Raw genomic sequence first — 57,671 nt, forward strand, 5'->3', positions numbered from 1 at the left:
CCAACCTGGACAACATCCTCATGCTGTGCGAATACCACAACATGAAAAAGAGAGACGGCGACATCTACTACAAAGGCAACGACGGCAGGATCTACAAGCGGAGGGAATTCGGACCCGACGTCCCCTGCAACTAGATGAGAGAGACAACCCCGCCCCTAAGGGGCGGGCACTTCAGCATGCCGTTTTACAGCGAAGACAGCAGCTCTTCGAAGCGGCGGCCGGTCGACTCCCAGGAGAAGCCGGCCGCGAAGTCGCGGGCGGCGGCGCCGAGTGCGGCGCGGCGGGAGGGGGCATCGGAAAGCTGGCGGGTGGCGGCGATGAGCTCGGGCAGGGTCTCGACGAGCACGCCGGTCTCGCCGTCGCGGACGGAATCGCGCAGGCCGAAGCGGTAGCCGATGGTGGGGACGCCATGCTGGGCGGCCTCCATGACGGCGAGGCCCCAGCCTTCCATGCGGGAGGGCATGAGGTGGATATCGGCGCGGTCGAGGAGTGCATGCTTGTAGTCTTCGGTGACCTGGCCGCGGAAGCGTACGCGGTCGGTGAGGTCGTGCTTCTCGACGTACTCGCGCAGCTGAGCCTCCCACCAGCCGCTGCCGATGATGTCGAGGACCGAGCCCGGCACGGCCGCGACCGTGTCGATGGCGTGCTCGATCTGCTTGTGCGGGACGAGGCGGGAGAGCGTGACAAGGTGCAGGCCGGCCTCGCGCTCGAGGCGCGGGACGTGGGCCGGGATGGGGTCGACGCCGTTTTCGATGATCTCGATGCCCGTGACGCCGAGCTTCTCCAGGTCCGCCGCGGAGCCGCGCGAGACGGTGATATAGGGCGCGCCGCGGTAGACGCGGGGGGCGACCTTGGACTCGAGGAACCAACCCAGCCGAGAGAGGAACGGGCCGGCGACGGGCCACTGGGCCTTGTGGCAGTGGTGCGTGAGCAACACGACGGGCGTGCGCGTGGCTAGGCGCGCGAAGAACGGGATGCCGTTTTGGGTATCGATGATGGCGTCGAGCGTGCCAAATCGCCTGGTGGCGAGCGCAACGAGCGCGTATGGGTAAACGGTGAACTTGCCGCCCGCGCGGGAATATGTGACGCCGTCGCGCTTCTCGCGGCGCGCGCCATTCATGTGCTTCGAGGTGCGGTAGATGACCTCGTGGCCGTGCGCGGCGAGGTACTCGCCCACGCGCTCCAAATAGCGTTCCGAGCCCCCGCCCTGCGGGTGGGTGGAGTCGCGCCAGCACAGTAAAAGAATTCTCATGTCGAGCTACTAGCCTAATGGGTTATGAAGAAAACCCGTGCCTTGGCCACCTTGCGCCGCTCGTGGCGGCTGCTGCGCTCCTTTCGGTTCGAGCAGACTGAGCCGTCAATTTTCTATGGCGAGTTGGCATCGGACACGGCGTCGTTGGTCGCGGCACTCTGCGCGGACCATGGCGTGCCGCTGCGCCGCGTGCTCGACGTGGGCGGCGGGCCGGGTTACTTCGCCTCGGCGTTCGCGGCGCGCGGGGCGTCGTACTTCGGCGTAGAGCCGTCACACTCGGAGATGTCCGCGGCCGGCATCCGCGTGGCGAATGCGGTGCGCGGGGACGGCGCTGACCTGCCCTTCGCAGATGGCGCCTTCGACGTGACGTACTCGTCCAACGTTGTCGAGCACACGCCGCGGCCGTGGGACATGGCGCGCGAGATGCTGCGGGTGACCAAGCCCGGAGGCCTGGTGATTATGAGCTACACGGTCTGGCTCGGGCCCTTCGGCGGGCACGAGACCGGGCTGTGGCAGCACTACGTGGGCGGCGCGTTCGCGCGCGACCGCTACACGCGGGTGCACGGCCACGCGCCGAAGAACGTGTTTGGCGAGTCGCTCTTCGCCGTGTCGGCGCGGGAGGGCTTGTCCTGGGCTCGCTCCTCCGGCCGGTCCTGGTGTGCCTTTCCGCGCTACCACCCATGGTGGGCCTGGTGGGTCGTGCGCGTGCCGGTGCTGCGCGAGTTCTTGACGTCGAATCTGGTGCTCGTGCTGCGGGCGTGACCGCTTGGCGTCGGCGACGAAGGCCCTTAGATTCACAAGAAAAGGAAAGCGCCGCCCGAGTGGGCGGCGCTGCAGTCGTTCTTAGACGCCTGCGTCAGCGAGACGCTTCTTCAGAGCCTCGAACTGCTCGTGGACCTCAGACGGGACGCGGTCGCCGAGGAACTTGAGGTAAGCCTCGTTGTCCTCGATGTCGGCGGCCCAGTCAGCAGGGTTAACGGCAAGGGCTTCCTTGACGTCAGCCATGTGGACGTTCGCGCCAGCGAGTTCGATGTCCTCCGGGCGGGCGGTGTGGCCTATGACGGTCTCGTTGGCCTCGACCTTGCCGTCGATACGGTCGACGATCCACTTGAGGACGCGGGAGTTCTCGCCGAAGCCCGGCCACAGGAAGCGGCCGTCGTCGCCGCGGCGGAACCAGTTGACCAGGAAGATGGACGGCATGCGGTCGCCGCCTTCCTTGCCCATGTCGATCCAGTGCTGCAGGTAGTCACCGACGTTGTAGCCGATGAACGGCAGCATAGCCATCGGGTCGTGGCGCAGGGAGCCGACCGTGGCCTCGGCCGCGGCAGCGGTCTGGCCGGAGGAAAGCAGGGAGCCGATCATGGTGCCGTGGTTCCAGTCGAAAGCCTGGGTGACGAGCGGAACGGTCTTCGCGCGGCGGCCGCCGAAGAGGATCGCGTCGATCTTGACGCCCTTCCAGTCGTCGTACTCCGGAGCCGCGGTCGGGCACTGAGCAATCGGGACGCAGTAACGAGAGTTCGGGTGAGCGGCCTTGCCGGTCGCCTCGTTCGGACGCCACTCGTTGCCGAGCCAGTCGATGAGGTGCTCCGGCGTGTCGCCGTCCATGCCCTCCCACCAGACGTCGCCGTCATCGGTGAGCGCAACGTTGGTAAACAGCGTGTTGCCGGCCTCCATGGTCTTCATGGCGATCGGGTTGGAGTCGTAGGAGGTGCCCGGCGCGACGCCGAAGAAGCCGTTTTCCGGGTTGACGGCGTACAGGCCGTCTTCACGCAGGTGCAGCCACGCGATGTCGTCGCCCACGACCTGTGCGGACCAGCCCGGGATGGTCGGGGTGATCATGGCGAGGTTGGTCTTACCGCAGGCAGACGGGAAGGCAGCGGCGACGTGGTAGGACTTGCCAGCCGGGTTGGTGAGCTTGAGGATAAGCATGTGCTCGGCCATCCATCCCTCTTCCTTCGCCATGACGGAAGCGATACGCAGGGCGTAGCACTTCTTGGCGAGAATGGCGTTTCCGCCGTAGCCGGAACCGTAGGACCAGATTTCCTTGGTCTCCGGGAACTGGGTGATGTACTTGGTCTCGTTGCACGGCCAGACGGAGTCTTCCTGGCCCGGCTCGAGCGGGGCGCCCACGGAGTGGAGCGCGTGGACGAAGTTGCCGTTGGCACCGATCTTGTCCAAGGCTTCTTTGCCCATGCGGGTCATGATGCGCATGGAGAGCACGACGTAGGCGGAGTCAGTGAGCTGAACGCCGAGCTTCGGCTCCGGATCGTTGATGGGGCCCATGCAGAACGGCACGACGTACATCGTGCGGCCCTTCATGGAGCCACGGAAGGCCTCGGTCATCTCGGCCTTCATCTGGGCCGGGTCCATCCAGTTATTGGTCGGGCCGGCGTCCTCTTCCTTCTCCGTGCAAATGAAGGTGCGGGACTCGACGCGGGCGACGTCAGACGGGTTGGAGCGCGCGAGGAAGGAGTTCGGACGCTTCTCCTCATTGAGCTTAATCAGCGTGCCCTTCTCCACGAGCTCGGCCGCGAGGCGGTCAGCCTCTTCTTGGGAGCCGTCCACGAAGACCACGCTCTCCGGCTGGAAAAGCTCGACAGACTCGCTAATCCACGAGATGAGCTGTTCATTTTGGGTCGGAATTTCTCCAACGAGGCCACGAATCTGAGCGGTCATTCACTTCTCCTAGGGTCATCAGGTGTTGGCAAGTACAGAGTAGCCGCTACAAGCACTTTTGTGGGCTAAACAAAAACCAACAGGTTATATCCACACTTCCCACCTTAACCTACGCCGCGGGTACCCCTGGAGCCGTGGGAAATACGCCACACTCCTGCACCCTCAAACGGGGGAACAGTACCCCCGATGTCAACAAAGTACGCACGCAGTCTCGGCGCGGCGACGCCCTGGTTATAACCGCGCGGGCGGAGGAGAGAAGCGGCAATGCCTGTCAATATTGGTCCTTGACCTAAAAACAGGAACAATAGGGTGCGATGACTACACCACAGAACCCTGAACAGGCCCTCACCGAGCGTGAGCGCGGCCAGTTCGGTCCCATGCAGACTGACTTCAACGCCACCTTCGGCAACGAGCTCGACTACCCGCGCCTCGGCAACGTCACGTTCCGCCGCGGCACGCTCACCGCTAACCAGCAGGCGCTCTTCGACGAGCACTGGCCGCACCTCGGGCGCGATCTCGCCAACGAGCGCCTCGATATCGACGAGTGGTTCGGCCGCACCGGCGCCAAGACCGTCCTGGAGATCGGCTCGGGCACCGGTACCTCGACGGCCGCAATGGCCCCGCTCGAGGCGGACACCAATGTGATTGCCGTCGAGCTGTATAAGCCAGGCTTGGCCAAGCTGCTGGGAGCGGTGGTGCGAGGGGGCATCGGAAACATCCGCATGGTCCGTGGGGACGGCATGGAGGTGCTCATGCGCATGGTGGAGCCGGAGTCGCTCGACGGCATTCGTGTGTTTTTCCCGGACCCGTGGCCCAAGGCGCGCCACCACAAGCGGCGCATTATCCAGTCCGGCCCGCTCAATCTGTTTGCCTCCCGCCTGAAGAAGGGCGGCGTGCTCCACGTCGCGACCGACCACGCGGGCTACGCCGAGTGGATTGATGAACTCGTGAACGTCGAACCGCAGCTCGACTACAAGGGCTGGCCGTGGCCGGAGTGCCCACAGCTTACGGACCGCCAGGTCATTACGAAGTTTGAGGGCAAAGGACTCGACGCAGACCACGTGATCAAGGAATACCTCTGGGAGAAGAAGTAAATGAAGTACCTGCTCGTGTGGGACGCGCCAAACATGGACATGGGCCTGGGTTCCATCCTGGGCCACCGCCCGGATGCCGCGCACCGGCCGCGTTTCGACGTCATCGGCCGCTGGCTCGTGGAGCAGGCCCAGGCCGTGGGCGCCGACCCTGAGGCAGGAGTCTTCACCAACGTCACGCCCGGCAATGCCGATGCCATCCGCAGCTGGGTCGAAGCCATCCGCAACGTCGGCTTTGGCGTCTTCGCCAAGCCCAAGCTCACCGAGGACTCGGATGTCGATCCGGACATGCTCGACCACATCCAGGCCAACCGTGGGCAGCTCGCCGGCGTTGTTGTCGCGAGCGCGGACGGCCAGAACTTCGAGCCGCTCCTGCGCGAGCTCGCCCGCGCGGGCGTCGCTGTCACGGTGCTCGGCTTCCGCGAGCACGCCAACTGGGCACTGCATGCGGCAGGCGAGGTGGCGCATTTCGAGTTCGTGGATCTCGAGGACATCGAGGGCGTGTTCCGCGAGCCGCTGCCGCGCGTCAACCTGGACAATCTGCCGGAGGGCGGCGCGTGGCTCCAACCCTTCCGCCCGCTTGCCGCGCTGCTCAAATAAGGAGGTCGCATGTTTTATTCCTGGGGCCTATTTTCCTATAAGCACCGCAAGATCGTGCCGCTGCTCATCGTGGCGGCCATTCTCGTGCTCTTTGGTGTCTTCGGCACCCAACTGAGCGACCGGATGAGCCAGGAGGGCTGGGACGATCCGAACTCGTCATCCACGGCCGCCGCGAAGATCGAACAGGAGACGTTCGGCCGCGATAACAACGGCGACGTCATCCTGCTCATCGACGATCCCGATAAGAACTTCGACGCCGCCAAGTCCTATATCGACGGGCTCAAGGAGCAGTACCCGGACCAGATCGACCACGTCACGAGCTACTTCGACTCGCGCAACCCGAAGCTGAAGAACGCGGAGAGCAACGTCGCGTTTGCCGCCATCGGACTCAAGGGCGACGGGGAGCAAACACTCAAGGACTACCGCGCCATCGAGGACTCCCTCTACGACACGGACCTGCCCGTCCAGGTCGCCGGCGCCACCGCCGTCGCGGACGCGCTCGATGACGGCATGGCCAACGACATCGCGCGCGCCGAGAAGGCCGCCCTGCCGCTAGTCGGCCTGCTGCTGCTCGTGGTCTTTGGGTCCGTCGTCGCGGCATTCATGCCGCTCGTCGTGGGCGGCCTGTCCATCCTGGGCTCACTGGGCATCCTCTCGGTGCTCGCGGGCTTCCTCCAGGTCAATACGTTTGCCCAGGCCGTCGTCACGCTGCTGGGCCTGGGCCTGGCCATCGACTACGGCCTGTTCATGGTCTCCCGCTTCCGCGAGGAGCTCGACGCCGGCCGCGAGACCAAGGACGCCGTCGCCCGCACCACCGCGACCGCCGGCCAGACCGTGGTCTTCTCCGCCCTCATGGTCGCTTTCGCGCTCTCCGGGCTCTTCATCTTCCCGCAGGCCTTCCTCAAGTCCGTCGCCTACGGCGCGATTTCCGCCGTGGGCCTCGCCGCGCTCCTCTCGGTCACGGTACTCCCCGCGCTCTTCGGGCTCCTCGGTACAAACATCGACAAGTGGACCGTGCGCCGCACAAGCCGAAAAGCAAGAAAGCTCGAAGACTCCTGGTGGTACAAGCTGCCCAAGCTCGCGATGAAGCGCGCCACCTGGGTCACCGTCGGCATCGCCGGCCTCTTGCTCGCACTCACGCTGCCCACGCTCGCCATGACCTTCGGCGGCATCAACGAAACCTACCTGCCGCCCACGCAGCAGACCCGCGTCGCGCAGGACCGCTTCAACGAGGAGTTCCCGGGCTTCCGCACAGAGCCGGTCAAGCTCGTCGTCACTGGCGCGGAGAGCAACCAGCAGCTCGTGGACGTCTACATGCAGGTCCGCGGCCTCCAGGGCCTCACGGAGCCCATGACGCCGTCCACGTCCACCGTGGACGGCACGACGGTACTCTCCGCGGGCATCCAGGACCGCGCAGACTACACGCGCATCGTCCACGAACTCGAAAACATCCAGGCTCCGGAGGGCGTCGAGCTCTACGTCGGCGGCACGCCCGCCATGGAAGTCGAGTCCCTCGATGCCCTCATCCACAAGCTCCCCTGGATGGCCCTCTACATCGTGGCGACGACGTTCATCCTCATGGCGCTCGTCTTCGGCTCGCTCGTCTTGCCGGCCAAGGCCGTCATCATGACCATGCTCACCGCCGGCGCTACGCTGGGCATTCTCACCGGCATGTTCGTCCTCGGCGCAGGCTCGGGCCTGCTCAACTTCACGCCGGGTCCGCTCATGTCGCCGGTTCTCGTCCTCATCATCGCGATCGTCTACGGTCTGTCTACGGACTACGAGGTCTTCCTCGTCTCCCGCATGGTTGAGGCCCGCCGTGCAGGCGACTCCACCGACGAGGCCATCGCCAAGGGCACCGCGCACACCGGCGGCATCATCACGGCCGCCGCGCTCATCATGATCGTCGTCGCCGCCGCGTTCGGCTTCTCTGACATCGTGATGATGAAGTACATCGCTTTCGGCATGATCTTCGCGCTCTTCCTCGACGCGACCATCGTGCGCATGCTCCTCGTCCCCGCCGTCATGCACCTCCTGCGCGAGGACAACTGGTGGGCCCCGCGCTTTATCCAGCGCGCCTACACCCGCATGGGCCACGCCCAGCTTGCCGATGCCCCCGCCGCGCCCGCCGCCGAGGCGGCAGGCATGGAGGAACCGGAAGGCCACTACCGCGGCCGCCGCACCGCGGACACCGATTCGGAGCTTGTGCCCTTTAGCGAGCTGGTGAAACGTTTGGATAAAGAATGAACCGCAAGTGGATCACGTGGATAGTCTCGCTCGTCGCGCTTGCGGCGCTGGGCTGGTTCTTTAGGGACCAGCTCGACTTCATCGGCGACGGCCTGCGCAGCCTGCGGCACGCGGAGCCGCTGCCCGTGGTGCTCGTGGTGGTCTTCGCGCTGGGCGCAGTGGCCGCGATGAGTGAGGTCATGCGCCGGCTCATCGGCGCGGGCGGCGTGCACGTGCCGCTGCGGGAGGCCTTCGCGATTTCCATGGCCTCCAACGCCTGGTCCACGACGCTGCCGGGCGGGCCCGCCTTCTCTGCCATCCTGACGTTTCAGGTGCAGCGCGGCTGGGGGGCATCGGTAGCCTTGTGCAGCTACTTCTTCTTCCTGTCCTCCGCTATCTCTACGATGTGGCTCGCGCTCATCGGCATCGCGGGGGTGTTCTTCCTCAACGCGGATATGGCGTTGGGCTCGCTCATCCTCACCGTAACGCTCATGGCCGCGGCGACGGGCGGCATCTTCTGGCTCACGGAACACCCGGAGACCCTCAAGAAGTGGCTCGGCCATCCCAAGCTCGCGCGCGTGCGCGCGGAGGTCGACCACTTGGGCGAGGTGCACCTGTCGCGCTGGGCCTTCGGGATTGTCTCGGGCGCCTCGCTCGTCCATCGCCTGCTCGACCTGCTCGCGCTGTGGGCGGCCGTGTGGGCCGTCACCGGTGAAATGCCGTGGCTGCGCGCCGGTGAGAACGCCACCACGATGGCCGGCGTCGCGCTCGCCTTCCTCACCGCCAAACTTGCCGGCTCCGCGCAGATCACGCCCGGCGGCCTGGGCACGGTCGAGGCCGCCATCATCGGCCCACTCGTGGCCACGGGCATGACGGCCGTGGGCGCAACCTCCGCCGCGCTCATCTACCGCCTGATTTCCTTTGCCCTGGTTACTATCATTGGCTGGGTTATCTACTTCTGGCATTACGCTCGCCAGGGCCTTACCTATCAGGCCCTCAATGGAAAGGATTCCAGTGCGCACAGCACCGCTTCTTGATATCGCTGCCCTCGTCCTCTTTGCGCTCTTTGCCCGCGCGGCGCACCCGCCGTTCACGTTCCTGGGCGCCATCGACGCGTTCTGGCCGTGGGCCGTGGGCGCGCTCGTGGGCTGGGGCATTGTCACGGTGGTCAAGCCCCGCAACCACTACGGCGAGGGCATCATCGTCTGGCCCAGCGCCATTATCATCGGCATGATCCTGTGGACCGTGGTCAACGGCCACCTGCCCCACTACAGCTTCCTCATCGTGGCGTCCGTGATGAGCTTTATTCTGATGTTTGCTTGGCGTGTCGTCGCGATGCGCCGAAACGCCAGATTAGCCAAGCAGCAGGCGCCACGACGATAGCAATCAGCACGAGCACCAGCGCCGGCGCAAAGACTGCCGAGGTCGCTAGGCCCGCCGAGAACACATCCTCCGCCGTAGAGACCACCGGGGCACCCACGCCCACGGTGGTGGTGTTCACGACGGGCCGCGTTGTCGTTTTGAGCAGGTGCATGGCCAACGCAATGCCAAAGCCGACGACGAGCAGAATCCACGTCTTCGGCTCCGACCACACGCTGGAGTCACCCACCGTCTGATCCCCGAACGCCGAGGCAAACATAAGCCCGCCCGAGGTCGGGCGCACGAGCGTCTGAATGATGTCATTGACCGAATCAACCGCCGGCACCTTGTCCGCGACAATCTCGATGGCGAGCAGCACGCCAATGATGATGAGCAGAATCGGGTCCGAAAGCCACGTCCACCCCTCTGGCAAATTCACCCAATCGGTGTAGCGCGCGAGCACGCCGTAGAGGAGCAGAGGAATATAGGCGTTCAGGCCCGCCGAGGTGGCCAGGCCGAGGGCTGCGGAAAGTTCCATGCCTTCCAGTTAAGCACGACGCTGCATCAGGGGCTGAAGAAAAATACCATCGGCCCCCAGTTTCCTGGGGGCCGATGGTCTCTCTCAAATCTCCCGACTCCGAGTGGTTTCTCAGGCCGCTCGCCCCTCGGGAGGAGGGGTTCTCTCTATCTCTCATGCGCCTCTCTCAAACGCATGACTTTATTATGGCGTAGTTTTCTGCAATGAACATGGTTTAAACCTGTCAAAACCTTCACAGTTTGATAGCAGAGAGGTAACGGGCGACGGATGTGCCCACTACATGACAAACCCGGCCCGCGAGATAACACCGTGGACCGGGAAGGCAGAGAGGCAAGACGCGTCGCAGCTTCTAGCGCGGGGTCACCGCAGCAATCAGCTGGTTGACCGCCATGATGATGTAGTTGATGATGTCTCCCGACAGGTCGAGAACGCTACTGAGCATGATGCCAGCCTCCTATTCTTTTGAAAATGTCTCGTTGAGTTTATCGCGCAGAATCGGAAAAGTGCTACATCGGCGAAATCGTGTGCTTCTTCGGCAGGTCGTGGACGTCCTTGTCCGCGAGCTGGCGCAGCGCACGGCGCAGGGCCAGACGGGACTCGGAGGGATTGACCATGGCGTCGAGGTAGCCACGCTCCGCAGCAACGTAGGGCGCGGTCATGGTCTCGTCGTAGAAGTCCATAAACATCTTCTTCGTCGCGGCGCGCTGCTCCGGGGTCTCGGCGGCAGCGAGCTGCTTGCCGGCGATCATGACAACGGCCGCGGCGGAACCCATGACGGCAATCTGCGCGGTCGGCCACGCCAAGTTGATGTCGCCAGTGAGGTTCTTCGAGCCCATGACGGCATAGGCTCCGCCGTAGGCCTTGCGCACGATGAGCGAGACCTTCGGGACGGTCGCCTCGACGACGGCGAAGGCGAACTTCGCGCCGCGGTGGATAAGACCTGCCTTCTCCTGCTCCACGCCCGGCAGGTAGCCCGGGGTGTCGACGACGAATACGAGGGGGATGTTGTACGCATCGCAGATGCGGATGAAGCGCGCGCCCTTATCGGCGGCATCGGCATCGATGCAGCCCGCGTTGAACATCGGGTTATTCGCCACAAACCCCACGGTCTTGCCGTCGATACGGCCGAAGGCCGTGATCATATTCGGCGCGAAGTTGGGCTGCAGCTCGATGATGTCTTCATCGTCACCAAGCAGCGGAAGCAGCTCGGTCATGTCATAGCCGGCGTTGGTGTCGTCGGGCATGAACGAGTCCAGGGCGGCATCGTCAAGCTCCGCGTCGGACGGCGCCGGGAACTCCGGGGCCGGGTCGAAGCAGGTGAGCGGCAGGTGGTCGAGCAAGTCGCGGACGAAATCGAAGGCCTCCTCCTCGGAGCCTACGACGGCCTGGACATTGCCGTTGAGCTCCTGCTGGCGCGCGGAGCCCAGGTCCGCGGAGGTGATGTCCTCACCGGTGACCTCGCGGATGACATTGGGACCGGTGACGTACATTTCGGCCTCACCGTCCACGGCAATGACGAAGTCCGTCGTCACGGGTGCGTACACGGCGCCGCCGGCGGACTTGCCCATCATGATGGAGATCTGCGGGCTGCGGCCGCTCAAAGGCATCTGGCGGCGGGCGATCTCGGAGTACATGGCCAGCGAGGTCACCGCGTCCTGAATGCGGGCACCGCCAGAGTCCTGAATACCGATAACGGGGCAGCCAATCTTGATGGCCATATCCATGACCTCAGTGACCTTCTGGCCGAAGGTCACGCCCACGGAACCGCCGTAGACCGTCTTATCGTGCGCGTAGATGCACACCGGACGGCCGGAGATGCGCCCGTAGCCCGTCACCACACCATCCGAGTAGATGGCGTCCGGGTCGCCCGGGGTCTTGCCCAGGGCGCCGATTTCCACGAAAGAGCCCTCGTCGAGCAGCGCGTTAATGCGCTGGCGCGGCGTGGACCGGCCGGCCGCATCGCGGCGCTGACGCGAACGCTCGGAGCCGGGATCCTGCGCCTTCTCAAGCCGTGCGCGCAGATCGGCTAGCTTCTCAGCCGTGGTTGTCACGAATGAACTCCTCGGTGTCTTGGGTTATCGCGCGGTCGCCGTGAAGGCAGCCGCCGACATGTCAGTCCTTAATGATAACTCCCCCTGTGGGAGGAGAAAACGTCGCACGCGGCTCAGCCGAAGCCGAGCCGCGCTGAGTGCGGAGAATTTAAGAGAACTTCTCTTCAATCCACTGCTGCATGTGCTTGCCCACGATGCCGATGGCCGGCTCGTCCGGCACAGCGAGGTGGTCGCCCGGAAGCTGGACGATCTCCAGGTTCTTCACAATCTGGCCCCAGCCGCCATCCGGAGCGACCTCCGCGTAGGCAGGTTCGAGCTCGATGGCGCCGTCGTGCATGCGCTCAGAGCGGAAGAGCAAGACCGGGACGTCGACCTCAGCCCAACGCTGGAAGTCGATCTTCGCCAGGATCTGGTTGTCCACGAAGGACGCACGCTGGTGCTCGAGGACGCCGGCGGCGAGGCCGTGCTCAGAGGCATCGGTCGTGGAGAGGAACTCCGCGAGCATCGCCATGACGGCGTCCTCGCCGACGGTCTCGATAAGGTCGTACGGCACCGGGAAATCCAGGTCGTAGGTCTTCTTCGCAAACGCCGCATAGCGACCCCAGCGGGCCTTGGTCTCCTCGAGGGTATCCGGAGCCGGGTGAGCCGGCTGCGTCGTATCGAGCAGCGCAATAAAGCCCACCTCAGGGACGTCCTCGCCGGCGGCGCGACGCTTGCCCAGCTGCGAGGCCACCTCATAAGCCAGTGCACCACCGAAGGACCAGCCGCCGAGCACGATCCTGCGGCCGCGCGCATACGTGATGATGTCATCGAGGTATGACTCGGCGCGCTCCTCGATGGAGCCCTCGACGCGCTCGATGCCGTAGACGGCGACGTCGTCCGGCAGGCGGCGAGTGAGCGGCTGGTACACGACGGTCGTGCCGCCAGCCGGGTGGAACATGAACACGGCCGGTCCATCGGCCTCGCGCAGGACGCGGACGTTGCCTTCGACCTCGGTCTCCAGGCCCTCGCGGACGCGGTCAGCGAGCGGCTCGAGGGTCTGGACTTCCTTGACCTGCGCTGCGGTGACCTCAATCCCGGCGCGCTCGGTAAGGCGCTCGGCGATCTGCTGCGCCACCTCGTCCGAGATGGCCGGCAGCGTGGAGGTCACGCCTGCGGCGGCCTTGCCGGTGAACGTGGCCCAGGTGCCAAAGACCATGCGCTCGGAGGCGTCGCGCGGGGCGACGCCGACTCCTTCCGCATCGACGGCGCCCGCCAGGGTACCCTCGCCGGAGGTCTGCGAGGCCGGGCTTTCCGATGCCGCCTCGTCCCCAGCACCGGCCGCAGCGCCGGCCGTGGTCGGCGTCTCGCCGGTCTGGACAGCTTCTTCGACCATGGCGATGACGTCGGCGAGCGACGCGTCACGCAGGGCCTGGACCGGGATCGGCGGAATCTGGAAGTCGTTTTCCACGCGGTTCTTAATGCGCATGCCCATGAGCGAATCGAGACCCAGGTCGATGAGCGGCAGCTCGCGCGGCAGGTCCGAGACGTCGTAGCCCATGGACTCAGAAACGATGAGTGCGAGGTGCTCCTCGACAGATTCCTGGGACGGGTCCCAGCGCACGGCCTCGATGTCATCGAGCTCGTCTGCGGCTGGCGCCGCGGACGTCGAAGCGGACGGTGCCTGGACGCCGTGGAGCGTGGGGGCATCGGAAAGCTGCAGCGTGGAGGCAAAGCCCTCGGCAAGCAGCGAGCCGTCCGCGGCGAGGTACGCGGCAACGGAGAGACCACCCAGGGAGCGGTCGACCGTCACCGTGATGTCACCCGCTGGCGGAAGGTCGGCGTGTTCCTCAACGGCGGCGAGCTGGGCGCCGGGCTCAACGGCCTCGGCGGCGGACTCGAGCAGCGCGAGGACGCTCGGCGCCTGGTCCGCGTTCGTGCCGAAGGCAATCTGGCCGGTGGGCAGCGTGACGCGGGCGCCGGGCAGTCCGGACGCGCCCGACGCCGGGCGAGCATTGGTCCACAGGTGCTGACGCTTGAACTGCGTATGTGGCACCGCCGTCGCTGCCGCGCCGGCGGCAGCAGCGGAAAGGTCGCCGAAGACTGCGCGGTAGTCGATGGGCGCACCCGCGACGTAGAGCTTGGCCAGGAGGTCGAGCAGCGAGGCGGACTCGTCGATCTTGCGCTTGAAGACGTAGAGCAGCTGAGCATCGGCCTTGCCCACGGTAAACGCGGTGTTCATCATGCCCATGAGCGCGACAGGGTTCGGGGAGATTTCCACGAGCTGGGTGTGGCCGTGGGCGAGCGCCTGCTCCGTGGCGTCCTGGAAGTAGACGGCCTGGCGCGTCATGTGGAGCCAGTACTCATCCGTGTGGACCGTGGCGCCCGGCTCATAGCGCACCGCCTTATCCACGGAGCTGTAGAGCGCCGTGTGGAGGGGGCGAGCCTCGATGCCAGCGATCTCTGCGGCGAGCTCGCCGAGGAGTGGCTCGACGGCGGAGGTATGGCCGGCGCCCTTGACCTTGAGGGCACGGGCGAACTTGCCTTCGCCTTCGAGACGCTCGACGAGGTCGAGGACCTGCTGACGCGGGCCACCGACGGTGTTCATGCCGGGGCCGGCGTAGACGGCGGGCTCGATGTCGTTGCCGAGGGCGAAGATTTCCTCGGCGGAGAGCTCGACGACAGCCATGGCGCCTTGAGTTTCCTCGGTGAGCGAGGCCTCGCCCTCGCCCATGAGGCGGGCGCGGTGGCAAGCGATGAGCATGGCGTCCTCGGCGGAGATACCGCCGGCGGCGTAGGCCGCGGCGATTTCACCCATGGACATGCCCATGACGGCGGACGGGCGGGCGCCGAAGTGCGCGAGAAGATCCGTGAGCGCGATCTGGATGGCGGTGACGGCGACCTGGCCCGTTTCCGTGTTGTAGGTCTGCGAGTCGTCGCGGACGATGTCGAGGATGGACCAGCCGGACTCAAAGTCTACGATCTTGTCGAGCTCGGCGAGGCGCTCAGCGAAGAACGGCGAGATCTCCAGGAAGTCCTTGACCATCTTGCGGTGCTGGGAGCCGAAGCCGGAGTAGACGAAGACGGGACCGGCCGACGCTGGCGCGTCGGCCGAAGAAATGCCCACGGAGACCTTGCCTTCGGCAACCTGGCGCAGGCGGCGCACCGCCTCGTCCTCGTTCGTGGCGGTCACGACGGCGCGGGAGCGCGCGTGGTTGCGGCCGGCGAGGACGCGGGCGACGTCGAAGAGATCCGGGTGGGTTTCCTCGATGAAGTCTGCGAGCTGGCCCGCGAGTGCCTTGCGGCGCGACGGCAGGAGGCCGGAGACGGCCAGAGAGAAGGACGGCACGACGGCCGGGTGGTCCTCGTCGACGGCGGGCTTCTCCTCAAGGCGCACCTGGGCCGGGCGGCGGGTGGTCTCGCCGTCGAGATCCGGGCGGTAATCCGTGAGGACGAGGTGGGCATTGGTGCCACCGAAGCCGAAGCCGGAGACTCCGGCGACCTTACGACCGGAGTACTCGGGCCACTCGCGGGTATCGGCGACAACCTCGAGGTGCTCGGCGTCGAAGTCGACGTAGTGGTTGGGCTCGGTGAAGTTGACCTGGCCCGGCAGCTCGTTGGCGCGCATAGCCGCGAGCACCTTGATAAGACCCACGACGCCGGCGGCGGCCTCGGAGTGGCCGATATTCGACTTCGCGGAGCCGAGCAACATGGGGCTCGCGGCGTCGCGGCCGTGGCCGACGACGCGGCCGAGCGCGGAGGCCTCGATGGGGTCACCGAGGATGGTGCCGGTACCGTGGGCCTCGACGTAGTCGACGGTGCGCGGGTCGATGCCAGCGTCGGCGTAGGCGCGGCGCAGCACGTCGACCTGGGCCTCGGGGTTCGGAGCGGTGATGCCGTTGGAGTGGCCGTCCGAGTTCACGGCGGAGCCGCGGATAACACCCAGAATGTTATCGCCGGCCGCCTGGGCGTCGGAGAGACGCTTGAGGACGACGAGGCCGGCGGCATCGGAGCGCACGATGCCATCCGCGTCGTCCGAGAACGCATGGATGTTGCCCGTGGGCGAGATGACGCCGAGCTCGCTGAAGCCCAGCGACGCGTAGGGAGCCGCAAGGATATTGACGCCGCCGGCGAGGGCGGCATCGGCAGCGCCGGTGCGCAGATCGCGCACGGCCTGGTGGATGGCGACGAGCGAGGTCGAGCACGCGGTGTCCACGTTGATGGACGGGCCGCGCAGGTCCAGCGCGTAGGACACGCGGTTCGGGATGACGGCCGAAGACGTGCCGGTCAGGGCATACGGGTGCATCTCGGCCGGATCGGCGGCGAGCAGCATGCCGTAGTCGTTGTTGGTGGAGCCGATGTAGACACCGGTGGCGGTGCCGCGCAGCTCGTTGGCGGGAACGCCGGCATCCTCGAGGGCCTCCCAGGCCAGCTCGAGGATGATGCGCTGCTGCGGGTCCATGTTGGTGGCCTCGAGAGGACTCAGGCCGAAGAACTCCGGGTCGAAGCCCGCAATGTCCTCGATGTAGCCACCGGTGGTGTTCTCGGTTTCCAGCTTCGCGGAGATCACCGGGTCTGCCGCGTATTCGCTCCAGCGGCCCATGGGAAGCGGGCCCGTGCCAGTGCGGTACTCGGTGAGCATCTGCCAGAACTCCGCAACGTCGTTGGCGCCCGGGAAACGGCCGGCCATGCCGATGATTGCGATGTCTTGCTCATCAGCCTTGCGGGCGGGTGCGGCGTCACCGCCTGCGGGCGCTTGCGACCGCAGCGACTGCGGCTCCGCGGGGCCATTGATAAGGCGGTCCGCGAGCTGCGCGATGGTGGGGTATTCGTAGGCCACGGTCGCGTCGAGGTGCGTGCCCAGCAGGTTTTCCAGCTCGCCGGAGAGCACGACCGCGTCGCGGGAGGACAGCCCGAAGTTTTCTAGGGGCTTGGTGTCCGTCACTTCCTCAGGCTCGACGCCGGTGGTCTCAACCACCCAATTGCGCAGCCAGACGCGTAGTTCTTCAACGGTCATAAAAGTCATCAGTCTTTCTATGGCGGGTGTTACTTGCCGGCGCAGCGCCTTCCGGCGCGCCCTCATAACAAGAAATATCGCCCCATTGTCTCACTTTGTTAGGCCTCTGCCGAATTACGACATGCATTTATGTCCCCTGTGCTGGGAAAATACGCCCTGAGATCGCCACCGGTATGCCCCATTTCTGCCCTTTGCCCGCCGCGTGCATGCGGCCGCGGCGCGATACGTGAGGAAAGCCCGCGGTCGGCCCGAGCGCGCGAAGCCGCGCTCGATCACGGTGACCCATGCGAAAAATGCTCACACCGAGCCGCAGCCGTAAATGGCCGGGGCTCGGTGTGATGGGCAGTAGCGTTACGTGCTTAGGCCTCGACGAAATGCTTCTTCGCCACGCGGCGGGCAATCTTGCCGGACGAGGTGCGGTTGATCTCGCCAGCGTTGAAGAAGACGACCTGGTCCGGGGTGACGCCGTGGTTCTTCGTCACGGCACCGCGGATGGCCTCGGTGGCCTCGGCATCGGCGACATCATCAGCCGTGACACCGTCGGGGCGCTCGACGAGGATGACGAGGGACTCGGTGTTGTCGCCCTCCACGGAGAAGGCAGCGACGGAGTCCGGACGGACACGTTCGGAGGCGTCCTGGACGGTGGCCTCGATGTCCTGCGGGTAGTGGTTGCGGCCCGCGATGACGATGAGGTCCTTGAGGCGGCCGGTGATGTAGAGCTCGCCATCGATGATGGTGGCGAGGTCGCCGGTGGCCATCCACTTGTCATCATCCGGGGCGCCGTCCACGCGGGAGCCCTCCGGCAGGCGACCGGCGAGGGTGTTGCGGAAAGTGGCGTCGGACTCGCCGCGGCGACCCAGGTAACCGGACGCCATGTTGCGGCCATGGAGCCAAATCTCAGCGATGACGCCGTCTTCGACCTCAGTGCGGGTCTCCGGATCGACAAGGGTGAGATACTGCGCGGGCACACCCTGACCGTTGGAGGCAAACGCCACGGTGGTCTCGGACTTATCAACGATAACGCCCTTGCCCTGAGCCAGGGCATCGCGGTCGAAGTGCGCGATGATCGGGCGGTTGGGGGTTTGCGGGGTCGCGACGATAAGCGAGGCCTCGGCCAGGCCGTAGGAGGGACGCAGGACTTCGCGGCGCATCTTGTACTCGGGTTTACCGAAGGTCTCCCAGAAGGAGTTCACGGCGGACTCGGTGACCGGCTCGGAGCCGATGATGATGCCGTCGACGTTGGAGAAGTCGAGCTCCTCGCCCTCCTCCGGGGCGCCGTAGCGTGCGGAGAGCTCGAGCGCGAAGTTGGGGACAACTGCGTAGGTACCCGCAAGGTTGTCGTCGACCGGCTGGCGCTTGATCTGGTTGATCCAGCGCTTCGGGTGCTGAACGAAGTCGCGCGGGGTCATGATCTCGAAGTTGAAGCCGAGGATCGTAACGAAGACGGCAAGGATGATGCCCATGTCGTGGTGCATGGGCAGCCAGGAGACGACGCGCGGCGGCATCTTAATCTGCACGCTGGAGAAGATCTGCAGGACGTTCGTGACGATGGAACGGTTGGTGAGCTGCACGCCCGCTGGGGTGCGAGTGGAACCGGAGGTGTACTGCAGGAAGGCCGGCATGTCGATGGGGGCCACGGTGGAGTTGGCGGCAATGGCCTTGCCCTGCGGGGTCTCCGCGGGGTTGACGAAGCTCTCCGCCAGGTTGTCCGGCAGCGTATCGACGACAATGACGCGCGGGCGCTCCTTGGCGGGGACGTCTGCGAAGTGCTTGCGCACCGCGGCGGCGGAGACGTTGTTGGTGAGCACGATCTTCGGGTTGGAGTCACCGAAGACGGCGTTGAGGTGTGCGGCGTGGCCCGGCTCGTTGGGGTCGTAGAGCGGCAGCGGGATCATGCCCGCGTACATCGCGCCGAGGAAGCCGAAGATGTACTCCGGGGAGTTGCCGGCAAGAACGGCGACGCGGTCGCCAATACCGCCCACCTGCTGCAGGCGGGCCGCGACGGCCTTAACGCGAGTGTTGAATTCGCGGCGGGAGACATCGCGCGAGGTACCCTCTCGGGATTCGCTGTAATCCCACTGACGCAGGATGGGGCGGTCTAGGTCCGCGCCGGCGGCCTGTTCTTGAGCGTAGAGCAATTCAGCCAGGCCGGGCAGGGTCAGCTGCGGCGGCAGGACGATCTGGCCGTTCTCGTCGAAGAACTTGGCAAACATCTTGGCAAGATCCATGGGGTTCCTTTTACTCTCGATGTAGTTTTGTTTTGACTGCAAAATATAGCACAGAGAGGTGCGGTGTCAGTAACACCACGCGAGGATAGTTGAGCGCTGCGGTGCGGTGCGGTTATGCACCGTCAATGATGCCGCGTGCCCAGTCCACGACCCAGGCATTCGCCGTTGAACCGGGGATGACGTTGGGGTTCGAGGCGTACATGGCGTGCGTGCCATTCGCGGCGATGAGGGCGGCGGCGCGGTCAATGCCGTTGCCTATGTCGCGCGGGGCGTCGCACACCGAGTCATCGGGCGCGCAGATTTCAAAAGTGCGGTCCGCGAGCGAACCGAAGCCGTTGGCGCGCTCGCCGCGCATGGTGGCGCCGGGGACGACCGCCTGGATAAGCGAATTGACCGGCAGGAGGGCGACCTCCGCGCCGATGCCATCCACGGGGTTGCCCGGGTTAATACCCACGCCGGGCATGCGGCGGCCATCCGCGATGACGGCGACGCCGGCGACGTTTTCGGCTGGGATGGGGCCGTTGCCGCCTCCGATGCGGTCCGCGATGTCGCCCACGATGACGGCGCCCTGGGAGAAGCCGGAAAGGATGAACTGCGTATTAGGGCACTCGCGGTGCATGTAGTTGAGCTCGCCCTCGAGCGTCGAGGTGCCTTCCTGGCGGGATTCGTCATAGCTCATCTCGTGCTGCGCGTTGATGTTTTTAAACTGCGCGGTATACGGCAGGGTCCACACCTTGACGTGGTCCGGGGTATAAGCCTGCTGCAGCGGGTTCGTAATAGACAGCATGAACGACCGCGGGTTGGCCGTGGGCGCGAGCGGATTATCGTCCTTCGCGGATTCCCACGTGCCAGGGGCAGAGATGAACTCATAGGCCGGGCACCAGTCCGGTTGCTCGGGCGTGGTCACGTCCTCGCCCTCGGGGTTATCCGGGGCGGCAGGTTCGAGCGCGTTATCCGTGCTCATTCCCGTCTGACGCGAGTTGAAGTACTGGACCGCTCCCCCACCGATGACGAGTAGAACGATGACGACAGCGATGACTGTGACAACCTTTTTCATAGTCTTTTTAGAACTACTCCTTCAACGTTGGGGAAAGGTGCCAGCCCCATGCGGACCGCATGGGAGCTGGCTGTACCCCGTTTGTGTACTGCAGTGGTGTCACTGCAGCTGGATGAGCCAGGTAGATGAGCCCGGTGGATTAGCCACAGTAGGCCGCCATGGCGGTATTCGTAATGAGCGCCACGACCTGCTCGTGCGGCAACTGCGTACGGCCTTGCTCGATGAGCTGGCCGGCGACGGCGCCGATGGTGACGGAATCCTGGCCCTCGCAGGAGTTCTGGCCCACGCCGAGGAGCTGGTCTTCGACGCCCTCGGTGTTGATGCCAGACTGCGTGAGTGCCGCGAGGTAGTCCGCGTCGCGGTCCACGAGCGGTGCGGGCGCGGGAGCCTCGGAGATGGCGCGGGCGCCCTCGTCCTGGGCCGTGGCGACGGCCGCGGCCTCAGACTCCGGCTCGGAGGATGCGCTCGCTGCAGACTCAGACGCTGACGCCGAACCTGATGCCGACTCGGATGTCGAGGCGGAAGACTCGGCGGACTCGGAGGAGGGGGCATCGGAAAGCGCGGTGGTCTCCAGCGGGGCGATGGAGGTGGGGGTTTCCTGTTCCACCGTCGCAGAGCCGCATGCGGCCAGCAGGCCGGCGGCGGCGAGGACGGCAACGGCTAGCGGGGCACGCATTAGTTCTTCTTCTCCTGGATGGCGCCGAAGACCTGGCTGATCTCGCCGTGCTGGAACTTCTGGATCTCACCGCCGGCCGGGATCTGCGCGTAGTCTTCGGTGGGCCAGCCATACACGCCCTGCTCGAAGCCATTGGCGCCCCAGGTGTTGAAGATGTCGCCGTACATGATGGCGTGTGCACCAGTGGACGGGGACCAGTAGATGGAGCCGTGCTCGAACTCCTGGAAGGCACCTCCATTGATGGCCTTCTCGTTACCCTTCGGGAAGCCGAGAGCGGACTCGGGGCCGTTAAGCTCCTTGTACTTCGCGCCGATGGCGCCGTGGACGATGGAGTTGGACTTGTCCGGGTTACGGGTGAGGACGCCGTTCTGGAAGTCCTGGGCGTAGCCCTCGCCGACCTGGCGCACAGCTGCGGTCGGGTACTTGAGGTCGCCCTTCTCGTAGCCGCCCGCGCCCCACGCGGTGAACATGTCGCCCGGGATAGCCCAAGCGCCGGTCTCCGGGGTCCAGTAGATGGAGCCGTGCTCGAAGTGAACGAAGCGGCCCTTGCCGTCCGGAGTCTTCTGCTCGCCGGTGGTGGGGAAGCCCAGCCAGGAGGACGGGCCGCCGATTTCCGCGTAGCGGGCGTTGATGCGGCCGAACAGCGGCTGTGCGCCGGTGCCCGGGGACCAGTAGGCCGTGCCCTTGGTGAAGTCCTCGGCCTTGCCCTTGCCGTCCGCCACGTCGTACTCGTTGTTGACGCAGGTGCCGATGATGCCGCCCTTGGTGGCGGCAGCGATATCGCCCACCGGGGTACAGTCCGCGCCGCGGTCTTCCTTGGACAGACCCAGGGCGTCCGCGACGTACGGGAAGGCCTGCTCCATCTCGAACTGCCAGTATTCCCAGCTGTGGACGCCGGACGGGCGGAACTTGGTGGTGACCGGAACGCCGGCCTTCTTCGCGTAGTCCACGAAGGTCTGGGTGGTCATGCGCGAGAGCACCTCGAGGCCGATGCCCGCCATATTCGCCGGCCCCTTGGCCACGGACCCCGGAGTGCCGAAGTCGTCCTTGCCGGAGCCGGCAGAGACGTAGACGGTCATGTCCTTGAGAGGTTCGATGCCCAGCTTCGGGTCGTGGTCCACCCAATCCTGGGAGTAGTGCGGGCCCCACATGTTGGTAGAGGTGTATCCGCCCGCATCCATCTGCGCGGCCTGGATGGCCTCCGGCATGCCCTGCGTGGTGGTGTCCAGGTAGCCGGAGAAGGAACCGACGAACTTGAAGAGGTCCGGGCGACGCTCGGCCAGGTTCATGGCGGCGGTGCCGCCCATGGAGATGCCGATGACGCCGCGCTGCTCGTTGGAACGGAACTTGTTCTTGAGGATCGGCGTGAGTTCCTGGGTGAGGAAGGTCTCCCACATGTAGTGCTTGCCGTTGTCCGGCTTCTGCCAGTCCGAGTAGAAGGAGGACTCGCCGCCGATGGGCATGACGACGTTGACGTTCTTGTCCGCGTAGAAGGGCTCGATGTTGGTCTCGATGGTCCAGCCGGACTCATCGTCGCGCGCACGCAGGCCGTCGAGCGCCCAGACCTCCGGGAAGGTCTTATCCGGCTGGGAGTACCAATCGCGCGCGAGCAGGATTTGCACACCGACTTCCTGCTCCGGCATGGCGGCAGACTTCACCCACACCTTGACGTGGCGCGGGGAAAGGTACTCGATGCGGTTGACGGACACGCCCTCCGGCAGGCCCTCAATCTGCGGATGATCCTCCGTGGAGATCGGGGTGCGCTGCGGCGGGTTGGACGGCGCGAAGGCATCAGAGAGGCTCGAACCACCGTTGCTGGACAGGCCGTTCGGCAGCGAGGACTGCGCGTTGGCGCCCGGCAGCAGGGCCACGCCCACGGCGATGGCGGTGGGCAGAGCGGCGGCAGCGATGCCGCGACGGAGTGCGCGCGGCGTCTGGGCAGTACGAGAGGGGAAGCGAGATGGTGTGCGCATGAAAGTCCTTTAAAAATCTCTGAAGTGGCGGCGAGGTCACGAGTATTCCCCACCACGCCCGGTACGAGACGTGGAGAGGAGGCACCGCGGCGAGCCACATTCCGAAGGTTCCCCTCCTCCGGACTGGCAGCCAGGGTGCTGGCAAAGCTGTCTATGTCTATTGTGCGCTCTACCTTAAGTAAAACTTGAGACTTTGTGGGCGAGGACACGCGGAAAAACCCACAAACCCGCGCACCTCGGTGCGAGGTGCGCGGGCTGTCAGCGAGGTTTTACCAGGCGTTCATGACGTCGAGGACGCGCTTGTGCGTCTTCACGAGCTGATCGCCGAAGTTGATCCAGTTGTGCTCGCCGGTGGCGGGGTAATCCGCGGTGGGGTTGAGACCCATGGCTCGAGCTTTGGCCTCCCAGAGGCGGGTGGTCGCGAGGGCAAAGCCCTCGAGCGCGATGCCCGACGCCTGGATATTGGCCGGGATGGACTGATCCTTGGGGCCCGGAACACCCGAGGCGGCCGAGATGTAGACGTCCGTGTTGCGCAGACCATTGATCTGGTTAAACGGGTCATTCTCGAAGCGCTGCGGGTTGAGCGAGGAACCGTACATGGCGTTGACGTTGTAGCCGCCTGCATCGAGCAGAGCCATGCGTATGAAGGTGTGAGCGCCCGGCAGAGAGGTGGTGAGGTATCCGGAGAAGCTCAGCGCCTGGCGGAATTGACCCGGGTGCTTGCCCGCGAGCGTGATGGCGGCGGTGCCGCCCATGGACAGACCCGCAATCGAGTTGTTGTTGCGTGCCACGCCGAAGTTGCGCTCGAGGTAGCCCGGCAGCTCCGAGGTAAGGAAGGTCTCCCACTGGTAGTTGACCGGGTTGATGACGTCATACGTGGCCGGACCCTGCCAGTCCTGGTAGAAGGATGCGGTGCCGCCCACCGGCATGACGAGCGTGATGTTATTCGGCTCGTAGAGACGTGCCGCGTTGACATCGTTGACCCACGCGTTCGTCTTATCCGTCGCGCGGAGGCCGTCCAGTAAGTAGAGCGCCGCGTTGCCGCCGCGCTTCGCCGGCTGAATCTGCACCGGGATGGTGCGGTTCATGGACGGGGACCACACGTCGCAGCGCTGGACCCACCAGCCCACGGCATCCCACGTACAAGTACCGGTTGCGTCCGCACGCAGGAAGTCGCGCGGGGCAGCCGAGGCGCGCGGGGCGGCGACGGCGGCGAGGCCGCAGGCGACCACGAAGGCCACGAGGACCGCGAGGACGCGCTGAGACACCGTCTGTACCTTGGTCAAGGACAAGGTGAACATGTCTCTCCTTTGAGATTGATAGAATTCTGATTTCGTCACAAATCTATAACGAAGGTTCTGCAGTAGCTTAGCGGACGAGCGCGAAAATGTCGCTCTCGCCGCGGTGTTGGACGTTAACTTCCCAGGTAATCGTCTGGGTTCGAGGACAACTGCAGCGTGCGCCCATCAGTGAGCGCCCACTTAATATTCGCCATGAAACGGTCAAACGTTAGCGGATCGCGGTAGGTCGCAAAGAGCTTCTGGAAATCTTCGGTCTGCAAAGCTCTGCGCGCCTTGCGCACCTCGTCCTTGTCAATCCAGCTCGGCAGCGCGTCGATATCCACCCCGGAATCCGCCGCCTGCCACTCGCGTGAGAGCAGCTTGTCATGCCCAATGCGCCCATCCGGCAGGCGCGGCTGACGCGCCGCGAGTGGCGTGGCCAGGCCAATATTGTCGAGCACGCGCACGTCCAACGGGCTGCGCGCCGAGGACATACCCATGTTCACCAGATAAAGCGTGGGCGGATCCGTGCGCCCAGTCTCGCGCTCCACCGGCAGCCAGCTGTAGGTCTCCGGGTCCTCGTTCTCGAGGTAGCGCATGGCCAGCGCATCCCCGTCTGCGAGGCCCTTGATGCCCTTGTCGAAGCCGCCCAGCAGCTTATTGTGCGCGTAGTCCTCGATCCCCTTCGGAGCATCGCCACGCTCCAGCCGGTTGGCATAGGTCCAGAACTCGCGCTCGTCGACGATGGAAATCTCCCCACCTTCGAAGTACGCCCAATCCACCGGGTGTCCGCGCAGGACCACCGTGAACGCCCAGATCCCCAGCACCGCCGCGCTTGCCGATGCCCCCACCGCTTTCAGCGGCACGACGAAGACCGGCAACAGCGCCGCGAAGAGAGGCAGCAAGAGCATGCGGCCATGCATAAAGTCGCCACCCACGCGCAGCACATAGAGCGTATGCAAGAGCGCGCAGCCGACCATGATGGCTACGGCCGCCACGCGCCGCCCGCGCAGCACACCCCCGCGGTACGCGAAGTACCCGGCGACGAGCGCCACGAGGACCGGCAGCCACAGCCAGTACGGCCCCACAAAATCCGTGAGGTAGGCCCAGCCCTGGCCCCACTCCGAGTCAGCCGCGGACTTCGCCACCGCGGTATGCGGGGTAAGCAGGCCGTAGTAGCCCATGCGGAAGAGCTCGTACGCCGCCGGCACCGGCAGCGCCGCGCCGAGGATACCCAGCCACGCGCGCCAGTGGCGGTGCGTGGCGAGCAGGACGATGCCCGTGATACCGCCGTAGAGCGCCAGCTCCGGGCGCACGAGCCAGGACAGCCCGGCCCAGAAAGCGAGCACGTAGACGAGCGCATTCTGTTCCCCGCGCGCCCATTCAATAAGCAGCCACCACAAGAAAGCGAGGTAGAAGATGGCCAGGCCCCACTCGAGGCCCGAGGTGAAGAAGTCGCGCGCCGGCGGCAGCGCCAGATACACCAGCGCACCCGCCGGAACGACGGCGCGGCCGGCGAAAACGCGCGAGGTCGCCCACACGGCCGCCGCCATCGCCGCAACGGACAGCAGCAGCGCCAGCCACATCACGATGTGTTCGAGGTCGCCACGCGTGATGCGTTGGACCGCATAGATAAGGTATTGCCACAGCGTGGAGGTATTCGCCTCGACGCGCTCTCCCGCGTTAAAGACGGGCCCGTTACCTGCGATGAGGTTGCGCACCGTGCGCAGCACGATGAGGCCATCGTCCGCGATCCAGCGGCGGGTCCACGCACCCCAGAATGAAAAAATACCGATAACAACGACGGAGCCCCACACCGTCCATCGGACGATCCGGTTCTCTCGCGAGGTATCGGTATTCGGCACGAGTAGAAAATCTACCAGCAGTTTAGAAGAAAGCTGGAATCACATACGCAGCAATCGCGATGCATGCGAGCCACAGCAACGCCAGAATCTGCAGCGCACGGTCCTGGAGCGCAATCTCATCCGGCGCGCCGCCGTTGCCGCGGTCAACGTCTGCGGCGTAGCGCAGGATGGCGATGGTGAACGGCACCATGGACACCTGGTACCACACCGCGGCCGCGCCATCGACGGAGTTGGAGAGCGTAAAGCCCCACAGCGTGTAACTCATGACCACGGCCGTGGCCGCGAGCGTCCACACGAAGCGCAGGTACGTCGGGGTGTAGCCCTCGAGGGACTTGCGGATCTTCGCGCCCGTGCGCTCCGCGAGCAGGATCTCCGAGTAGCGCTTGCCCGAGGCCATAAACAGCGAGCCAAACGCCGCGACGAGCAGGAACCACTGGGAGAGCACAATACCCGCGGCCACGCCGCCGGCCATGGTGCGCAGCATGAAGCCCGAAGACACGAGCGCGATGTCGATCACCGGCATGTGCTTCCAGCCGAAGCAGTAGCCCAACTGCAGCGCGATGTAGACCGCCATGACGATGGCGAGCTCCACCCCCGCCGTCGCGAGGAAGGACAGGCCCACCGAGGCAATGATGAGCACGACGGCCATCGCATACGCGAGTCCCACCGGCAGCACGCCCGCCGCGATGGGACGGAAGCGCTTGGTGGGGTGAGCGCGGTCCGCATCCACGTCGCGCGCGTCGTTGATGAGGTAGATGGCCGAGGCCGCGCAGCAGAAAACCACGAATGCCAGCGCCACATCGATGAGCACTCGCGAGTGGAAGAGCGCGTCTGCGCCGGCTGCGGCGGGCGCGGCCAGCACGAGGACGTTCTTCACCCACTGCTTGGGGCGCAGGGCCTTGACCATGCCATCGGCTAGGTTCTTCGGCGGTTGGCGCTTGCGGCCGGTATCGACGCCAGCGGTGTGCGGCTCAGAGTGGAATACACTCTGGGTGCCATCGTCCTTGGGGCTCATGCAGTCTTCTCCTCGCGGGCGGAATCAAGTTCAAAGAGGGCGCACGTCGTGGCCGCGCCCAGGGCGGCGCCCAGCGCCGTGTCCGACGGGTAGTGTACGCCCAGCACCATGCGCGAGCACATCATGACGGGAATACCCAGCAGGAATGCCGGGTTTCCCGTGACGCGCGTCGCACCGACGAGAAACGCCGTCGTCGACGTCGAGTGCGAGGACGGGAAGGACAGCTGAGAAGGCGTGCCCACGCCCACCCGCACGTACGGGTAGTCCGGGCGCTTGCGTCGCACAATGCGCTTGATGATCACCGAGGCCGCATGCGCCGAAAAGGCACTCACGCCCACGCGCGCCCAATCACGCACGCGATCGCTATCCCCGCGTCGGTACGCAAGCCCCGCGAGCACCGCCGAGGTACCCATCCAGCCGAGCGCATGCTCGCCAAAGTGACTCAAGCCCCGCGCGGTGGGCAGCACGCCCGGCTTATCAAACGCGACCTTCTGGATCTTTTCCAGGATGTGGGATTCCGCAACGGAAAGCTTCCCCGGAGAATTACTGCGCATCGAAGACCTCCCGCCACGAGTCGCGCGAGGTGAGCTCCGGCAGCGCCGCACGGTACTGCGCCTTCAAGCCGTCGAAGTTCTCCTCAATCTCACCCAACAGCTCACGAGTCTGCTTGACCAGGTCACGCGCCAGATCACGGTCGCGCTTGCGGAACGCCACGCCGGTGCCGCCCGCCGTGGAGACCGTCGCCGAATCCACGCGTGCCAGCGTGAACCAGCGCGCCTCCTCCGGCGTGAGGTTGAGCTGCGGTGCGGTGTGATGCGCCGGGTCTTCCTTCTTGAGCAGATGCAGCGCCGCCTTGGCGGCCCACGGCAGCTTCTTCACCTTGGCCAAACGTCCGCCCACGTTCTTGCGCGGCACACCCGGCGCGCCCGTCGGCGCCGGCAGGTCCGAGGCGGACGGGAGGATGACGGCGTCCGAGTAGTTCTGGCGAATCTTCGCAATGCGCGGCAGCGAGGTCTCCAGGATGTCGAAGAGCTGATCCGGCCCGGCCAGGAAGTCCTTCATGGCCTCGAGCTGGATGGCCATGGTCGAGTACTCCATGCACATGGTGTGCTTGAGCGTCGACTTGAAGATGGACTTCGTAATGCCCTTCGCGTCACCCTCGTGGTAGAGCGCCGCCACGATGAGGCGGTTGCGCAGGTGGAAGTACGCCTGCCAGTCGATGGCGTCGTCCTTATCCGCCCACGCCATGTGCCAAATCGCGGCACCCGGCCACGTCACCGTGGGGAAGCCATTCGCCGCGGCACGCAGCGAGTACTCCGTATCATCCCACTTGATAAAGAGCGGAAGGGGCTGGCCGATGGTCTCCGCGACGACGCGCGGGAACAGGCACATCCACCAGCCGTTGTACTCGACGTCCACGCGGCGGTGCAGCGCGCGTGAGTCGTACTTCTTCGGGTCCAGATGCGACTGCGCGTCACCAATCGCACGCAGCGGGTACTTCGCGAAGTCGTGGTCGTACACGGCGTGCTCCGCCGCACCCCACATGAAGTCCGCGCGGTTGACGCGCTCACCCGTGGTGCGCAGCTGGCTGCGCTCCTGCAGGTTGAGCATCTCGCCGCCCACCACGAACGGACGCGCCGCAAAGCGCGCGACCTGCAGTGCGCGGTACACGGAGTCCGGCTCGATCGCGATGTCATCGTCCATGTACAGGATGTACGGCGCGTCCGTGTTCTCAATGGCCTCAAACATGATGCGGGAGTAGCCACCCGAGCCGCCCAGGTTGCCCTGGCGGAACTCGCGGAAACGCTCGCCAAAGTGCGCCACGACCTCGGCGTAGCCCGGCTCGTCCGCCGGGTGCTGGTTGCCTTGGTCCGGCATGAGCACGTACTCGATGACGTCATCCACGAACGGGTCCGAACGCAGCGCATCGAGCGCCGCCACGGCATCGGTCGGGCGGTTAAACGTCGGGATGCCCACCGCGACCTTGCGCGGCTGGACCGGGTACTCCGTGCCGTCGGGCAGCGTCTGCGGCTGCGGCGCATGCGGCGCGCACCAGGCAGCATCGGACAACGTCGTCTCGGTGTCCGCCGTGACATCGAACCACAACAGGCCGCCGTCCTCGAAGTTGCGCAGCGGCAACTCGAACTCGTGGTGACCAGTCTCCACGTCATGGTGCGCGATGGAGATACGCTGGCCGTCTTCCTTCGAGCGGTAGAAGGACAGCGTGGCCGAGCCCTCTACCTCGACGGAGAGGACCACGGATTCCAGCTGCGACCAGCGGCGCCAGTACGCGGCCGGGAATGCATTGAAGTAGGTCTCGAAGGAGACCTCGGCGCCGGCAGGCACCGTCACGGTCGTGCGGTTCGACCAGCGCGGGCGATTGTTATTCTGCTTCGCCTCGAGCAGGTAGAGCATTCGCACGTCATTCGGCTCGCCGCGCTTGGGTAGCAAGATGCGCGCGAGCGGTTCTTTGGCCTGGGTGCCGGTGGCTTCAGTGGCCGAGGAAGTAGACACAGTTCTCCTTGATGTAGGGACGTCTTCTGCCGAACTAGCCTAATTGTTTTCAGCGCGGTTGCCGCGTTGCCACGACCAAGCAGGCCATGCCTATACAAAAAGGGCAGCGCCGAGACGGCTGTGTCTCGGCGCTGTCATCGATGATCTTCTAGCCACACTAGGCCGTGGCTTTCTTTACGCAGCCCACAATTGTGTCAGTGGAGTCCTCAAGCAACCGGCAGTAGAACTCGTCTACGAACGAGTGCACTGGCTTGCTCAGCTGGAGAATCGCGCCGCACACGGAGACAACCTTCTCGGCTCCAACCCGCATGCGCGACTGCACGATGCAACAGAAATAGTTCGTTACCTAGATCCCGGCCTCCGTAGCTGGGTAAAGGACCTTTCCCAAGTGGAATCCATCGCCCGCCGTCGACCATGGCCGGCTCACGGCTCTTCAGCCTGAGCAAAACACCTGAGCACGAAACAAAAGCCCTGGCTAACTTATGCATTGCCTTCACGGCATAGCGCCTGAACCGGTCTCTCACACTTGTGTCTCTAGCGGACATGGTGACGCGTTTCAAGGCGCGCCTTGGCTGCTCTCGCACAAATCTCGCTTCCACGCCCACACGCACATACACTGAAATCATGCGTATTCTCCCCGCCCTCGCCGCCGCGTCCTTGCTCTTCCTTGGCCCTGCCGCGCCCGCCTTCGCGGTGGAGCCCTCCGCCGTCACCGTCGATGACCAGGCGGACATCCTAACGCCCGAGGAAGAATCCCAGCTCAAGGAGGACGCGAGCAACGTCACCCTGCCCGAAAGCGTCACCGCTATCGACTTCGTCACGTTTGAAAGCAACGACGATAATCTCAATGACACCGTGCGCTTCTATACCGGCGACCACGGGCTCCATGACGCCTCGGGGGAGAAATACGCCGACGGTCATCTCATCGTCGCCGTGGGCATGGACCCGCGTCGCATGGGTGTCTACGCCGGCGAGAACGTCGCAGGCGACCTCAACCTCCGCGATGAGAAGCGTCTCACGGCAATTACCGAGGAAATGCGCGGGCTCCTCGCGGACGAGAAATATGACCAAGGCATGCTCCGCGGCGTGCAGGCCGCTGCCGATACCAATCTCACCGCCAAGGACTCCAACGGCGGCCACGTGGGCGGCATTATCGGCGGCACCTTAGGCGTCCTCGGCCTCGGTGCTGCTGGCGCCGCACTAGCGGCCACCCGCAAGAAGAAGGCCAAGAAAGCCCGTGAGGACTGGGACTACATCCTGGCCCACCATGGCGATATCGCGCAGCGCCTCGACCAGATCAACGTGCGCGCCCATTCGCTCAGCTCTCCCCTGGCCAATGACACGCTGCGCCAGCAGTGGGAGGAGATTCGCTCCCGCTTCGTCGACGCCCACTCACGCATGACCGGCTTTGACGGACTCACCTCACAATCCCCGGACAGCAAGTTCCGCGACTTAGCATCTCGCATTGCGGACGCTCGTGCCGCGGTCGAAGCCACGGTGAACGCCGAGTCCAATATCGAGGAGCTCGCCCGCATGGAGCACGGCAACACCGAAGTCCGCCGTCGTGAGCTCACGGATCTCCATGAGGACGTCCTCGCCGCCACCACCAAGGCGGAGGGTGATCTCAAGGGCAAGCTCGAGGCGCTCGACGCCCGCGTCCTGGAGCTGCGGAAATGCATCGACGCGCCCGACTTCATGGACACCTACGCCGGCATCCTCGGCGATTACAAGGTCCTCATCGACGCACTCCAGGACCAGCTCTACGCTGCCTCCAATATCGAGCGCGAGGACCACAGCGCCGCCACGCTTGCCGATGCCGCCTGGCGTCCCGGCGTCGGCTCCTACTATGTCCCTTATGTCGTCATCAACGACTGGCACCAGTCGGACGTCGCCGCCCATGCTCAGGCAAGTTCCGACTCTGGTGGCATCTCCACGGGCTACTCCTCCGGCGGATTCTCCGGCTCGGGCGGATCCAGCTCGTTCTAAGAAGGACTCACATGACTAATTTGTTTATCGTGCGCCACGGCGAAACCGCCTGGTCGCGGACCGGCCAGCACACCTCAACCACGGATCTGCCGCTCACCGACAAGGGCCGCGAGCAGGCGAAGGCGCTCGCGGGCGTCCTCGACCCCGACCAATTCGACACGGTGTACTGCTCTCCCCGCCTGCGTGCACAGGAAACCGCGCAGCTCGCCGGATTCTCGGACTATCAGGTCACCGAAGACCTCGCCGAGTGGAACTATGGCCAGTACGAAGGAAAGACCCGTCAGGACATCATCGCCACCATTCCCGACTGGCAGATCTGGACCCACGGCGCACCCGGCGGCGAAACCCCAGAGCAGGTCGCCGCACGGCTCACGCGTTTCTACAACCGCATGATCGATACCGGCGACGAGCGCATTCTCGTCTTCGCCCACGGCCACGCCCTGCGCGTGCTCGCGATGACGTGGCTGGGCATGCCCCTGAGCTTCGGTTCGCAACTCCCCCTCGATACCGCGACGGTCTCACTCCTCGGCCACTACCGCGGCCGCCGGGCCCTGAAGAAGTGGAACAGCCGCGTGGGCAGGCTTTAGGCCGAAACCTGCGGCACCAGCGTGCCGTCTTCTCGTTCTTTGACGAACGTCACCACACACTTAAACGCATCAACCAGCAGCTGGAAAGCTCCGGGAACGCCCTGACGGTTGACGTACTGAGGCGGCAGCTGGAGCACAGATTCGACCAACTGCTCGGCAACCTTGTCGTCGACGCTCTCCACGGTCACAGCCCCCTCGAGCGCCTGCCCATTGGGGCCGATGAGCTTGGAGCGCTTGTGGTACTTCTGCTGCGCAACCCGTATAGAAATCAGTCGGCGCGAGTTCTTTCATCATGGCCCGCAGTGATTCTGCGTCGCCGTTGAACGCCTAGGGCTGTTATGTCCATGAGGTTTTTGGACTTGGAGTCCAGCTACTTTTTGGACTCGGAGTCTAGGGACTTTGTGGACGCGGAGTCTCCCCGCTTTTTGGACGGGGAGTCCACGGAGTTTTTGTACTGGCTAGCTTCGGTTGATCTTGTCGATCCTCGCTGGCGGGCATTTCCATTCAGCGGGGACCTTAAATCCATATTCTTCCTGCAGAGCCTTCACTGCAGCAGCTGGGTTATCGCGTACAACGGCGGCTGTTTGGATCGAATGCCATGTGAGCCGCACCGTTTTGAGGTGTTCCTGCCACAATGCTTTGTCCACATCGAGGTTGAACTCGACGCGCAAGCTCTCAAGTACGTCTTCCAGAATCAGTCGGAAGCGGTGCCCCCCCCATTCGTGAAATGAAAAGAAGAAATCGCGGGCACCTTCTTAAGGAATTCGCGAACTTTCTTTTCCTTTTCCGTGTGGAGTTTCTTGCTAAACCCCATCAAAAGGGTGAACTCATCGCGATGGGCGTGGACATGAAAATGTGCGCTCGGGTTCTTGCGGCCCCGATCGCGATCGTATTCAACCCGGAAAAGTGGAGCCCTCTGCGTATTCGCGTACGGATAGATCGCAAAACTTGATTGATCGATAGCGGGAAACGAAAGGCTGTCATCCCAGGTACATTTGAATTCTGGTTTTATCCCGAGGACGACGTATCCCGAAGACGTGAGAGGGACGATACCCGGCCTACCGTTTTCTCCCTCGTCAAGACGCACAGATATATTCCGGTCAAGGTCAGTAAAGACAAAACTGGGGCGCGTCGACGAAAAGAACGAGAGAGACTGCTCAATTTCCTTGTGAAAAGCCCGCACAAGCGGTTCGAGCTTATCTACCGCTTCCACCGGCAGCCTTAATCAACCAACGAAGCTCAGAGATGCGCTCCCACAAACCCATCTCAGCCGGCGACAGATCATAGTTATAGGCACGCTCTTCAAACTCTTCCGGATCTCCCACGATCGAGGATTCGAGTTCCTTGAGCTCGGCCTCAGCCTCGCTTTTCGTCAAGCGACGGATGATAGGTGCTGACATTGCTTCTCTCCTTCCTTTGGAAAGGATCTCTAACGACTATTGTGCCCTAGATTGTGCACGGAGGTACCAACATGACAGCGAATTTCAGGCGGACAGCGTCGCCAAAAATCGAACATGAGAGCGAAAATCCCGCTGCCAGCAAAGCCAGCAACGGGACATCACGCTACACCCTCTAAACGTTAACGGGAGCGCCCTCGGAAATCGGCTCGATGCCGAGCTTGCCCAGCATGTAGAGCACGCGGGCCTCGAGGTCGTCCGCGAGCTCGCGAGTTTCCTCGACGGTGGTGGCGGGCTCGATGTCCCAGATCTTGATGTCCTTGCCGGCCTCGTCACGCTCAAGGTCACGGCCAAGGTAGACGATGTAATCCGGCATGGCGACGGTGCGTACCTCATCGAGGTAACGGGCCGGGTCCTCACCCAAGCCACGCTCGCCGAGGACGTGCGCCATGTGGGAATCCGAGAGGTTCTCCGGGTGCGTGGCAGCAGCATCGACGTACAGCGCATCGCCCGCGTGCTTCTTGGTGAGCGCGACAGCAGCGGCAGCCAGTGACCGATCCGCGCCAGACGCGAAGCGAACGTGCACGCGGTGCTGGCCAAAGTATTCGGAGAGCTCGCGCTCAACCATGACCGGAACGAACTCGTCGAGCGTCGCACTCTTGAGGTGGCGAGCGATAGCCTCATCCAGCTTCGAGTCGATCTCTTCCGCGGAGAAGCTATGGCCGTAGGACTCGTGAAGGTCCTTGCGCAGGGTATCGAGGGAATTCTGGATATTCAGCATGATTATTCACCCACTCACTTTCGTGTCTATTGCGAGAACACAACTCTGCATTCTCTATTCGTTAACCTAAAGTTAACTTTAGCAAGAGTAATGGGAGCAGTCAAATAGTGGGAACCAACCCAGCAATTCGCGTGATGAAAGTTTGAACTATCGCTGCAGGTAGGTCGCTATCTCCTCAAGGGCCTCGGGCGAACCAACTTCATAATCAAGCAGCGGAAGCTCAGTGATGGGCACGTCAGGCAGCGCCGCGCACAGCGTCGCAAGCGCTTCTTCCTCCACCGCGCGCCGGCCAGGCAGCGCCGCCGGAGATCGGCGGTTAATGAACAACCCTCCCACCGGTATGCGATGCCCGGCGAGCTCCGTGTAAAGCTCAATGGTCTCCATGACTGGCAGGCGCTCGGCCGTGAGCACGATATTGAAGGTCGAGGACCGCAGCGCGTCACGGAGATGCTCGAAGCGCGTGCGGCGGCGATAAAGGATGGAACGCAACTCCGCGTCACGGCGCTGCGACTTGGTCTCGCCACCGAGCGAACCGACGACGTCCGCGAACTTATCCGCTTTATCGCGGCGCTTGAGCAGACCTTCCGTCCACGCGCTCATGAGCTCGGGCAACGCCATAAGACGCGCGGTATGCCCGGACGGAGCGGTATCAAAGATGATGTGATCGTAGGCGCCCTCGTGGTCCTCGATAAGGACGGCCATCCGCTCAAGGAGCGCAGCTTCATGCGTGCCCGGGGAGGCTGCGGCAAGCTCCAGATGCTTATCGACTTCCTTATGGAGGCGCTCCGGCATGTGGGCGCGCATGGTCTCCCCCGCCTGCGCGAGGTGAGCGCGGGTCGCCTTCTCCGGATCCAGCTCCACGAGATCGAGGTTCTCGCGCACCGTCACAGGTTCCGGACCGATCTCCTGATGCCACAGGTGGCCCAGATTATGGGCAGGATCAGTGGAAACAACGAGGACGCGTTCCTGCTCCGAGCGCCCCAGCGCGTAGGCATTCGACAACGTGGTTTTCCCCACGCCGCCCTTGCCGCCAAAGAACGTTAGCAACAGCTCATCCCCTCAATCGGCGAGCGATCCATGCCCATGCGTGTATGCCATTCGTGCAGGTCTTCGTAGATAACCGGGAGCAGCTCAATCGTGTAGAAGCTCGCCGGATTCGGGATGCCCAGCGCCTCGGAGAGGACGAGGAGACGAAAGAAGTCGTCCTCGTCCCGGCGCGCTCGGGCGAACTCGCGCCGGTACGGCGCAGCGTAGAACTCTTTGAGCAGACTGGTGAGGCTCATACAGACTTAGGCCACAGGGGCATCGGCAGCCTGACGCACCGGATGCGGCGCGTCCGTATCCTCGTCACTCCACTCGACGGGCGGGGCCTTGCGTGCCGCAGAGACGGCGCCGATAACCTCGACGATGACCCACACCGCAGCAACAACGATGACGACGTCCATAGCGAAGAGCAGCCAGTTCTGGGCAGCCCACAGTGTGCCTAGCTGCTTGACTGCAGCCCACAGAGACATCGCGGTAACGAAGACGAGCGGGATGGCAACCGGCCACGTGGGGCGACGCAGGTGCGTGAGAATGACCGTGATGACGGCGAGCGAAAGACCCGCCATGAGCTGGTTCGTCGTACCGAAGAGCGGCCAGATCGTCATGCCGCCGGAACCGTCCGCGCCCTGCGAGAAGGTAAGGGCGAAAGCGATGCCCACCGCGATGGACGTTGCGCCGAGGGCGCCCATCTTGAAGCCCATGATCTCACCGATCTCCTGGACGACGAAGCGCTGGAGGCGCACGCCGGAGTCCATTGTCGTCGCGGCAAAGAGGACGGCCATGGTCGCAAGAATGGTTGCGGACAACGAGGTGGAAATACCCAGGCCCTCGTTGATGAGGTTGCCGCCGCCCTCAACGAAGGCGGACACACCGCCGGCGTTCCACTCGGAGTAGATCTGCTCCCAGTCGGCGAGCGTCTTGAAACCGGAGGTCGTGGCGATAATGGTGCCCAGTGCAAGAAGGCCCTCGCCGACGGCACCGAAATAGCCAACAAAGCGAGCGTCGGTCTCCTTATCGAGCTGCTTCGACGACGTGCCAGAGGCAACCATGCCGTGGAAGCCGGAAATCGCGCCGCAGGCGATGGTAACGAAGAGAAGCGGGAAGATACCGGGCGTGTCCGCCGGCAGGTTGTCGCGCAACGCCGGTGCAACGACGTCAGGCGCGGTGAAGAGGAAGGAAGCGTAGAGGATGCCCAGGCCGATGAACAGCTGCAGGCCGTTGATGTAGTCGCGCGGCTGAAGCAGCATCCACACCGGCAGCAGCGAGGCGATAAACGCGTAGACGAACAGAACGATGATCCACACGCCGTTCGCCGGGATGCCGAGAACGGTCTCCGGCAGCACGATGGGGAAACGATCACCGATGATCATGAGCGTGTAGAGCGCAACGACGCCCACAACAGAAACGAGCGGCAGCGACCACTTGAGACGGTAGATGGCCTGGCCCACGAGGAGCGCGACGATGATGGCGCCCCACGTCGGGATAACGGAGGTCGGAGTCGAAACCAGCAGATTGGAGATGACCACGCCGAAGGCGGTGTTCACCATGAGCAGGAGGAGGAAGATGACGACCAGGAAGAGGTTGCGGCCACGCGCACCGATGTAGCGCCCGGAGAGCGTACCGATGGACTGGCCGCGGTGGCGCTGGGAAGCCCACAGCGCGCCGAGGTCATGCATACCCGCCATGAAGACGGTGCCGATGGTCACCCACAGGAAGGCCGGTAGCCAGCCCCAAATGACGGCGACGGCCGGGCCAATGATGGGCGCCGCACCCGCGACCGACGTGAAGTGGTGGCCCCACAGCACGTACTTATTCGTCGGCACGTAATCAACGCCGTCCTCCATGGTGTGGGCAGGCGTCTTATAGCTATCGGAAAGTCTATAGATTCTTGAGCCCAAAAATTTTGAGTACAAGAAGTACCCAGCGGCCATCATCGAAACACCGGTGGCCACAAGGATGAGAGAGTTCATACAAATCCTCCGTGTGTGTGGCAGTTCATATTAATTGTGAGAATTATGGCACATCACGCTATGGGGTGCCATCGCATATAAGCGATGGGGGTATTTTCCCCATCACGCGAACCGATACCGTTGTTTCGGGCTGCGCACAGGCTCGGTGCGTACACGTTCGTCGGCTTCCACCATCTCGTTGAGCACACGACGAATACCGCCCACCGACATGCCCGCCGCCGCGAGCTCACGACTCGATGCCGCCACATGTTCCTGCACATAGTCGATCACAGCATCCCGAGACTTCCCTCCGCTCGCAGCAGCCCTCTCCGCCCTCGCCGCGTCGCGCTGCGGGAAGACAAGTTCACACGCCGTCAGGAAGTCACGCGGTTCTGGCGGCGGCAGTACATGTCGCTGGAGTTGATCGAGGATTTCGATATAGCCGGTTCCACGATGAAGTGCCCCGCCGTGTGTGTTAATCCCCGCAGTTCAGAACGACTAACCGCGCGCGAAAACGGCGCAACACATAACACAACACTGCACATAACACTCAACACGTGTACGTGTTGTGCTGAGTGTTATGTGCAGTGTTAAAGGTTGAAGCTTCGCGACCTCAGCGGAGGAGACTTAGTGGCCGCGCGCCTGCTCAAGGGCTTTGCCCTCATTCCAGAACGGTGCCAGTTTGTTGTCGAACATGGACAGCGCCGAGGCGATGGCCATGTGCATGTCGAGGTACTGGTACGTGCCCAGGCGGCCGCCGAAGAGGACGTGATTGTCCTTGGCCTCGGCCGCCGCGCGCTTGCGGTAGGCCTCGAGCATGGTGCGGTCCTCCGGGGTGTTGATCGGGTAATACGGCTCGTCGCCGGACTCGGCGAAGCGGGAGTACTCCTTCATGATGACCGTCTTATCGGTCGGGTACTTATCCGCGCGCTCCGGGTGGAAGTGCCGGAACTCGTGGATGCGGGTGTAATCCACGTCCGCATCGTTGTAGTTCATGACCGGGGTGCCCTGGAAGTCGCCGGTAGGCAGAACCTCAAGGTCAAAATCCAGCGTGCGCCAACCGAGCTCACCCTCGGCGTAGTCGAAGTAGCGGTCAAGGGGGCCGGTGTAGACGACGGGTGCGTCCGGATTGGCGGCACGGATGTCGTCGCGAACGTCGAACCAGTCAGTATCGAGGCGGACCTCGATGTTCTCGTGGTCGGCCATCGCGTGCAGCCACGCGGCATAGCCATCGACGGGCAAACCCTCGTAGGTGTCATTGAAGTAACGGTTGTTGAAGGTGTAGCGCACGGGCAGGCGCGTGATATTGCCGGCCGGCAGCTCCTTCGGATCGGTCTGCCACTGCTTCGCGGTGTAGTCACGGATGAAGGCCTCGTAGAGCGGACGGCCGATGAGCGAGATGGCCTTCTCTTCGAGGTTGGTGGCTTCCTCCGGGGAGAACTCGCCGGCCTGCTCGGCGATGAGCGTGCGGGCCTCGTCCGGAGAGTAATAGCGGCCGAAGAACTGGTTGATAAGGCCCAGACCCATGGGGAACTGGTAGGCCGTGCCGTCGTGCATGGCGAAGACGCGGTGCTGGTAGTCCGTGAACGACGTGAACTTATTGACGTAGTCCCACACGCGCTTATTCGAGGTGTGGAAGAGGTGAGCGCCGTACTTGTGGACCTCAATGCCGGTCTCGGGTTCGGGCTCGGAGTAGGCGTTGCCGCCTAGGTGGTTGCGGCGCTCGACGATGAGCACCTTCTTGCCCAGCTGCGAGGCAGCCCGCTCGGCGACGGTAAGGCCGAAGAAGCCAGATCCAACAACGATGAGGTCATAAGAAGTCATGGCTCCCAGCTTAATGGGAAAAGACTCAAAGAAAGGCAGCGGCGTGTCGCAACAGAGTTCACACTTTTATCAGCTTTAACATTGGCCCCAAACGTATACTCTCGTCGCGGCAGCATGCCGCGACCAATCCGAGGAGTCCTCACCGTGCAGTTACGACGTATCAATAGACGCCAGCGTTCCGTGTGGACGCCGGTGGCCGCCGTCATCGCGTCCGTCTCCGTGTTCGCCGCCGCAGCCTTCGGCGGCCACGACATCCTCAAGACGCAGGAGATCGGCTCCGGTCCGATTGACCCGGCGGTCAACTCGGCGTCCTTCGCCGATGGCGCCACGACCGTTGTTGACGATCCGGCTATCGCTTCCCAGGGCGAGGGTGATGGCCCGCGTGCGGTGAAGGAATTCCACCGCGACGAGGCCTTCTCCCAGTTTGCACTCACGTGGTCCGGCGAACGCGATATCGCCGCGTTCGTCCGCGCGAAGCAGCCGGATGGCTCGTGGTCCGAGTGGTACGACACCACGCCAATCGGCAACGAGGGCAGCAACGGCAAGACCGGCACGGAGCTCATCTATGTGGGCCAGACCAATGACGTCCAGGTCTCCGTGAGCAACGTCGACCTCTACCAGGACAATAACGACAACATCCTCGACCAGGCAGCGAATACCATCAACCCGTTGCTCACCAACGTGGGCGATATCGCGCCGGTCGCGGACACCATGCCCAGCGACCTCGACGTCGTTTTCATCGACGGCAAGGCGCAGTCCGGCATCGCGCCGGTCGCAGATTACCGCGACGCAGGCATGCCGTCCGTCGTCTCCCGCGCGGGCTGGGGCGCCAACGAGGGCATCCGCTGCCAGCAGCCGACCGATGACGGCTACGTCAAGGCACTCACGTTGCACCACACCGCGGGCAAAAATACCTACACGCAGGCGGACGCCGTCGCGCAGGTGCGCGGCATCTACGCCTACCACGCCCAGACCCTGGGCTGGTGCGACATCGGATACAACGTGCTCGTGGACAAGTTCGGCACCATCTACGAGGGCCGCTACGGCGGACTCGACCGCGCCATCCAGGGCGCGCACGTGGGCGGCTTCAACTCCCACAACTGGGGCATTTCCATGATCGGCAACTACGAGACCGCGCAGCCAAGCCAGGAGATGCTCGACTCCGTCGCCTCCATCGCTGGTTGGAAGGCCGCGAAATCCGGCTTCTCTCCGTCGTCGACTGTTTCGCTGACCTCCGGTGGCTTCAACGGTTCGCGCTACGCCGCGGGCCAGACCTACACCGGCCCGGCCTTCCTGGGCCACTCTGACCTGCACTTCACGCAGTGCCCGGGTGCGAATACCATTGCCCGCTGGGGCGAGATCCGTGCGAACGCGACGACGAAGTACAACGCCATCAAGAACGGCGGCGGCGCTGCGGATGACCTCAACATCAACGACGGTATCAATAGCGGCTGGGATCACGCCTCGACTCCGAAGACCCCGAACTCGAATGCCACCTCGTCTATCGGCGGCACCGAGGTTCCCATGTCCACCATCGAGGCGCTCATCGGCATCGCAGCAGCGCTTATCGGCATCGTCGGAGCCTCGAACGTCGACGGCATGAAGGTCGATCAGAAGGCCGAGCTCGCCGGCGGCATCACCGTGGGCGAGGTCCCGAATATCGTGTCGAAGGTCATCGCCGTGACCGGCAACGAGGGTCTGGCCGAGACATGGACCGCGGTCCTCAACGCCTTCGGCCCGGTCCTCGGCCTGCCCGTGGGTGGCCCGGACTTCAAGGACGTCGACTCCCAGCTCGTCTCCCAGCTGTTCACCAACGGCGTCGTCCTGTCCAGCAAGGACACCGGCACCCACGCGCTCGTGGGCGATATCGCTAAGAAGTGGGCCGAGAACCCACAGGCATTGGGCCTGCCCACCTCAGACGAATACAAGTCCGCAGACGGCGCGACCATCCGCGTTGACTTCCAGGGTGGCTATATCACGTTTGACCCGGCCAGCGGCCAAGCTCAGGTCTTCACCAACTAAGACGCACACGAAAAATGCGCCCCGCGGGGCGCATTTTTTATGCGGGTATTTAAGCCCAGTCCAGGCTGCGCTCCACCGCGCGCTGCCAGTCGGCAAAGATGTCGTCCCGGTTGACCTGCGGCTCCCACGTCTTATCCGGGGCGACGAGTCCCTCGAGTTGCTCGAGGCTTTCCCACACGCCAGCGCCGAGCCCTGCGGCGAACGCAGCACCGAGCGCCGTGGTCTCAATCTCGCTCGGGCGCGTCACCTTCGCGCCCATAATGTCAGCCTGCAGCTGCATGAGGAGGTCATTGGCGACCATGCCGCCGTCCACGCGCAGCTCTGTGAGCGCAACGCCCGAGTCCGCGACCATCGCCTCCACAACCTCGCGGGTCTGGAAACACGTGGCCTCGAGCGCGGCGCGCACGATGTGCGAGCGGTCCGCGAATCTGGTCAGGCCCACAATCACCCCGCGCGCATCCGGTCGCCAGCGCGGAGCAAAGAGCCCGGAGAAAGCCGGCACGATGTAGACCCCGCCGTTGTCCTCCGCTGCAATGCTTTCCGATGCCGCCGCCGTCGGAATCATCCCCAGCTGGTCCCGCAACCACTGGATAAGCGCGCCGCCTACGGCGACGGAGCCCTCGAGGGCGTAGGTAGGGGCGGCATCGGCACGCTGGTACGCGACGGTGGTGAGCAGGCCGTGGTCCGAAAAGTGCGGCTCGGCACCGGTATTGTGTAACAGGAAGAGCCCGGTGCCGTAGGTGTTCTTCACCTGCCCCGGGGTAAATCCGGCCTGGCCGAAGAGCGCGGACTGCTGGTCGCCGAGCACACCCATGATGGGCACGCGGGTAAGCGTCCCGCGGTGTCGCACCACGCCGAAGGCGCCGACGGAGGGGCGGATATGGGGAAGCATCTGGACCGGAACCCCCACCTCACGGCAGAGGTCCTCGTCCCACTCGAGGGTCTTTAAGTCCATGAGCAGCGTCCGCGACGCATTAGTCACGTCCGTCGCGTGGATCTCGCCGTCCGTGAGATTCCACAGCAGCCACGCGTCGATGGTGCCGGCGAGCAGTTCGCCATTCTCGGCGCGTTGCCGGGCCCCCTCCACGTGGTCGAGGATCCAGGCAATCTTGGGCCCTGCCGGATAAGAATTCGCGAGCAGGCCGGTCTTCTTATGCCATTTATCGGCGGGCTCATGGCGACCCTCGGTACGGGTGTCCTGCCAGACGATCGCGTTATAGATAGGCTCGCCGGACTCCTTATCCCACACCACTGCCGTCTCGCGCTGGTTGGTAATGCCGAGCGCGACGACATCCGCCGCGGTGATATCGAGCTCCACCATCGCCGTGGAGACAGCGCGGCGCGTGTTGTCCCAGATCTCGCGCGGATCGTGCTCGACCCACCCCTGACGCGGAAGGATTTGCTCGTGTTCGTACTGCGCAGAGGCGACGATGCACCCCTCCGCGTTGACGAAGACACAACGCGTGGAGGTGGTCCCTTGGTCGATGGCGGCAATAAGCGGCATTAGAACCAGCGCTCCAGCACCGTGGCCACCCCGGCCTGATGGTTCGGGGTCGTCACTTCGTCGGCCGCCTCCTTCACAGTGTCCGCGGCGTTGCCCATGGCCACGCCACGTCCAGCCCAGCGCAGCATCTCAATGTCATTGGGCATATCGCCAAACGCGATGGTCTCGTCTTGTGCGACGCCGTAGTGATCCGCGAGCCAGGTAAGCCCCGTGGCCTTGGTGATGCCAGGCGCGGCGATCTCGAGGATGCCCTCGTCCATGGAAAAGGTCACGTGTGCCTCGTCAGGATCGACGTGCGGGGCAATGAGCTCATAGAGCTCCCGCGAGCTGTACTCCAGGTTGCGCAGAATGAGCTTGACGCAGGGGACCGAAATAACCCCCTCCGTCGTATCCTTCTTGAACTCCCCAAAGAGATCATCGTCGCCGTAGGCGGGGTCCACGACGAAGAGTTCCGCCACGTTGTCACGGGTCGACGTGCCAGCGCGCTCGGCGCCCACGGCGATGCCCCCGTAGCGCGCCATGACGGACTGCGCGGTCTCGACGATGGTGGTGAGCGTCTCCGGCTGCAGCTCATGCGCGAGGACCACCTGATCCGCCGCGGAGTCGTAAATGACAGCCCCGTTGCTCGTCACGCAGAGCGGACGCACAGGAATCTGTTCGAGCACCGGCGCGATCCACCGGAACGGACGGCCCGTCGCCAACGCGAAGTGGGTTCCGGATTCAACCGCGCGCGCCACGACGTCGCGGGTGCGCTGCGTGACACGGTGGTTGGGATCGAGGAACGTTCCATCGATATCGCTGGCGATGAGCCGTGGGATCACTTTTTAGGTTTCCTTCTTCAGACGGCGCCAGGCGCGTCGCACCCGGCGGGCGAGCCGCTTATCTTCCTTGATTTCCTTCTGCGCGGCAGCGCGGTGCGCCTTCTGCGCGCGGGCGCGGGCCTTGGCTTCGCGCTCGGCATGATCCATGCGGTTGGCTTCATCGAGGGTCGGCGCGGTGCCGCCCATCGCGGCCGGGCGCCAGTCGAGGCCGTCCTCGAACGGGCCGTACTCCTTGTCGTAGCGGGCACGAACCTCCGAGAGCAGTGCCTGCATCGCGGCCTTGAGCGTCGCGATGTCGGTGTCCGGATCCCCGGTCCTCGTAATGGGCTCGCCCACCTGGATGATGACCGGCGTCTTCGTGCGGCCGAGGTGCTTCTCGCCGCCCTTCGTCCAGATGCGCTGGGAACCCCACGTCACCATGGGAATGAGCGGCACGTCTGCGGTCGCGGCGATGCGCGCCGCACCATTCTTGAAGTCCTTGAGCTCGAAGCTGCGGGAGATCGTGGCCTCCGGGAAGATCGTCACAAGACGACCGGAGCGCAGGTGGAGCACGGCGGCATCGATAGACGAGGCACCCGCCGAGCGGTCCACCGGTACGTGCTTCATCGTGCGCATGAGCCAGCCCACGACGGGGACGTCGAAGATCTCCTTCTTCGCCATGAAGCGGGTGAGGCGACGTCCGCGGATATACGGCGGGATTTGGCCAAAAATGAAGTCGTAGTAGCCCGTGTGGTTCATCGCGAAGAGCGCGCCGCCGAACTGCGGGACATTCTCCGCGCCGTAGACGGAAATCTGGATGCCCTGCGCCCGCATGACCCGGTTGAGGACAGCAATAATGCCCTGGTAGACCGGCTCGCCCGCCTCAGCGTGGCGGGGGATCTTCTCAAGCGAGACTGGGACGTGGACGAGACCTTCGCGAATATCCATGGCAGCCCTACTTCATCGGCGTGAGGACGTCCTTGCCCACGAACGGGCGCAGCGCCTCGGGCACGACAACGGAGCCGTCAGCCTGCTGGTGGTTCTCCAGAATGGCAACAAGCCAGCGGGTGGTCGCGAGCGTACCGTTGAGGGTCGCGGCGAACTGGGTCTTGCCGTTCTCGTCGCGGTAGCGGGTGTGCAGGCGGCGAGCCTGGAAGGTCGTGCAGTTCGAGGTGGAGGTGAGCTCGCGGTACGTGCCCTGGGTCGGGACCCACGCCTCATTGTCGAACTTGCGGGCAGCAGACGATCCAAGATCGCCACCGGCGATGTCGATGGTGCGGTACGGCAGCTCCATGGCGTCGAGCATGGACTTTTCCATGTTCAGCAACTGCTGGTGCATGTCCTCGGCCTCTTCCGGCTTGCAGTAGACAAACATCTCGAGCTTGTCGAACTGGTGGACGCGGAGGATGCCGCGGGTGTCCTTGCCGCTGGCGCCGGCCTCGCGGCGGAAGCAGGAAGACCAGCCGGTGTACTTGAGCGGGCCGTCCTTGAGATCGATGATCTCGTCCTTGTGGTAGCCCGCGAGCGCGACCTCGGAGGTGCCGACGAGGTACAGGTCATCCGCCGGGAGGTAGTAAATCTCGTCCGAGTGCTGGCCGAGGAAGCCGGTGCCGGCCATGATCTCCGGACGCACGAGCACCGGCGGGATCATGAGCTGGAAGCCAGCCTCGCGTGCCTTCTGCGCGGCGAGCATGAGCATGCCCAGCTGCAGGAAGGCGCCGTCGCCGGTGAGGTAGTAGAAGCGCGCGCCGCCCACCTTGGCGCCGCGCTTGATGTCGAGGAGACCCAGCGACTCTCCCAGCTCCACGTGATCCTTCGGCTCGAAGTCGAAGGTGGGAATCTCGCCGACCTCCTCAAGGACGATGAAGTCATCCTCGCCGCCGGCGGGTGCGCCCTCGACGACGTTGGAGAGCTTGTACTGCAGCTCGGTGACCTGCTCCTCGGCCGCGACCTGCTCGGCCTCGGCTTCCTTGACCTTGGCCTTGAGCTCATTCGAGCCCTCGAGAAGGGCTGGGCGCTCCTCCGGGGAGGCCTTACCGATCTTCTTGCCAAAGGCCTTCTGCTCGGAACGCAGCTCGTCGGCCGCGACGATAGCGGCGCGGCGGCGCTCGTCTGCAGCGATGAGGGCGTCGACCAGCGACGGATCCTCGCCGCGGGTGACCTGGGAGGCACGGACAACGTCTGGGTTTTCGCGGAGGAACTTGAGATCAATCACGCAACAATCCTAGCGCATAGGGACTTTCACCACGGCTTACGCTCACCACGGGGGCGACCACTCTCTTGCCCGGTTATGACCACCGGCCTAAAATACATGACATGACTATCCCAGCACGCATCATCGAGGACGGCCCCATCCCGAAGCATGCGCAGCTACGCGATATTTTGGCGGAGCTGTGCCACACGCAGCTCAAACCTGGAGACATGCTGCCCGGGGAGAGGCTCTTGGAAGAAACCTACGGCGTCTCCCGCATCACGGTCCGCCGCGCGATTGGCGATCTCGTCGCCGCCGGGCAGCTGCGAAGGGTCCGCGGTAAGGGCACCTTCGTCGCCCCCAACCCGCTCGTCTCCCGCCTACACCTCGCATCCTTCTCGGATGAGATGGGCGCCCAGGACGTGGAGGCTTCCTCGAAGATCCTGCTGGGCGGACGTTCGCCAGCGCCGGACGAGGTCACGGAGTTCTTCGGAACTCCGGCGGGAACCCCGCACACGCACCTGCGGCGCCTGCGCCTGGGCGACGGGGAGCCGTATTCCATTGATGACGGTTGGTACAACTCCACGTACGTGCCCAATCTGCTGGAGAACGACATCTACAAGTCCGTCTATCACATTCTCGACACGGACTTTCAGGTCCCGATTACGGAGGCGGACCAGATCGTCACAGCCGTCGCCGCGGATCCGGAGGTCGCGCACCTGCTCGACGTCGAGCCCGGCGCGCCGCTGCTCCACATCATTCGGTACTCACGCTCGGGCGATAAACCGGTCGAGTGGTGCTCTTCGGTCTACCGCACAGACCGATATCACCTCTCGGCCCGCGTCGGACGTGCGATGGAAGACTAACCGGGCGAGTGTAAACTACGCAGGTATATGAGTAGCCGACAGTCTTTCCGCGCCCTCCGGAGCGCCACCGCCGTCAACACTGTATTGATCGCGGCGGCGGCCTCAGCCGTCTTCGTCGGCTCCTACGGCCTCTTCGGAGGCGAGACCACGACCACGACGCACGGTACCGCCGCAGCCTCAAGCTCGGCGAAAGGCGCAGCGGAGCTCGCGCCATTCACCACGGCGGACGCGGGCTCCTGCCTCAACTGGGATATCGACGCGCAGGGGAAAGTCTCGAATTTCTCGCAGACTGACTGCTCGACAGAGCACCGTTTCGAAGTCGCCGCGCGCGAGGATCTGTCTGTCTACCCCACCAGTGAGTTCGGCGAAAACGCAGAGATGCCTAACCAGGAGCGCCAGGCGCAGCTGCGCGAAGAGCTCTGCCACGGCGCGACGCTCGCGTACGTGGACGGCCGCTTCGATCCGGCTGGCAAGTTCTCCATCGCGCCCATCCTGCCGCCGGCGGAAGCCTGGGCGCAGGGAGACCGCACCATGCTCTGCGGCCTGCAGACCACGGATGAAAACGGCGTCGCGCAGCAATTTAGCGGACGCGTCGTCGAGGTTGACCAGGCGAATATCGCGGAGGCTGGCGCCTGCCGCGCCATCGGCGACGACCAGGTGCTGCGCACGGTGGACTGCGCCGAGCCGCACCAATTGGAGACGGTCTCCATCGTGGACCTGTCCCAGCAATTCCCACAGGGCACGCCGTCCATCGACGACCAGAACACGTTCCTCTCGGAACGCTGCACCCAGGCGGCCGAGGATTACCTCGGCGGCGAGGAAGCGCTCTATCAGTCCACGCTGCAGCCCTACTGGGGCTCGCTCGCGGAGTCCTCGTGGAACGGCGGATCGCGCTCGGTCAACTGCTCGCTCATGCACGTGAACGGGCAAACGAAGACCTTCTCCGCCATCACGGGTCCGGCGAAGAATGGCCGCGAATCCCTCACCATCGACGGTGCCACCCCGGCCGCACCGCCCACGCGTAACCCGCTACGGAACCCATAGATGTACTACGTGGAGGACGAGCGCTTCGATGAAATGGTCGAAGCAGCGCTCGACAAGGTGCCCGAGAATTTCGTAGCGCGCATGCGCAACCTGGCGATTCTCGTCGAAGACTACAACGAGGACTCGCCCCACATCCTGGGTCTCTACGAGGGCGTCGCGCTCCCCAAGCGCACGTTTGACCACACTGGCTTCCTGCCCGATGCGATATTCATCTACCGTCGCGCGCTCCAAGACTGGTGCAATTCAGAAGAGGAACTTGAGCACCAAGTCATGGTGACCGTCTTCCACGAACTGGGGCACTACTTCGGTATCGACGACGAGCACCTTCACGAGCTGGGCTGGGGTTAAAGCTCTAGGGTCAAAGCTTTAGGGTTCAAGCTCTAGGTCGGCCCAGCGGATAAGTTCCCATTCCCCAAACCGCCCCGTCGGCTCCATGACCGTGAAGCGACAGTTGGGCATGTAACCGGTGAAGGCGAAGTCCGGATCCACGCCGCAGGCATGCGTCGTCACGGTACGGATGACGGCGCCGTGCGAAAAGACAACAACGTCGGAATCGGATCCGACGACCGACTCCAGGATGGGCTGGTAGCGGTCGAGCACGTCGCGCAGCGTTTCGCCGCCTTCCATGCACGCATTCATATCCCCGGTGAGCCAGCCGCGCAGCGCGAAGGTATAGGCATCACGCGTCGCATCGGTTCCGGACATCTCGTGGATACCGGCGAGGATCTCATGGAGCCCCGGCGTCGGCTCGACGGGCAACGTATACGGATCCCAGCCGCGTGCTTCCTCGAAGGCGCGCGCCGCCGCCATCGCCGTTTGCTGCGTGCGAATCGCGATGGACGAAAGGAAACGCGGAACCCCCTCAATGAGATCCGCCAGCTCCAACCCCACCGCGGTGGCTTGGTCGCGGCCGCGCGGGGTAAGTTCCGCACCCGGCGGGCGGGTGTCCATGAGGTGCTCGACGTTAGAGAACGTCTGCCCGTGACGCACGAGGTAGATACGCATACCTCGGAAGCTTATTGGCCCCGGCGCGCCCGCGCTACCCATTCATCTGCGGCAGCGAGACGACGGCTCGAGTCCAGCTCCTGCGCCGCGGGCCACGAGCCGACGAAGACGAGCTCCTCCGTCCGCAGCCACAGGGCGCGCAATGCCTCGGCGACAGGTTCATCCTCGATATGCCCCACAAGATCCACGTAGAAGCGGTACGTACCGAGCTCCTGTCGGGTGGGACGGGACTCGATGCGCGTGAGGTCCACGCCGCGAATCGCAAACTCCTCGAGCGCGCCCACCAACGAGCCTGGTTGGTTGGGAAGCGTAAAGACGACAGACGTTCGGTCGGAACCGGTCGGGGAAGGCGGAGCCGCGGGCACACCAACAAGCAGAAACCGCGTCGTCGCGCCGCGCACGTCGGCCACGCCCGATTCAATGATCTCCAGTCCATAAATCTCCGCCGCGCGCGCCGGTGCTGCAGCGACGTCGGCCTCGCCCTGCGCGACCATCTCCGCGGCCGCGGCGTTGGAGGACGCCGGGGTAAAGGCGGCATCGGGAAGCTCCTGCGCGATCCAGCTGCGCACCTGGTGGTACGCGACCGGATGCGTCGAAAACTTCGCGCGATCCCGCGACCCCGGGCGCACCATAATGGCGAACTCGACGGGAAGATCGACTTCTCCGAAGACCTGGACTCGCTCATCAGACTCGACAAGCGCGTCAAAGGTCGCCGTGACGGCGCCATCCACGGAGTTCTCAATCGCGACGACGGCGTACTGGGCAGCACCAGAGCGCACCGCTCCCAGTGCTTCGGAAGGGGAACCGACCGGAAGCCCCGTCACCTCCCCCAGATCAAACTGCAGGAGGGCGGCTTCCGTAAACGTCCCGGCAGGGCCCAAATACGCGACTGTCGTGTGCATAGCGATTACCCTAACACCTATGGATTTTTCCCTTGGACAGTTACGCCAGGACCTTCAGGGCCTTACCCCCGAAGAACATGGCTTTACTTACCTCGATCTGGATCGGACTCCCACAGCGTCCGGTCGCCTCGACGGCTGGGTGCTCTCCGCAAAGGACCTGGCGGACGTCAAGGGCATGCGCACGACGCTGGGAAATATCGATCGGGCCTATATCGCCACCGCCACCGACCCCACCATCGAGCAGCTGGAGTCCGAAGGCGCTGTCATTATCGGCAAGTCCGCGGCCCCCGAGCTCGGACTCATGGTCGACACGGAGCCCATCGGGCTGCCACATCCGGATAACCCTCTCTGGCCCGGCCACACCCCGGGCGGTTCCTCCGGCGGTGCGGCGGTCCAGGTGGCGCGGGGCTTGCTCCGTGCCGCCCACGCCGGCGATGGCGGCGGCTCTATTCGCGTTCCTGCGGCGGCCTGCGGGGTGGTCGGATTTAAGCCGGGTGGAAATTCCTTATCCGTCGACGGCTTCATCACCCGCACCGTTGCCGATGCCGCCTTCCTCCACGACATTCATCCGCTCGTCCCCCGCGCGCGGATTGGAGTGCTCACCGAGCCGCTCTTCATCGACACCCGCGTCGATCCTGTCATGCTTGAGGCGGTCCGCGAAGCAGAAAAGCGACTGCGCGCCCGCGGCTTCGATGTCGTCCACATCGGAAAATATCCGCAGGCAGCCACCACTTTCGAGGCCTTCCGTCACATCTTCACCTCGCACCTGGCAAACCTCGACGAGGCCGAAGGCTACGTGGACTGGATCCGTGCGCTCGGGCGCCGGGTCTCGCCCAAGCAGCTCGCCCTGGCGAAGAAGCATGGGACGGCATTACAGGAGATCCTCACCCTCCAATGGCGCGTCGACGCGATTCTTTCTCCCATGCTCGCGTTCGACCCACCACGCCACGGCACCTTCCGCGCATTGCCGCACGAGAAGAACTTCGAGGAGCAAACTCGCTGGTCGCCGTGGGGTTCTCTCTTCAATGTTGCGCATCTTTCCGCACTCTCCGTCCCGTGGACCCTCGATAATCACCAGCCCGTCGGCCTCCAGCTCGGCGCGATTACCCTTTCCGAGCCCGAGCTCCTCGGCCTGGCCACGGTGCTGCACCCATGAGCCGCGTCCGCACCGAAATCCTTATCGTCCTTGCCGTCACCTTCGGCATGTCCGGGCTCCGCTCGCTGCTCCGACTCGTCGATGGCCTCCTTAACCCAGCGCCGTTGTCCGCACAGTCCGTCACCCTCAACGCTTCCCAATCGGACCTGGCGTGGCTCGACATCGCTCTCCAGCTATGCTCCGCCGGGGTCCTCTTCGCCTGGGGCGCGCTCGCCCTCTTCCTCCTTCAACGCTCACTCCCCCGGCCCCAGCTTTCCGATGCCGCCTCCTCCCCCGCCCTCGCCCTCCTTATCGGCGTCCCAGGGCTCGCGCTCTATATCACCGCCCTCCACTTCGGGTGGACCAAAGAAGTTGTCCCCACGGATTTTTCTACTCCGTGGGCCGAGGTCCCCGCGCTGCTCGTGTGGTCTGCCGCCAACGCCTTTGCCGAGGAGACCGTCGTCGTCTTCTGGTTTATCTCACGCTTGCGGCAACTGCGGATTTCGCCGTGGACAGCGATCGCCGCCTCGGCGGTGCTGCGCGGTTCCTACCACCTCTATCAGGGGGTCTCGGCAGGCTTTGGCAATCTCGCCATGGGTCTCATCTTCGGCTACTACTTCCACAAAACCGGCAGGGTATGGCCGCTTATCATCGCGCATTTCCTCATCGATGCTGTCGCCTTCGTAGGCTACGCCTTCCTGCCCAACCTCGACCTGCTGAGAATCTAGAGCTAAACCCCGACCACATCTACACCGATAGCACCAGCACGACCGACCAGAACTCTGCGTCTGCGCTAGTCCCGTTCCCGAAGGGGCGCGCGGTATCCTGTTCGCATGACTGACACAGGACGCGACCCCCACCGGGAAAACCGGCGTGTTGGCGACGACCTGAGCAATTACGTGCTCGGCGCCGACGGCAAGCCCATGACCGATCGCTACGGCCGTCCCGTCCTCCGCCGTCCCATCGCGAAGCCCGCGCCCCGCGCGGAGCGGACCCCGCAGCCGGAGCGTGAGCGCCACCCGCAGTTCTCCGTGCAGGACTGGCAGCGCGAACACCGAGCCCACCAGCCCGCGCCCCAGCCCGCGCCTCAGCCTGCGCCACAACGCACGCCTCGACAGCAGGTAAGCCAGCCGGTTCCGCGCAACTACTCGTCCCGGCCGGCGCAGCCGGCCGTGCGCCCGCACCGCCATGGCAAGCAAGCCAACCCGGTGCGACGGGGCATCGGCTGCCTCGGCGCAGCGCTTGTCGCGATCGTGGTATTTACGCTGGCGATTGCGCTGTGGAGCGATTCGAAACTTACGCGCATTGAAGCCATGCCAGATTCACAGGTCGCGAACACACCGGGCACCAACTGGCTGCTGGTCGGTTCCGACTCCCGCGTAGGCCTTAGCGAGGAAGAGCAAATTGAGCTCGGCACCGGTGGCGACGTGGGTTCGAGCCGCACTGACACGATCATGCTTCTGCACATCCCGAAGTCGGGCAAGGCGAAGCTCGTATCGTTGCCACGCGATAGCTGGGTCAACGTCCCGGGATTCGGCATGGACAAGATCAATGCGGCTTTCTCCTACGGCGGTGCGCCGCTGCTGGCACAGACCATCGAAGAATGGTCGGGGCTCCACATCGACCACTATGCGGAGGTCGGCATGGGTGGACTGGCCAACGTCGTCAATTCCGTGGGCGGCGTAGAAATCTGCGTCCAGGAAGCCATCAATGATCCGCTGGCCGGCATCGATCTGCAGCCGGGCTGCCAGAATCTCCAGGGCCGCGATGCCTTAGGCTATGTGCGCACGCGTGCAACAGCCATGGGCGACCTTGACCGTGTCCAACGCCAGCGTGAGTTCTTCGCCGCGCTGCTCGACAAGGTCACGGCCCCGACAACGCTCATCAATCCTTTCCGGACAATTTCGCTCATCAACCACACGGCCGACTCGTTCGTCGTGGGCAAGAAGGATCACGTATGGCACCTGGCCCGCGTAGCCCTCGCCATGGCGGATGGCGTCGAAACCGAGACCATCCCGGTATCCGGCTTCGCCGATACAGCCTCCGGCAACGTCGTCCTCTGGGATGACGAGCAGACGGCGGCTCTGTGGGAGTCGATGAAGTCCTAGCTTTTAGAACGGGGGCGGGGTGTCCTCCTGTTCTTCCTGGTTGGGGTCGTCCTGTGCTGCGGCTGCGGCTTCGTCGTCGAGTTCCTGCTTGAGCAGCTGGGCGTTGCGGTGGGCATTGGCCTTGCGCTGGGATTCTGCCTGGGCGAAGGTCTGCACCCAGTTCTTAGTCTTGCCCGCCATCGGCCCGTTAGGCTCCGTGGTCACCCACGTGCCGTCTTCAAAGAGCCAGTAGACAACCCTGGTGACCGGATCCATAATGTAGAACACCCGTCCATCAGTCTTCATATTGTGATGGAACTGGCACAGGCACAAAAGATTATCCGGATGAGTTTCCCCACCCTCGGCCCAGTTAATCCGATGATCAAACTGCGTAGCCCGCCCATCCACGTCACACCCGAAGGCGCGACACGTGCCATCCATGCCCACCAGCCAAGCGGCCATATACTCCGGCACCCGATACGAGCGCACACCGTCAGGCTTTTCGGAAACATCGCGAACCTTATCGGGTTTCATATCTTCCCCGGTCCACCCGAAGCCCTGAATCAACGTCGGGGCATCCGGAATATCCGTGGCCTTATAGGTATGCAGCACTACTTGCTTGGCAGACTGCCCGGCACCGGTGAGCAACGCGATCGCCGCCTCAGCCTTCGTGACCTTGTGCTCGGCGGCATAGGCAGCAATATGCTCACTGATCTCCGCAGCGGTAGAGGTCGCCACATCCAGGCCGATGGCGCAGCGTTCATCGTTATACGGAGTAAACGACACCGAGTCATGCACACGAGGGTCTTCGACGGCAATCGTGTCGTCTTCCGCAGCCACCAGGCGCTTGAGTAATTCGCGCAGGCTGCGGTGTGACATCATCACCTGGTTGGGAGTGCACGGGGAGAGGTACTTGGTTAAGGCTGCATCGAGGCGGGCGTTGACCTCCGGGTCAATAGGGCCCAGCTTGGCAAGATAGCGTTCAATCATCGCCAGGCGGTCGAAATCCAAATGGCGCAGACGTGCCTGCAACGCCGCCAACAAAGGCAGCGACAGCAGGCGGTTGAGCGCAAAGAAGCGGGAGCGCACGGTCTTGCGTTCCAGGCCGGTAGCAGTGGCCATCGTGGCAACCGCGACATCGAAATCATCATCAGGAGCAGGCAGGAACTCGGCCCAGAAATCCAGTTCCGCATGACGGATACGCGACTGGGCCACCGCCTTCGGGCAAGCGGGGTTGGTATGGGCAAAGAACGCGGCAGGAGTATCAGGAGGAGGGGGATCGACAAGTACAACGGGTTCAGTCATCACAAGGTCCTAAGAAGAGAAGAAAAGCCAACAGAAACAATAGAACGAGTGTTTGATCGAAAGCATATATGAAACCCCCAACACCTACCAGGGTCATAACAGAGACGTGAGCGAACGACTATCAAGTCTGCAAGAAAAGCAAAGGCCAGAGCCCCACTGAGGGGGCTCTGGCCTGAGCAAAAGGAACGTCTAACGCAAGGTAACCTGGCGGGACTTAATGTTCTGGAGCTGCTTACGCTCGTCTGCGGTGAGCTCGGCGTCGTTGTCAAGCTCGGCGGTAATCGCGGCATCGACAGCCTTGAGCTTCTCCTCGTAGGAGTCGTAGGCGACCTCGGGATCGAGATCGAACACGGGGGCGATGAGACCATGGGTGCGGAAGACGCCAGCGAACTTGGTCCCCTCGCCGAGGTTGAGGTCACCGCGGGCAGCAATGCGTGCCAGGCCATTGAGCAGGGCGGCCTCGTCATCACTCGGGCGGACCCAGCGGATGTGTGCCTTGCCGCCGCCGGCGTTGGCCCAGAAAGCAGTGCCGACGATGCCCTCGCCGACCGGGTGGGACTCAATGACAGAGTCGTTGGCCATCTGCATGGACTGCGCGATCTGCGGGGTGACTTGGGCACCCTCCGGCAGCCACCACGCGAAGTCCTGGTAGACCTCGACGTCGAGGATGGCGTCGTTGTCCAGCAGCTCAGTGATCTTCGGTTCGGTGCCATCTGCAATGGTGGACTCGAGGGTCTCGCCCTCGCCGTGGTTCTTCACCCAGTTGAGCGCGTACGCAAGGTCGCGGCCCGGGTTGTGGGAGTGGGTCTTCACCTGCAGGCCCACGAAGGCCTGGCCGCCGGACTGCTCGTCGCGGATAAGGGCTGCCGAGGCCCCCGGCAGCACCGTCGCCACGTAGACGTCACGGTCGACATCCTTCAAGGTCAGCTTGGCAATAGCGGAAGGAACGAATTCCTGGAGCGCGACCAGCTGGGACTCGGCAGCAAGGCCAGCGTAGGGGCGGGGGTCCTTCTCTAGGGCCGCGCGCTCAGCGGCACGGGCAGCAAGCTTAGCCTGACGGCGGGACATGCCCTCAGGCAGCTGTTCTTTGTTCTTCTTGTTCTTCTTGGCCATAGCGCACAAGTCTACCGGGCGTATTAATACTGCAGGGTGTGCAGGGCCACTTCTGGCTGATTTGTGGCCAGAATATCTACTCCATTCGCCCACGCCCACCGCATATCATCCGGACGGTCGACCGTCCACAGGTACGTGGGCAGGCCGTAGGCGCCGATGGCGCTCGGCTGCATTTTCGCGCGCAGGAGTGACATGCCCAGGCCGGTGGGCTTGGACAGGAGGACGTCCGGGCGGTTGAGGTGGCGCTCCCAATCGCGGCGCAGATAGAACCGGTCCATATAGGGATTAAGGTGCGCCATCGTGCGAATGGCACGGTGAGAGAAGGAAATGAGGTGGATGCGGGGGTCATCGGAAAGCCCTGCTTGGCGAAGACGCGCCACAGTCTCCTCCTCGACCCGATCGCCAAAGGGGCTCGGGTGCTTGGTCTCGACGTAGAGGTGATGGCCTGTGGGTGCGACCATCTCGAGCAATTCGTCGAACAACAGCGGGTGCTCGCCGCCGCCAATGTCAGCCTTGCGAACGTCCGCCCAGTCCATCTTCTCAATCCTGCCCGTCCGGTCCGAGGTGCGATCGAGCGTCGAGTCATGGTTGACGACCAGGTATCCGTCACGCGTGAGATGCACGTCGCATTCGACGCCATGGATGGGCAGCTCAAGCGCCTGAGCAAAAGCGGAAGGGGATAGCTCCGGATATTTTCCGGAGTATCCCCTATGGGCAACGATGTGCACTAGCCGAAGATTTTCTTCTTAATGTCATTCAGCGTATTGAAGGACTTGTTGAAGCGCTCCTGCTCGTGCTCGTCGAGCTGCAGCTCGATGGCACGGTTGACACCGGAGCGGTCCACGATGGCCGGGGTACCCATGTACACGTCCTCGGCGCCGTACTCACCCTGCAGGTAAGTCGAGACCGGGAGGGCCACGCCCTGGTTCTGGATGACAGCGCGGGTGATGCGGGCCAGGGCCATGCCGATGCCGTAGGACGTGGAGCCCTTGGCGTCGATGATGTGGTAGGCCGCGTCACGGGTCTGCTCGAAAATCTTCTCGATGCGCTGGTTATAGTCCGGGTCCGACTCGGAGCGGCGGGACATGTGAACGCCAGCGATGTTGGCGGAGGAGACGACCGGCAGCTCGGAGTCGCCGTGCTCGCCGATGATGTACGCATGGACGGAGGTCGGAGCGACATCTTCCATCTCGGAGAGCATGTAGCGGTAGCGTGCGGAGTCGAGAACCGTACCCGAGCCGATGACGCGCTCGTGCGGCAGGCCGGAGGCCTTCCAGACCGCGTAGGTGAGCAGGTCGACCGGGTTGGAGGCCACGAGGAAGATGCCGTCGAAGCCGTTCTTCATGACGTCGCCCACGATGGAGTTCATGATGTTGACGTTCTTGTCCACGAGCTGCAGGCGGGTCTCGCCCGGCTTCTGAGCAGCGCCGGCGCAGATGACGACCATGGAGGCGTCCTTGCAGTCCTCGTAGGTGCCGACCGTGACGCGGGTACGGGACGGGGCCCAGACCACGCCGTGGTTGAGGTCCATCACGTTGCCTTCGAGCTTCTTCTCATCGATGTCAATGATGGCCAGGTGGTCGACAGTGCCCTGGTTCACCAATGCATACGCGTAGGCGATTCCGACATCGCCTGCACCAATCAATACAACCTTGTTTCCCACAAAATTCGTCATGACCCCGATTGTGCCTGAAAATGTTTAACTTGTCGCGTTGTGCGCCCGATCTCACATAGTCGGATGTCCGATCTCACATCACACATGCCCGTTCGGGCAGAGCCTGCGCGGTGCCGAATTCCCTGGTTCAATGGTTTCCATGCCTCGCTTTGCACTGCGCGTTCTCGCAAAAGGCCTGTCTGCCGCCATTTTTGGCCTCGAAGTGTTGAGCGATCTTACCCCTGGTGTGCGCATGACCGGGAGGAGACGTTTGCCACAGAACATGGCGGCGGGCACCGCGGGCGCCGAGGTCGCCACATGGGCCGCCGTGTCGCCGTCGCTTCTCCCCCGTCCCTGGTGGGTGACCGCCGCCAACGTGGCGCTAGGCCAAGGCATGGGACACGTGAGCGCCGCCGCGCTCGCATTCGGACTCAAACGGACATTCCGCGTCTACGACGTACGCCCACAAGACCGCATTCCGTATCGCACCCTCCACGCGGTGCTCGGGGCGGGAACGGTCCTCGTCGGCATCCGTTCTATCCGCAACCAGGAAGCGCAAGCCCAGCTCGTGGGCAAAGAAAACGAGCGCGGCCCGCGCCAGGCTGCCGCCGGCGTGGCCCTCGGCACGCTCGGTTACGGCGTCCTCCTCATCCTCGGCGAGGCTGCACAAGCAGCGACAACAGAGCTCAGCCACCGTGCACAAAGGTTTCTCCCGCACTGGGTCGCCTGGCCCCTCGCCGCGGGCGTGCTCGGCGCTAGCGTCATCGCCTTAAGCGACCGCGTCGTGTGGCGTCGCTTCATCCGGACCGCCTCCGTGCGCGCTGAGCGTCTCAACCGGCTCATCTTCCCCGACTCGATGATGCCCTGGGAGCCTGAGCGCTCCGGCAGCCCCTGGTCACACGAGCCCTGGACCGCCATCGGCGCGCAAGGCCGTCGCTTCGTCACCCGCGGCCCACGCGCCCGCGACATCCAAGACATCATGGGCTACGACCACGCGCACGAGCCCATCCGCATCTTCGCCGGGCTCGTCCCCGGCCGCGACTTTCTGGGCTCCGCCCGGCAGGTCATCGCGGAAATG

At 64.1% G+C, this 57,671-nt stretch carries 49 protein-coding genes (1 of these 49 running past the window's edge); 16 read left to right on the forward strand and 33 right to left on the reverse strand.

Going from position 1 to position 57,671, the window contains the following annotated elements; translation table 11 throughout:
• Nucleotides 1-184: 184 nt before the first annotated feature.
• Nucleotides 185-1,252 (reverse strand): glycosyltransferase family 4 protein, encoded by a 1,068-nt coding sequence (locus ABJ196_RS08880; RefSeq protein WP_347306322.1) that lies wholly within the window; start codon nucleotides 1,250-1,252, stop codon nucleotides 185-187.
• 24 nt (nucleotides 1,253-1,276) lie between these two features.
• Here ABJ196_RS08880 and ABJ196_RS08885 point away from each other — a divergent pair, with 24 nt between their 5' ends.
• Complete coding sequence (locus tag ABJ196_RS08885; protein WP_347306324.1) at nucleotides 1,277-2,014, forward strand: class I SAM-dependent methyltransferase; 738 nt, start codon at nucleotides 1,277-1,279, stop codon at nucleotides 2,012-2,014.
• An 81-nt stretch (nucleotides 2,015-2,095) separates the two neighbouring features.
• On the opposite strand, the gene ABJ196_RS08890 is transcribed toward ABJ196_RS08885, so the two are convergent.
• Nucleotides 2,096-3,928: a phosphoenolpyruvate carboxykinase (GTP) gene (locus tag ABJ196_RS08890; RefSeq protein ID WP_347306326.1), complete on the reverse strand. Its 1,833-nt coding sequence runs from the start codon at nucleotides 3,926-3,928 to the stop codon at nucleotides 2,096-2,098.
• Between the two features lie 314 nt (nucleotides 3,929-4,242).
• On the opposite strand from ABJ196_RS08890, the gene trmB reads away from it, so the two are divergent.
• From trmB to ABJ196_RS08915, 5 genes are read left to right on the forward strand one after another with little or no spacing between them, the layout of a single operon-like run.
• On the forward strand, nucleotides 4,243-5,022 hold the full coding sequence (gene trmB / locus ABJ196_RS08895) for a tRNA (guanosine(46)-N7)-methyltransferase TrmB (RefSeq protein WP_347306328.1): 780 nt from the start codon (nucleotides 4,243-4,245) through the stop codon (nucleotides 5,020-5,022).
• Nucleotides 5,023-5,619, forward strand: coding sequence for an NYN domain-containing protein (locus ABJ196_RS08900; protein WP_347306330.1), 597 nt, complete (start codon nucleotides 5,023-5,025; stop codon nucleotides 5,617-5,619).
• A gap of 9 nt (nucleotides 5,620-5,628) precedes the next feature.
• Entirely contained in the window at nucleotides 5,629-7,866 is a 2,238-nt protein-coding gene (locus tag ABJ196_RS08905; RefSeq protein WP_347306332.1) for an MMPL family transporter, read from the forward strand.
• Nucleotides 7,863-8,882 carry a YbhN family protein gene (locus ABJ196_RS08910; protein ID WP_347306334.1) on the forward strand — a complete coding sequence of 340 codons (1,020 nt, stop codon included), beginning with the start codon at nucleotides 7,863-7,865 and terminating at the stop codon, nucleotides 8,880-8,882. Before ABJ196_RS08905 ends, ABJ196_RS08910 begins: the two co-directional genes overlap by 4 nt.
• Complete coding sequence (locus tag ABJ196_RS08915) at nucleotides 8,860-9,228, forward strand: DUF3054 domain-containing protein (RefSeq protein ID WP_347306336.1); 369 nt, start codon at nucleotides 8,860-8,862, stop codon at nucleotides 9,226-9,228. The genes ABJ196_RS08910 and ABJ196_RS08915 overlap by 23 nt, the downstream gene beginning before the upstream one ends.
• Here ABJ196_RS08915 and ABJ196_RS08920 read toward each other — a convergent pair.
• The 12 genes from ABJ196_RS08920 to ABJ196_RS08975 form a co-directional block, all read right to left on the reverse strand.
• Nucleotides 9,149-9,742 carry a DUF4126 domain-containing protein gene (locus tag ABJ196_RS08920; protein ID WP_347306338.1) on the reverse strand — a complete coding sequence of 198 codons (594 nt, stop codon included), beginning with the start codon at nucleotides 9,740-9,742 and terminating at the stop codon, nucleotides 9,149-9,151. The two genes, ABJ196_RS08915 and ABJ196_RS08920, sit on opposite strands and share 80 nt — an antisense overlap.
• Nucleotides 9,743-10,248: 506 nt before the next feature.
• A complete protein-coding gene (locus ABJ196_RS08925) occupies nucleotides 10,249-11,793 on the reverse strand; it encodes an acyl-CoA carboxylase subunit beta (RefSeq protein WP_347306340.1) in 1,545 nt (514 codons plus the stop codon).
• 148 nt (nucleotides 11,794-11,941) lie between these two features.
• Nucleotides 11,942-16,789, reverse strand: coding sequence for a polyketide synthase Pks13 (gene pks13 / locus ABJ196_RS08930; protein ID WP_347306443.1), 4,848 nt, complete (start codon nucleotides 16,787-16,789; stop codon nucleotides 11,942-11,944).
• 359 nt (nucleotides 16,790-17,148) lie between these two features.
• Entirely contained in the window at nucleotides 17,149-19,017 is a 1,869-nt protein-coding gene (locus ABJ196_RS08935) for a FadD32-like long-chain-fatty-acid--AMP ligase (RefSeq protein ID WP_347306342.1), read from the reverse strand.
• A 112-nt stretch (nucleotides 19,018-19,129) separates the two neighbouring features.
• Complete coding sequence (locus ABJ196_RS08940; protein WP_347306344.1) at nucleotides 19,130-20,074, reverse strand: cutinase family protein; 945 nt, start codon at nucleotides 20,072-20,074, stop codon at nucleotides 19,130-19,132.
• A 139-nt stretch (nucleotides 20,075-20,213) separates the two neighbouring features.
• Nucleotides 20,214-20,750 (reverse strand): DUF732 domain-containing protein, encoded by a 537-nt coding sequence (locus ABJ196_RS08945; RefSeq protein ID WP_347306346.1) that lies wholly within the window; start codon nucleotides 20,748-20,750, stop codon nucleotides 20,214-20,216.
• Nucleotides 20,750-22,723 (reverse strand): alpha/beta hydrolase-fold protein, encoded by a 1,974-nt coding sequence (locus tag ABJ196_RS08950; RefSeq protein ID WP_347306348.1) that lies wholly within the window; start codon nucleotides 22,721-22,723, stop codon nucleotides 20,750-20,752. The genes ABJ196_RS08945 and ABJ196_RS08950 overlap by 1 nt, the downstream gene beginning before the upstream one ends.
• A 269-nt stretch (nucleotides 22,724-22,992) precedes the next feature.
• Complete coding sequence (locus ABJ196_RS08955) at nucleotides 22,993-24,024, reverse strand: alpha/beta hydrolase family protein (protein ID WP_347306350.1); 1,032 nt, start codon at nucleotides 24,022-24,024, stop codon at nucleotides 22,993-22,995.
• Between the two features lie 113 nt (nucleotides 24,025-24,137).
• A complete protein-coding gene (locus tag ABJ196_RS08960; RefSeq protein WP_347306352.1) occupies nucleotides 24,138-25,868 on the reverse strand; it encodes a hypothetical protein in 1,731 nt (576 codons plus the stop codon).
• Nucleotides 25,869-25,890: 22 nt separating this feature from the next.
• Nucleotides 25,891-26,883 (reverse strand): decaprenyl-phosphate phosphoribosyltransferase, encoded by a 993-nt coding sequence (locus tag ABJ196_RS08965; protein ID WP_257069372.1) that lies wholly within the window; start codon nucleotides 26,881-26,883, stop codon nucleotides 25,891-25,893.
• Entirely contained in the window at nucleotides 26,880-27,437 is a 558-nt protein-coding gene (locus ABJ196_RS08970; protein ID WP_257069373.1) for a phosphatase PAP2 family protein, read from the reverse strand. The genes ABJ196_RS08965 and ABJ196_RS08970 overlap by 4 nt, the downstream gene beginning before the upstream one ends.
• Complete coding sequence (locus tag ABJ196_RS08975) at nucleotides 27,427-29,397, reverse strand: glycosyltransferase (protein WP_347306355.1); 1,971 nt, start codon at nucleotides 29,395-29,397, stop codon at nucleotides 27,427-27,429. The genes ABJ196_RS08970 and ABJ196_RS08975 overlap by 11 nt, the downstream gene beginning before the upstream one ends.
• A gap of 624 nt (nucleotides 29,398-30,021) precedes the next feature.
• Here ABJ196_RS08975 and ABJ196_RS08980 point away from each other — a divergent pair.
• Together ABJ196_RS08980 and ABJ196_RS08985 are read left to right on the forward strand one after the other, a co-directional pair.
• Nucleotides 30,022-31,383 (forward strand): TPM domain-containing protein, encoded by a 1,362-nt coding sequence (locus ABJ196_RS08980; RefSeq protein WP_347306357.1) that lies wholly within the window; start codon nucleotides 30,022-30,024, stop codon nucleotides 31,381-31,383.
• 11 nt (nucleotides 31,384-31,394) lie between these two features.
• Entirely contained in the window at nucleotides 31,395-31,970 is a 576-nt protein-coding gene (locus tag ABJ196_RS08985) for a histidine phosphatase family protein (protein ID WP_347306359.1), read from the forward strand.
• On the opposite strand, the gene ABJ196_RS08990 is transcribed toward ABJ196_RS08985, so the two are convergent.
• The 9 genes from ABJ196_RS08990 to glf form a co-directional block, all read right to left on the reverse strand.
• Entirely contained in the window at nucleotides 31,967-32,158 is a 192-nt protein-coding gene (locus tag ABJ196_RS08990; protein ID WP_347306361.1) for a hypothetical protein, read from the reverse strand. The two genes, ABJ196_RS08985 and ABJ196_RS08990, sit on opposite strands and share 4 nt — an antisense overlap.
• Nucleotides 32,159-32,664: 506 nt before the next feature.
• Nucleotides 32,665-33,183, reverse strand: coding sequence for a hypothetical protein (locus tag ABJ196_RS08995; RefSeq protein WP_347306363.1), 519 nt, complete (start codon nucleotides 33,181-33,183; stop codon nucleotides 32,665-32,667).
• The gene (locus tag ABJ196_RS09000) at nucleotides 33,167-33,370 is read right to left on the reverse strand and encodes a hypothetical protein (RefSeq protein ID WP_347306365.1); all 204 of its coding nucleotides are present in this window, start codon (nucleotides 33,368-33,370) and stop codon (nucleotides 33,167-33,169) included. The genes ABJ196_RS08995 and ABJ196_RS09000 overlap by 17 nt, the downstream gene beginning before the upstream one ends.
• A 172-nt stretch (nucleotides 33,371-33,542) precedes the next feature.
• A complete protein-coding gene (locus ABJ196_RS09005) occupies nucleotides 33,543-34,148 on the reverse strand; it encodes a protein tyrosine phosphatase (RefSeq protein ID WP_257070421.1) in 606 nt (201 codons plus the stop codon).
• Nucleotides 34,149-34,295: 147 nt separating this feature from the next.
• Nucleotides 34,296-35,195: an ArsA family ATPase gene (locus ABJ196_RS09010; RefSeq protein WP_347306367.1), complete on the reverse strand. Its 900-nt coding sequence runs from the start codon at nucleotides 35,193-35,195 to the stop codon at nucleotides 34,296-34,298.
• On the reverse strand, nucleotides 35,189-35,431 hold the full coding sequence (locus tag ABJ196_RS09015) for a cory-CC-star protein (RefSeq protein WP_257055205.1): 243 nt from the start codon (nucleotides 35,429-35,431) through the stop codon (nucleotides 35,189-35,191). The genes ABJ196_RS09010 and ABJ196_RS09015 overlap by 7 nt, the downstream gene beginning before the upstream one ends.
• A gap of 6 nt (nucleotides 35,432-35,437) precedes the next feature.
• The gene (locus ABJ196_RS09020; protein WP_347306369.1) at nucleotides 35,438-37,162 is read right to left on the reverse strand and encodes a carbon starvation protein A; all 1,725 of its coding nucleotides are present in this window, start codon (nucleotides 37,160-37,162) and stop codon (nucleotides 35,438-35,440) included.
• 102 nt (nucleotides 37,163-37,264) lie between these two features.
• Entirely contained in the window at nucleotides 37,265-37,432 is a 168-nt protein-coding gene (locus ABJ196_RS09025; RefSeq protein WP_347306371.1) for a hypothetical protein, read from the reverse strand.
• Between the two features lie 336 nt (nucleotides 37,433-37,768).
• On the reverse strand, nucleotides 37,769-38,965 hold the full coding sequence (glf, locus tag ABJ196_RS09030) for a UDP-galactopyranose mutase (protein ID WP_347306373.1): 1,197 nt from the start codon (nucleotides 38,963-38,965) through the stop codon (nucleotides 37,769-37,771).
• A 144-nt stretch (nucleotides 38,966-39,109) separates the two neighbouring features.
• Between glf and ABJ196_RS09035 the strand changes: the two genes are divergently transcribed.
• Nucleotides 39,110-40,987, forward strand: a complete 1,878-nt coding sequence (locus tag ABJ196_RS09035; RefSeq protein WP_347306375.1) for an N-acetylmuramoyl-L-alanine amidase — start codon at nucleotides 39,110-39,112, stop codon at nucleotides 40,985-40,987.
• Nucleotides 40,988-41,036: 49 nt separating this feature from the next.
• Here ABJ196_RS09035 and glpK read toward each other — a convergent pair whose 3' ends face one another.
• From glpK to serS, 4 genes are read right to left on the reverse strand one after another with little or no spacing between them, the layout of a single operon-like run.
• The gene (gene glpK, locus ABJ196_RS09040; RefSeq protein ID WP_347306377.1) at nucleotides 41,037-42,491 is read right to left on the reverse strand and encodes a glycerol kinase GlpK; all 1,455 of its coding nucleotides are present in this window, start codon (nucleotides 42,489-42,491) and stop codon (nucleotides 41,037-41,039) included.
• Nucleotides 42,491-43,312 (reverse strand): HAD family hydrolase, encoded by an 822-nt coding sequence (locus ABJ196_RS09045; RefSeq protein ID WP_347306379.1) that lies wholly within the window; start codon nucleotides 43,310-43,312, stop codon nucleotides 42,491-42,493. Before ABJ196_RS09045 ends, glpK begins: the two co-directional genes overlap by 1 nt.
• A gap of 3 nt (nucleotides 43,313-43,315) precedes the next feature.
• Nucleotides 43,316-44,239 (reverse strand): lysophospholipid acyltransferase family protein, encoded by a 924-nt coding sequence (locus ABJ196_RS09050; protein ID WP_347306381.1) that lies wholly within the window; start codon nucleotides 44,237-44,239, stop codon nucleotides 43,316-43,318.
• Nucleotides 44,240-44,246: 7 nt separating this feature from the next.
• The gene (gene serS / locus ABJ196_RS09055) at nucleotides 44,247-45,506 is read right to left on the reverse strand and encodes a serine--tRNA ligase (RefSeq protein ID WP_347306383.1); all 1,260 of its coding nucleotides are present in this window, start codon (nucleotides 45,504-45,506) and stop codon (nucleotides 44,247-44,249) included.
• 101 nt (nucleotides 45,507-45,607) lie between these two features.
• Between serS and ABJ196_RS09060 the strand changes: the two genes are divergently transcribed.
• Genes ABJ196_RS09060 through ABJ196_RS09070 form a run of 3 tightly spaced genes read left to right on the forward strand, consistent with a single transcriptional unit; the run spans nucleotide 45,608 to nucleotide 47,740 of the window.
• On the forward strand, nucleotides 45,608-46,348 hold the full coding sequence (locus ABJ196_RS09060) for a GntR family transcriptional regulator (protein WP_347306385.1): 741 nt from the start codon (nucleotides 45,608-45,610) through the stop codon (nucleotides 46,346-46,348).
• A gap of 27 nt (nucleotides 46,349-46,375) precedes the next feature.
• Entirely contained in the window at nucleotides 46,376-47,392 is a 1,017-nt protein-coding gene (locus ABJ196_RS09065; RefSeq protein ID WP_347306387.1) for a septum formation family protein, read from the forward strand.
• Nucleotides 47,393-47,740, forward strand: coding sequence for a metallopeptidase family protein (locus tag ABJ196_RS09070; protein WP_347306389.1), 348 nt, complete (start codon nucleotides 47,393-47,395; stop codon nucleotides 47,738-47,740). It abuts the gene before it with no gap.
• A gap of 18 nt (nucleotides 47,741-47,758) precedes the next feature.
• Here ABJ196_RS09070 and ABJ196_RS09075 read toward each other — a convergent pair whose 3' ends face one another.
• Together ABJ196_RS09075 and pheA are read right to left on the reverse strand one after the other, a co-directional pair.
• Nucleotides 47,759-48,397 carry a histidine phosphatase family protein gene (locus tag ABJ196_RS09075; protein WP_347306391.1) on the reverse strand — a complete coding sequence of 213 codons (639 nt, stop codon included), beginning with the start codon at nucleotides 48,395-48,397 and terminating at the stop codon, nucleotides 47,759-47,761.
• Nucleotides 48,398-48,408: 11 nt separating this feature from the next.
• A complete protein-coding gene (gene pheA, locus ABJ196_RS09080) occupies nucleotides 48,409-49,299 on the reverse strand; it encodes a prephenate dehydratase (RefSeq protein WP_347306393.1) in 891 nt (296 codons plus the stop codon).
• Between the two features lie 19 nt (nucleotides 49,300-49,318).
• Here pheA and ABJ196_RS09085 point away from each other — a divergent pair, with 19 nt between their 5' ends.
• The 3 genes from ABJ196_RS09085 to ABJ196_RS09095 all read left to right on the forward strand — a co-directional run bounded on the left by ABJ196_RS09085 (nucleotide 49,319) and on the right by ABJ196_RS09095 (nucleotide 52,542).
• Entirely contained in the window at nucleotides 49,319-50,455 is a 1,137-nt protein-coding gene (locus tag ABJ196_RS09085) for an amidase (RefSeq protein WP_347306395.1), read from the forward strand.
• Entirely contained in the window at nucleotides 50,452-51,162 is a 711-nt protein-coding gene (locus ABJ196_RS09090) for a type II CAAX endopeptidase family protein (protein WP_347306397.1), read from the forward strand. Before ABJ196_RS09085 ends, ABJ196_RS09090 begins: the two co-directional genes overlap by 4 nt.
• A 195-nt stretch (nucleotides 51,163-51,357) precedes the next feature.
• Entirely contained in the window at nucleotides 51,358-52,542 is a 1,185-nt protein-coding gene (locus tag ABJ196_RS09095) for an LCP family protein (protein WP_347306445.1), read from the forward strand.
• Nucleotides 52,543-52,545: 3 nt separating this feature from the next.
• Here the strand turns inward: ABJ196_RS09095 and ABJ196_RS09100 are convergent, their stop codons facing one another.
• The 4 genes from ABJ196_RS09100 to ABJ196_RS09115 all read right to left on the reverse strand — a co-directional run bounded on the left by ABJ196_RS09100 (nucleotide 52,546) and on the right by ABJ196_RS09115 (nucleotide 56,614).
• Nucleotides 52,546-53,826, reverse strand: a complete 1,281-nt coding sequence (locus ABJ196_RS09100) for an HNH endonuclease signature motif containing protein (RefSeq protein ID WP_347306399.1) — start codon at nucleotides 53,824-53,826, stop codon at nucleotides 52,546-52,548.
• 189 nt (nucleotides 53,827-54,015) lie between these two features.
• Nucleotides 54,016-54,939 (reverse strand): DUF5926 family protein, encoded by a 924-nt coding sequence (locus tag ABJ196_RS09105; protein ID WP_347306401.1) that lies wholly within the window; start codon nucleotides 54,937-54,939, stop codon nucleotides 54,016-54,018.
• 23 nt (nucleotides 54,940-54,962) lie between these two features.
• Nucleotides 54,963-55,667, reverse strand: a complete 705-nt coding sequence (locus ABJ196_RS09110; RefSeq protein ID WP_347306403.1) for a glycerophosphodiester phosphodiesterase family protein — start codon at nucleotides 55,665-55,667, stop codon at nucleotides 54,963-54,965.
• Nucleotides 55,667-56,614, reverse strand: coding sequence for an L-lactate dehydrogenase (locus ABJ196_RS09115; protein ID WP_347306405.1), 948 nt, complete (start codon nucleotides 56,612-56,614; stop codon nucleotides 55,667-55,669). The genes ABJ196_RS09110 and ABJ196_RS09115 overlap by 1 nt, the downstream gene beginning before the upstream one ends.
• Before the next feature lie 130 nt (nucleotides 56,615-56,744).
• On the opposite strand from ABJ196_RS09115, the gene ABJ196_RS09120 reads away from it, so the two are divergent.
• Nucleotides 56,745-57,671: the 5' portion of an alpha/beta-hydrolase family protein gene (locus ABJ196_RS09120; RefSeq protein WP_347306407.1), read on the forward strand. 867 nt of this gene lie beyond the right edge of the window; only the first 927 of its 1,794 coding nucleotides appear in the window; its start codon is at nucleotides 56,745-56,747; its stop codon lies beyond the right edge, outside the window.

It is taken from the genome of Corynebacterium sp. SA-MJD20WY100 (assembly GCF_039822565.1).
Taxonomy (GTDB): domain Bacteria; phylum Actinomycetota; class Actinomycetes; order Mycobacteriales; family Mycobacteriaceae; genus Corynebacterium; species Corynebacterium phoceense_A.

What these genes read in the sequence shown, in the direction of transcription:
- ABJ196_RS08905 (WP_347306332.1), top strand. Translation starts at nt 5,629, where the DNA reads ATGTTTTATTCCTGGGGCCTATTTTCCTATAAGCACCGCAAGATCGTG.
- trmB (WP_347306328.1), top strand. Translation starts at nt 4,243, where the DNA reads ATGACTACACCACAGAACCCTGAACAGGCCCTCACCGAGCGTGAGCGC.
- ABJ196_RS09065 (WP_347306387.1), top strand. Translation starts at nt 46,376, where the DNA reads ATGAGTAGCCGACAGTCTTTCCGCGCCCTCCGGAGCGCCACCGCCGTC.
- ABJ196_RS09050 (WP_347306381.1), bottom strand. Translation starts at nt 44,239, where the DNA reads ATGGATATTCGCGAAGGTCTCGTCCACGTCCCAGTCTCGCTTGAGAAG.
- ABJ196_RS08935 (WP_347306342.1), bottom strand. Translation starts at nt 19,017, where the DNA reads ATGGATCTTGCCAAGATGTTTGCCAAGTTCTTCGACGAGAACGGCCAG.
- glpK (WP_347306377.1), bottom strand. Translation starts at nt 42,491, where the DNA reads ATGCCGCTTATTGCCGCCATCGACCAAGGGACCACCTCCACGCGTTGT.
- ABJ196_RS08885 (WP_347306324.1), top strand. Translation starts at nt 1,277, where the DNA reads ATGAAGAAAACCCGTGCCTTGGCCACCTTGCGCCGCTCGTGGCGGCTG.
- ABJ196_RS08980 (WP_347306357.1), top strand. Translation starts at nt 30,022, where the DNA reads ATGCGTATTCTCCCCGCCCTCGCCGCCGCGTCCTTGCTCTTCCTTGGC.
- ABJ196_RS09090 (WP_347306397.1), top strand. Translation starts at nt 50,452, where the DNA reads ATGAGCCGCGTCCGCACCGAAATCCTTATCGTCCTTGCCGTCACCTTC.
- ABJ196_RS09070 (WP_347306389.1), top strand. Translation starts at nt 47,393, where the DNA reads ATGTACTACGTGGAGGACGAGCGCTTCGATGAAATGGTCGAAGCAGCG.
- ABJ196_RS08880 (WP_347306322.1), bottom strand. Translation starts at nt 1,252, where the DNA reads ATGAGAATTCTTTTACTGTGCTGGCGCGACTCCACCCACCCGCAGGGC.
- ABJ196_RS09085 (WP_347306395.1), top strand. Translation starts at nt 49,319, where the DNA reads ATGGATTTTTCCCTTGGACAGTTACGCCAGGACCTTCAGGGCCTTACC.
- ABJ196_RS08910 (WP_347306334.1), top strand. Translation starts at nt 7,863, where the DNA reads ATGAACCGCAAGTGGATCACGTGGATAGTCTCGCTCGTCGCGCTTGCG.
- ABJ196_RS09005 (WP_257070421.1), bottom strand. Translation starts at nt 34,148, where the DNA reads ATGCTGAATATCCAGAATTCCCTCGATACCCTGCGCAAGGACCTTCAC.
- ABJ196_RS09105 (WP_347306401.1), bottom strand. Translation starts at nt 54,939, where the DNA reads ATGGCCAAGAAGAACAAGAAGAACAAAGAACAGCTGCCTGAGGGCATG.
- ABJ196_RS08970 (WP_257069373.1), bottom strand. Translation starts at nt 27,437, where the DNA reads ATGCGCAGTAATTCTCCGGGGAAGCTTTCCGTTGCGGAATCCCACATC.
- ABJ196_RS09115 (WP_347306405.1), bottom strand. Translation starts at nt 56,614, where the DNA reads ATGACGAATTTTGTGGGAAACAAGGTTGTATTGATTGGTGCAGGCGAT.
- ABJ196_RS08985 (WP_347306359.1), top strand. Translation starts at nt 31,395, where the DNA reads ATGACTAATTTGTTTATCGTGCGCCACGGCGAAACCGCCTGGTCGCGG.
- ABJ196_RS08940 (WP_347306344.1), bottom strand. Translation starts at nt 20,074, where the DNA reads ATGAAAAAGGTTGTCACAGTCATCGCTGTCGTCATCGTTCTACTCGTC.
- ABJ196_RS09000 (WP_347306365.1), bottom strand. Translation starts at nt 33,370, where the DNA reads ATGTCAGCACCTATCATCCGTCGCTTGACGAAAAGCGAGGCTGAGGCC.
- pheA (WP_347306393.1), bottom strand. Translation starts at nt 49,299, where the DNA reads ATGCACACGACAGTCGCGTATTTGGGCCCTGCCGGGACGTTTACGGAA.
- ABJ196_RS08900 (WP_347306330.1), top strand. Translation starts at nt 5,023, where the DNA reads ATGAAGTACCTGCTCGTGTGGGACGCGCCAAACATGGACATGGGCCTG.
- glf (WP_347306373.1), bottom strand. Translation starts at nt 38,965, where the DNA reads ATGACTTCTTATGACCTCATCGTTGTTGGATCTGGCTTCTTCGGCCTT.
- ABJ196_RS08920 (WP_347306338.1), bottom strand. Translation starts at nt 9,742, where the DNA reads ATGGAACTTTCCGCAGCCCTCGGCCTGGCCACCTCGGCGGGCCTGAAC.
- ABJ196_RS08950 (WP_347306348.1), bottom strand. Translation starts at nt 22,723, where the DNA reads ATGCGCACACCATCTCGCTTCCCCTCTCGTACTGCCCAGACGCCGCGC.
- ABJ196_RS09095 (WP_347306445.1), top strand. Translation starts at nt 51,358, where the DNA reads ATGACCGATCGCTACGGCCGTCCCGTCCTCCGCCGTCCCATCGCGAAG.
- ABJ196_RS09100 (WP_347306399.1), bottom strand. Translation starts at nt 53,826, where the DNA reads ATGACTGAACCCGTTGTACTTGTCGATCCCCCTCCTCCTGATACTCCT.
- ABJ196_RS08955 (WP_347306350.1), bottom strand. Translation starts at nt 24,024, where the DNA reads ATGTTCACCTTGTCCTTGACCAAGGTACAGACGGTGTCTCAGCGCGTC.
- pks13 (WP_347306443.1), bottom strand. Translation starts at nt 16,789, where the DNA reads ATGACCGTTGAAGAACTACGCGTCTGGCTGCGCAATTGGGTGGTTGAG.
- ABJ196_RS08890 (WP_347306326.1), bottom strand. Translation starts at nt 3,928, where the DNA reads ATGACCGCTCAGATTCGTGGCCTCGTTGGAGAAATTCCGACCCAAAAT.
- ABJ196_RS09075 (WP_347306391.1), bottom strand. Translation starts at nt 48,397, where the DNA reads ATGCGTATCTACCTCGTGCGTCACGGGCAGACGTTCTCTAACGTCGAG.
- ABJ196_RS09015 (WP_257055205.1), bottom strand. Translation starts at nt 35,431, where the DNA reads ATGAGCCTCACCAGTCTGCTCAAAGAGTTCTACGCTGCGCCGTACCGG.
- ABJ196_RS09060 (WP_347306385.1), top strand. Translation starts at nt 45,608, where the DNA reads ATGACTATCCCAGCACGCATCATCGAGGACGGCCCCATCCCGAAGCAT.
- ABJ196_RS09020 (WP_347306369.1), bottom strand. Translation starts at nt 37,162, where the DNA reads ATGAACTCTCTCATCCTTGTGGCCACCGGTGTTTCGATGATGGCCGCT.
- ABJ196_RS08945 (WP_347306346.1), bottom strand. Translation starts at nt 20,750, where the DNA reads ATGCGTGCCCCGCTAGCCGTTGCCGTCCTCGCCGCCGCCGGCCTGCTG.
- ABJ196_RS08965 (WP_257069372.1), bottom strand. Translation starts at nt 26,883, where the DNA reads ATGAGCCCCAAGGACGATGGCACCCAGAGTGTATTCCACTCTGAGCCG.